We start from the raw sequence: 56465 nt of genomic DNA, 5'->3' as shown, positions 1-56465 counted from the left end.
GAGGCCGCCGATGGAGTGGATGGCGGCGGTCTGCTGCGCCTCCTGTTCGCTGAGCGGCGGCAAGATGCCGGGCAAACGGCTGGCCAGCATGCTCTTGCCGGTACCGGGCGGGCCTATGAATAGCAGGTTGTGGCTGCCGGCGGCGGCGATCTCCAGCGCCCGCTTGGCCTGGGACTGGCCGATCACATCCTGCAGATCCGGCACGTCGGGCAGGGTGTGCGTGGTCTGGGGCTCCGGCAGCGGCAGTTCGTACTGACCCGCCAGCCAGGCGGTGACGGCCAGCAGCTGGTGGGCGGTGCGCACCTCGGCATCCTGGATGAGGGAGGCCTCGGGGCCGTTCTCTCGCGGTACCAGCAGGGTACGACCCGCATCGCGGCAGGCGAGCACGGCGGGCAGTACCCCGAGCACGGGACGGATCTCGCCGGTCAAGGCAAGCTCCCCTAAAAATTCATGATCGAGCAGGTATGTTGCCGGTATCTGCTTGGAAGCGGCGAGAATGCCGATGGCGATGGCCAGATCGAAACGGCCTCCCTCCTTGGGCAGATCGGCGGGGGCCAGATTGACTGTGATGTGCTTGGAGGGGAACTCGAAATTGCCGTTGAGCAGGGCACTGCGCACCCGATCCCGCGACTCCTTCACCGAGGTTTCCGGCAGGCCCACCATGTTGAAGGCGGGCAGGCCGTTGGATAAATGGACTTCCACCGTGACTTGCGGCGCCGCTATCCCCAGGCTGGCACGGCTATAAACCACAGCTAATGACATAAATCCCGTCCTTGGTTTGATGTATGTGCTGATTAACCGTTTTTTATTAGTTTTTTGTTCCAGAGAGCAGCTTGCTGATCAGTCGAAATCAGAGTCTTGTCAGGTAAAAAAGGCTTGCCCAATAAAAATCACCGTGCTAGTTCTAATAGCCATTCGCGGTGCAAACCGCCTCCATTTCACAGGATTTCCGGTTGTAACTATGAACATGGCCTCCCGTTTCGTCAGCATTATTGTGGTCCTAGTGGTGATTATTATCTCACCGCTCGGGGCTCGTTTAGCTGCACGGAACAAGGGATAGACCCACCACCGGACAGAACGAAACAAGCGACCCCCGAGCCTCACGGCCCGGGGGTTTTTTTTCGACCAAAGGACAGGATTTCCACATGAACGGCGCGCAGTTTTTGGTACAGGCTCTCAAGAAACAGGGTGTGACCCAGGTGTTTGGTTACCCGGGCGGGGCCATCATGCCGGTCTATGACGCCCTGTATGACGGTGGCCTGGCCCATCAGCTCTGCCGTCACGAGCAGGGGGCCGCCTTGGCCGCCGTGGGTTATGCCCGCGCCTCCGGTCAGGTGGGGGTCTGCATCGCCACCTCGGGCCCTGGGGCCACCAACCTGGTGACTGGCCTGGCGGAGGCGCTGCTCGATTCCGTGCCCCTGGTGGCCATCAGCGGTCAGGTCGCCTGCGCCGCCGTCGGCACCGATGCGTTTCAGGAGGTCGACGTGCTCGGCATGTCCCTCTCCTGCACCAAGCACTCCTTCATGGTCACAGACCCTGCAGACCTGGGGCGGGTGCTGGCGGAAGCCTTCGCTATCGCCACCGAGGGGCGTCCGGGTCCTGTGCTCATCGATTTTCCCAAGGATGTGCAGTTGGCCGCCGTGCCGACCCAGAGCCCGCTGTTTGCGGTGGAGGAGCCAGAGCCCCTCAATCCGGCCGAGCTGACCCTGGCCCGCACCCTGCTGGCCGCTGCCGAGCGCCCCGTGCTCTACGTCGGGGGCGGGGTGGGCATGGCCAACGCTGAGCAGCAGCTGCGTGACTTTGCCGCCGCCACCGGCATGCCGGCGGTCACCACCCTCAAGGGGATTGGGGCGCTCGACCCCGACAGCCCCGTTTATCTGGGCATGCTCGGCATGCACGGCACCAAGGCCGCCAACTATGCGGTGCAGCAGTGCGATCTGCTGCTGGTAGTGGGTGCCCGCTTCGATGATCGGGTGACCGGCAAACTGGAAGAGTTCGCCCCCGAGGCCAGGGTGATCCACCTGGACGTGGATGCCGCCGAGTTCGGCAAGCGTCGCGCCGCCGATGTGGGCATCACCACGGATCTCAAGCGAGTGTTGCCCGCCCTGGCCATGGCGCTGGCGATCGACCCCTGGCGTGAGCACTGCGCCGCCATGGCTCGCGAGTATGCCTTCCGCTACGACCATCCCGGCCAGCCCATCTATGCCCCGGCCCTGCTCAAGCAGCTCTCGGCACTGCTGCCCGAGACCAGCGTGGTGGCCTGCGACGTGGGTCAGCACCAGATGTGGGTGGCTCAGCACATGCGCTTCACCAGCCCGCGCAATCACCTCTCCAGCGCCGGTCTCGGCACCATGGGCTTCGGTCTGCCCGCCGCCATCGGCGCCAAGATGTCGCGCCCGGATGACGAGGTGGTGCTGGTGAGCGGTGACGGCTCCTTCATGATGAACGTGCAGGAGCTCGGCACCATACGCCGGGCCCAGCTCAAGGTGAAGATGGTGCTGATCGACAATCAACGTCTCGGCATGGTGCGCCAGTGGCAGGAGCTGTTCTTCGACGGCCGTTACAGCGAGACCATACTCTCCGACAACCCGGATTTCATCGCCCTGGCCGCTGCCTTCGGCATCCCGGGCGAGACCATCACATGCAAGGAGCAGATAGCACCGGCGCTCGATCGCCTGCTGGCAAGCGAGAGTGCCTACCTGCTGCATGTGGCCATTTCAGAGGAAGAAAACGTCTGGCCCCTGGTTCCACCGGGAGTCGCCAACCACAAGATGATGGAGCAACGCCCATGAAGCAGCACAGCTTTCACCAACCCGGATTTGCGCAGCACACCCTGCATATTCACGCCCAGCCCAGACCCGAAGTGATGGAGCGGGTGCTGCGGGTGGTGCGTCACCGTGGCTTCGCTCTCTGCTCTCTGAACATGGAGCAGGATTGCCAACAGCTGCGGATCACGGTTACTGTCGAGTCGGAGCGTCCCATCCAGCAGTTGTGGAGCCAGCTGGTCAAGCTGGTGGATGTCTCCCGGGTCGATGCACTGGAACAGCAACCCCGGATCAGCGCTTAAGGAGCCAAGCCAATGTCACAGCCTTCCCAATCTGCCACTCAGCCTCAATACATCTGGTTCAATGGCAAGCTGGTGCCCTGGCAAGATGCCCAGGTCCACGTCATGAGCCATGCCCTGCACTACGGCTCCTCCGTGTTCGAGGGGGTGCGCGCCTACGATACCCCCAGGGGGACCTGCATCTTCCGCCTGCAGGAGCACACCCGCCGCCTGTTCGACTCCGCCAAAATCTACTGGATGGACGTGCCCTACAGCGAATTCGAAGTGAATGAAGCCTGCCGCACAGTGGTGCGCGAGAACGGCCTCAAGAGCGGCTATCTGCGCCCGCTGGCCTTTGTCGGCAACGTGGGGCTGGGGCTGCATCCGCCGCTGGATGCCAAGGCGGATCTCATGGTCGCGGCCTTGCCCTGGGGCGCCTATCTGGGGGAAGAGGGGCTGAAAAACGGGGTGGATGTCTGTGTCACCTCCTGGAACCGGCTCGCCCCCAATACCATCCCCACCGGCGCCAAGGCCGGCGGCAACTATCTCTCGTCCCAGCTCATCAGCCGCGAGGCCAAGCGCAACGGCTTCGCCGAGGGGCTGGCGCTGGACGTGAACGGCTACCTGAGCGAAGGGGCCGGTGAGAACCTCTTCCTAGTGAAAAACGGCGTGATCTTCACCCCGCCCGCCACCGCCGCCATCCTGCCCGGCATCACCCGCGACACCATAATGACGCTGGCCCGGGATCTCGGTTACGAGGTGCGCGAGCAGGCGCTGCCTCGGGAAGCGCTCTACGTGGCGGACGAGATATTTATGACAGGTACCGCCGCCGAGGTGACCCCGGTGCGCTCTGTGGATCGGATGAAGGTGGGCGCTGGCAGCCGTGGCCCCGTGACCGAGCGGCTGCAGAATGCCTTCTTCGGCCTGTTCAACGGTCAGACCGAGGACAAATGGAACTGGTTGACCCCAGTTAACGATTGAATCAGCGGGGGCAGCATTTGCCCCCATGCAACGGCCAGACCGAGGACAAGTGGGGTTGGCTGACCCCGGTCAACGACTGATTGAGAACGAGCGGGCGACCCGTCGCCCGCTCGCGCCAACAAGAGTCGGCTATGGCAAGGGCAGATCCCTTGCCACAACCGATTTGAAGCGACAGCTTCGCACCATAAGTTTGCCCAGTCGGGCTCATGTATTCAGGGAGTAGAGACAATGCCGAAGTTGAGATCCGCCACCACCACCCACGGACGTAACATGGCCGGGGCCCGCGCCCTTTGGCGTGCCACCGGCATGACAGATCAGGATTTCGGCAAGCCCATCATTGCCGTGGTCAACTCCTTCACCCAGTTCGTGCCCGGTCACGTGCACCTCAAGGATCTCGGCCAGCTGGTGGCCCGGGAGATCGAGGCCGCCGGCGGCGTCGCCAAGGAGTTCAACACCATAGCGGTCGATGACGGCATCGCCATGGGCCATGGCGGCATGCTCTATTCGCTGCCATCCCGCGAGCTTATCGCCGATTCTGTGGAGTACATGGTCAACGCCCACTGCGCCGACGCCATGGTCTGCATCTCCAACTGCGACAAGATCACCCCGGGGATGCTGATGGCCGCCCTGCGCATCAACATACCGGTGATCTTCGTCTCCGGTGGTCCCATGGAGGCGGGCAAGACCAAGCTCTCCGATCAGATCATCAAGCTGGATCTGGTGGACGCCATGATCCAGGGTGCCGATCCCAAGGTCTCAGACGCCCAGAGCGATCAGATAGAGCGCAGCGCCTGCCCCACCTGCGGCTCCTGCTCCGGCATGTTCACCGCCAACTCCATGAACTGCCTGACCGAGGCGCTCGGCCTCTCCCAGCCGGGCAACGGCTCCATGCTGGCGACCCATGCGGACCGCGAGCAGCTGTTCAAGCTGGCCGGTCAGCGCATAGTCGCTTTGGCCAACCGCTACTACCAGCAGGATGACGAGAGCGCCCTGCCGCGCAACATCGCCACCAAGGCGGCGTTCGAGAACGCCATGGCGCTGGACATCGCCATGGGAGGCTCCACCAATACTGTGCTGCACCTGCTGGCGGCGGCCCAGGAGGCCGGGGTGGACTTCACCATGGCCGATATCGACCGCATGTCCCGCAAGGTGCCCCAGCTGTGCAAGGTGGCGCCCTCCACCCAGAAGTACCATATGGAAGACGTGCACCGCGCCGGCGGCGTGGTGGCGATTCTGGGCCAGCTGGAAAGAGCCGGCCTGGTGCATGGCGATACCCGCAACGTGCTCGGCACCTCCCTGAGCGAGTTGCTGGAGGCCTATGATGTCAGCCGCTGTGACGACAAGGCGGTGCACGACTTCTACCGCGCCGGCCCGGCCGGGATCCGCACCACCAAGGCATTCAGCCAGGATTGCCGCTGGCCAGAGCTGGATCTGGACCGTGCCGAGGGCTGCATCCGCTCCCTGGAGAATGCCTACAGCCTGGAAGGGGGCCTGGCCGTGCTCTCCGGCAACCTGGCCCTCAACGGTGCCATCGTCAAGACCGCCGGGGTGGATGACGAGAACCTCTGCTTCCGCGGCCCGGCCCGGGTGTTCGAGAGCCAGGACACGGCGGTCGCGGGCATCCTGGATGGCACTGTCCAGGCCGGTGAGGTGGTGGTGATCCGCTACGAAGGGCCCAAAGGCGGCCCCGGCATGCAGGAGATGCTCTACCCCACCACCTATCTGAAATCCATGGGGCTCGGCAAGGCCTGCGCCCTGATCACAGACGGTCGCTTCTCCGGTGGCACCTCTGGCCTCTCCATCGGTCACGTCTCCCCCGAGGCGGCCTCCGGCGGCACCATAGGCCTGGTGGAGGATGGCGACATCATCAACATCGACATCCCGGCCCGCAGCATGGTGCTGGAGGTGGCCGACAGCGTGCTGGCCGCCCGCCGTGTTGCCGTGGAAGCCCGTGGCTGGAAGCCGCTGAACCGTCAGCGTCAGGTCTCCTACGCCCTGCGTGCCTACGCCATGCTCGCTACCAGCGCCGACAAGGGCGCGGTGCGCGATTTAAGCAAGCTGGAGGAATAGGACATGGTTTCAGCGGCAGATTATCTACGCAAGGTGTTGCTCTCCCCCGTCTACGAGGCGGCGCGTGTGACCCCCTTGCAGACCCTAAAGAAGCTCTCCGAGCGACTCGGCAATCACGTGGCGCTCAAGCGGGAAGACCTGCAGCCGGTGCACTCCTTCAAGCTGCGAGGTGCCTATCACAAGATCGCCACCCTGAGCGCCGAGCAGAAATCCCACGGTGTGGTGGCGGCCTCGGCGGGCAACCATGCCCAGGGGGTGGCGCTGTCGGCGGCCAAGCTCGGCATCAAGGCCATCATAGTGATGCCCAAGACCACGCCGGACATCAAGATAGATGCGGTGCGTCGCCTGGGCGGCAACGTGCTGCTGTTTGGCAACAGCTTCGACGAGGCCTATGCCGAGAGCCGCCGTCTGTCAGAAACCGAGGGCTACACCTTGATACCGCCGTTCGACGACGTCGAGGTGATCGCGGGCCAGGGCACCATCGGCAAGGAGCTGCTGGAGCAGGACACCCACCTGACCCACGTCTTCGTGCCCGTGGGGGGCGGCGGCCTGGCCGCCGGGGTGGCTGTCTACATCAAGCAGCTGCTGCCGGATGTCAAGGTGATAGGGGTGGAAGCCGAGGGCTCCGCCTGCCTCAAGGCCGCCATGGAGGCCGGCGAGCCGGTCAACCTGGAGCGGGTCTCCCTGTTTGCGGACGGGGTGGCGGTCAAGCGCATCGGCACCGAGACCTTCCGCCTGTGCAACCAGTATCTGGACGAGGTGGTGACCGTCTCCAACGACCAGATCTGCGCGGCGCTGAAAGACATCTTCGACGACTGCCGTGCCATCGCCGAGCCGTCAGGGGCCTTGTCGCTGGCGGGGCTCAAGGCCTACAGCGAGCGGGAGCAGGTCAAGGGCGGGCGGATGGCGGCCATACTGTCGGGTGCCAACGTCAACTTCCACAGCCTGCGCTATGTGTCGGAGCGCTGCGAGATCGGCGAGAAGCGCGAGGGCATGCTGGCGGTGACCATACCCGAGCGCAAGGGGGCCTTCCTCGACTTCTGCCGTCAGCTTGGGCCCCGCATGGTGACCGAGTTCAACTACCGCTACGCGGATGCGGCCCAGGCCTCCCTGTTCGTCTCGGTGCGCCTCAGCGGGGGCGACGAGGAGCTCGGCCAGATCATCGATCAGCTCGGTGGCAACGGATACCCCGTGGTCAACATGACGGAGAGCGAGCTGGCCAAGAACCACGTGCGCTACATGATTGGCGGCCGCCCGGCCCGGCCCCTTGGTGAGCGTCTCTACAGCTTCAAGTTCCCGGAGCAGCCGGGCGCCCTGATGCGCTTCCTCGAGACCCTGGGCTGTCGCTGGAACATCAGCCTGTTCCACTACCGCAACCACGGCGCCGATTATGGCCGGGTGCTCTGTGCCTTCGAGCTGCCGGACGAGGACGTGGCTGCCTTCCACGACTACCTGCGCGAGATTGGCTACGGCTGGAAGGAGGTGAGCGAGGATCCCGCCTACCGCCTGTTCCTGGCGAGCCAGGGCAGTCAGTGACGGCGGCTTGACCATCCTGCCCCGAGATGAAAACGAAGAGCCTGGCTCTTCGTTTTTTTATGGGCGCCCCGGGGTGTGCATCTGCCGATAATGTCGCCAATATCACACTCCTGAGTCCCTGGTCGTTTGAGGCTGGTTGCAGATGGGATAATCTGAGTGCGGGGCTTGGGTTCAGGGCCCCGTCAGGGAAGAGAGGCGCATCCGCGTCATAACAATTCATTGCAGGGGCTCATCCATGAACAGATCTATGCTCGCCGTCCTGATCGGCGCTCTGATGGCAACGGGGACGGTGCAGGCTGCCGCCCAGGACAATACCTGGTATGTCGGCGGCAAGGCCGGCTGGTCCAATTTTTACGGGGTGGATTACAACGCTCAGGTAAAGGAAATCGTCGATTTCTTGGAGCCAGACCAAAAGCATAACGACCTCGGGCTGGGGGCTTTTGTTGGTTATCAACTGAATCAAAATCTGGGTTTTGAGCTCGGCTATGACTGGCTTGGCAAGTTCAAGCTGGATAAATCGGGATCGCTGGGTACGCAGTCTGCTGGTATCAACGGCGAAGCCGAAGCCCAGATGATCCAGGCCACCATGAAGATGAGTTTCCCCGCGACCTCGGTGCTGGATATCTATGGTCGACTGGGGGGAGCTTATGCCTGGACCGAAAGTGCTTATTCGGAGTGGTATCGGGATTCCGCCAACTCTGCGAATGATTACACCTTTACCGATAAGGGCCATAAGTATCATGGTGCAGCCTTTGTGGGGGCTCTGGGGGTTGAATATGCATTCGATCGTGACTGGGCTGTCCGTCTCGAATACCAGTACACCACCCCCTTAGGTAAAACCTCACCTGGGGAGTCGGGTGTCGAGATGGACAATGGCCTGCTGTCGGTGGGCATGCTCTATCGCTTCGGTCAGGTCGGTGACGAGCCGGTGGCGCCGACGCCGGCTCCCGTGCCTGAGCCAGCACCGGCTCCCGTGCTGGTGGAGAAGCAGTTCAGCCTGGACTCGGACGTCTTGTTTGAATTCAACAAGGCGACCCTGAAGCCGGCCGCGAGCCAGGCGCTGGACAGCCTGTTTGCCCAGATCCTGGCGGCCAACCCGAAAGACGGGGTGGCCACTGTGATCGGTCATACCGACCGGCTGGGATCCGATGCCTACAATCAGGCCCTCTCGGAACAGCGTGCCCGCACAGTGGCCGACTACCTGATTGCCAAGGGGCTGTTTGCCGACAAGGTGCGGGCCGAGGGGCAGGGCGAGTCGTCACCGGTGACGGGGGGTAGCTGCCCGGATGGCGCCAAGGCGCAGATGATCGCCTGTCTGGCCCCGGATCGCCGGGTCGAGGTGCGGTTGACCGGGGTCTCCCAGGTCGCCGAATAAGCCGGAGCAGTCATGGGGTAAAAACAACGAGGGGGCCCAGGCCCCCTCGTCGATCATGGTGCCCCGAGCGGTCGGCTATTCAGCCAGCGGGCGCCGCGCCCCATGATCACCAGGAGCAAGGCACCGGGCAGGACTGTTTCCCACAGAAAAGGCCAGGATTGCGCCGTGAGCAACACCAGCAGCGGATTGGCCCCGGCGGGGGGATGAATCAGCCCCAGGCCCTGCATCATGGCCACGGAGAGGCCCACGCCGAGGGCCAGCTTGAGCTCCATGGGCAGGGGCAGCAACTGCACCAGCAAGCCCAGGGTCGCCGACAGCAGGTGGCCCCCCAGCACGTTCTGCGGGCGGGCCAGCGGGCTCTGTGGCAGGGAGAAGAGCAGCACGCAGCTCGCCCCGAAGGGCGCCATCAGCAGGGTCAATTGCCAGCTCAGATCCAGCCAGCCAAGCAGAGCTATGGCCATGCTGGCGCCTGCGCCTGCCAGCAAGGCGGGTCTCCATTGTTTCATCTCCATCTTCTGTCTCCTCAATGTGTGACGGGTTGCTTGACCTCAGTTGCGACATTAGGTAGACAGATCGGTGTACTTCAAGGGGGAAATCAGCGTGAGTGAGAAACGTCAGCAACTGATGGCGACGGCCTACCGGCTGTTCAATCGTCATGGCTTTCACGCCACCGGCATCGATCGCATCTGGGCCGAGGCGGGCAGCACCAAACGCACCCTGTATCGCCACTTCCCCACCAAGGACGCCTTGATCGAGGCCGTGTTGATGGCGCGGGATGCGGAGTTTTTTGCCCTGCTCGATGCCAAGATGGACGGGGTGTCGGGACGGGAGGCCAGGTTGCGGGCGCTGCTCGACGGCTTCGCCGACTGGTTTGGCCGCAGCGATTTCTACGGCTGCAATTTCATCAATGCCAGTGCCGAGTTCTCTGATGCGCGCCATCCGGTGCGCAAGCTGGTGGTGGCCCACAAGCTGGCGCTGCTGAACTGGGTCAGGGAGGCCCTCGAGTGCACCGTGGAGCAGGCCACCGGGCTATGCCTGCTGCTGGAAGGGGCCGTGGTGATGGCGCACAGCTATCAGCAACCACTGGCCCTGGAGCAGGCCAGGGTGCTGGCACCCACCGTGCTGGGTGAGGGGCGCTAGCTCAGCTCTGTAGGGTCTATATCCAGACTCCAGCGCACCTTCTTGGTCTCCGGCCAGCCGTCCAGCTCCTTCACCGCCCAATCCAGCAGTTGCGCCAGGGGGGCCCGGTTCGGTCCCTGCACCAGCAGCTGCATGCGGAACTTGCCCGCCTTGCGCTCCATGAAGCCGCTGATGGGCCCGAGCACCTGCACCTGGGGATAACGGGCACTGCGCAGGGTATCGGCGAGACGGGTGAGGAACAGCTGCACCTCGTCGCGACCGTTGGCCTCGGCTCGGAACAACCCTTGATAGCTGAAGGGCGGCAGCCCCAGCAGACGGCGCTCCTTGAGCGCCGTATCGGCAAAGTGGCCGTAGCCGTTCTGGGTCAGGTCCTGCAACAGGGCATGTTCCGGATGGTGGCTCTGCAACACCACCAGCCCGGGTTTGCTGGCGCGACCGGCCCGGCCCGCTACCTGGGTGTAGAGCTGGGCCAACTTCTCGGCGGCGCGAAAATCGGCGGAAAACAGGGCGCCATCCACATCCAGCAGACCCACCAGGGTTACGTCCGGGAAGTGATGTCCCTTGGCCAGCATCTGGGTGCCGATCAGGATCTTGTACTTGCCCGCCTTGATGTCGCCGAGATGGGTCTCCAGCTCGCCTTTACGGCGGGTGTTGTCTCTGTCGATACGCACCACAGGGTATTGAGGGAAAACAGTGGTGAGCAGCTGCTCCAGCTGCTCGGTGCCGACTCCTGAGCCAATCAGCTCCTTGCTGCCGCACTCCGGGCAGCTATGAGGCAGTGGGCGCACGCTGTCGCAGTGGTGGCAGTGCAGCCGGCGCCCAGCCTGATGCCAGGTGTACCAGGCGTCACAGCGTTCGCAGGCGGCGCTCCAGCCACACTGGTGGCAGATAAGCGAGGGGGCATAGCCGCGTCGGTTGAGGAACAGCATCACCTGGTTGCCCGCCACCAGGTGCTCTGCCATCAGCTGCTCCAGCTGGGGAGAGAGCCCGGCCTGCAGCCGCACGCTCTTGATGTCCAGGATCACCTGGCGGGCGGTCTGGGCGTTGCCGGCGCGCCGCGTCAGGCTGAGGTGGTGGTACTTGCCGGTGCGGGCGTTGTGCAGCGTCTCGAGCGACGGGGTGGCGGAGCCGAGCAGGATTGGGATACCGGCGCGATGGGCCCGCATCACCGCCAGATCCCGCGCGTGGTAGCGAAAACCGTCCTGCTGCTTGAAGGAGCCGTCGTGCTCCTCGTCGATGATGATGATGCCGAGGTTCTTGAACGGGGTGAAGACCGCGGAGCGGGTGCCGATCAGGATGGCGGCGCCGCCGTCGCGGCAGGCGAGCCAGGCATCGAGCCGCTCCCTGTCGTTCATGGCGGAGTTCATCGCCACCACGGGCACCTTGAAGCGGCGGCGGAAGCGGTTGATGGTCTGGGGGGTGAGGCCGATCTCCGGCACCATCACCAGCGCCTGCTTGCCCGCCCGGAGCAGGGGCTCGAGTATGCTCAGGTACACCTCTGTCTTGCCGGATCCCGTGATGCCGTCTAGCAGGAAGGCGCCGAACTTGTCGCTCTGGCTGGTGACGGCAGCCACCGCCAATGCCTGCTCTCCGTTGAGGCGCAGCCCCTCACCGGCGTCAAAATGGGTTGCCCAGTCGCCGTCGTGGCTCGGCTCCAGGCTGCGCTTCTCCAGCAGTCCCTTCTTCTCCAGGGCGGTGAGGGCGGCGCTCTGAATCTCCTCCTGCTTGAGCGCAGACGGCGTCTGGGGACCCTTGCGCAGCAGGGCGAGGGCCTGCTGCTGCTTGGCGGCCCGCTTGAGTTCGTTGAGATCGATTGCCATCCCGGCTTCTGTGGCAAACCAGAACTCCAGCTCCCGGTAGGCGGCGGGCTCCCCCTTGCGTACCAGCACAGGCAGGGCATGAGGCAGCACCTCACCCAGGGGGTGCTGGTAGTAGCCGGCGCTCCAGGCCATCAGCGCCAGTATGTCGGGCCCGAGCACAGGGGCCGTGTCGAGCACCCGCTTCAAGGGCTTTAACTTGGCGCGGGGCACCTGACTCTCGGTCGGGTGATCCACCACCAGACCGACCAGGGTCTGGGGGCCGAAAGGGATCTCGACCCGGCAACCGGGCTCAGGCAGGGGCAAAGGGGAGAGATAGTCGAAGTGACGGCGTAAGGGTACCGGGACAGCGACACGAACCAGATCAAGCGTTTGCGATGAATCCACCAGGGGTTGCCTATTTTTTCTGCGAAGCCACTTGCCTGAACTCAGGCATTTCCTATATTATTCGCAGCCTTTGAAACTGTGTTCAACAATCGTGTGGTGTCCGACAAGAGATCGGATGGCGACACGGCCTGATAATCGAGGTTGTCCATGAAAGCTGGTATCCATCCCGAGTACGTAGCCATCACCTGCAAGTGCTCTTGCGGTAACGTCATCAATACCTTCTCTACCCTGGGTAAAGATCTGAACCTGGACGTGTGCTCCGCATGCCACCCGTTCTATACCGGCAAGCAGAAAGAAGTTTCTAGCGGCGGCCGCGTAGACAAGTTCAACAAGCGTTTCGGTGGTCTGACTGCCAAGAAGTAATCTTACTTCTGAAGAATTCTGAAAAAGGCGCCCATCGGGCGCCTTTTTTACTGGCTGGCATTCTGTATTGCCCCGCTTTGCCCTATGGTGGTGCGAGTCCATGGGGGATGGCAAGGAGTGTTGGAATGCGAAACTGTCTGGTGATGGGTGCGGCGGGTTACATAGGTTCCTATCTGGTACCCCCATCTGCAAGGGCTGGGTTACAGGGTGATCGCCGGTGCGCGCCGCCCCTGCCGCCTGCCGGAGGGAGTGGAGTTTCGTCTCGCCGACAGCCTCAAGCCCATCACCCTGTTGCCGGCCCTTGCCGGGGTGGATACCGTCTTCTATCTGGTGCACGCCATGGGGGCAGGCGCCGGTTTTCACCGGCTGGAGCAGCAGGGGGTGAAGAATTTCGCCGCTGCCGCCCGCGCCGCCGGAGTGCGCCGCATCGTCTATCTGGGGGCCATACAACCGATCCCCTGCAACAGTCGCCACCTCAACTCCCGTCGCCACTGCGGCGAGTTGTTTCGGGAGGCGGGGGTGCCCACGGTGGAGCTGCGGGCCGGCATCATCATAGGGCCCGGCTCCGCCGCCTTCGAGGTGATGCGGGATCTGGTGTTCAACCTGCCCATGATGGTGACGCCCAAGTGGGTGCGCTCCCGCACGCCCCCCATAGCCCTCTCCAACCTGCTGCACTATCTGGGCGGCCTGGTGGAGGCGCAAGGGGTGGATGGCCGCATCTTCAACGCGGCCGGCCCCGAGCTGCTCAGCTATCAGCAGCAGTTGCAGAGGTTTGCCGCCCACATCGGCAAGCGTTGCCCCATCATTCCCATCCCCTTCCTGAGCCCGCGGCTCTCCGCCTGGTGGCTGCAGTTTGCCACCTCTGTGCCCCAACCCATCGCCAAGGCGCTGGTGGGCGGCCTCAAGCACGACATTCCGGCCGACGATGGTCCACTGCGGGCCCTGCTGCCCCAGCACCTGCTCAGCTTCGACGAGGCGCTGACGGAGAGCCTGGCGCTGGAGCAGAAGCTTGGCGCCGAGCAGCAGGGGGAGGAGACGCCGCTCGGCCTGCGCTGGCGCCATCCAGAGTACGGTTTCTACGATCGCACCGCCAGCGGGGAGGCCGAGTGCCTCGCCTCCCCCGAGGTGGTGTGGCAGGTGCTGCAGCAGCTGGGGGGCGAGCAGCGCTACTTCTACATGAACGAGCTGTGGGTGGTACGCGAATGGATGGATCACCTGATCGGGGGCCCGGCGCTCACCCGGGGTCGTACCAATCCGGATCGCTTCGTGAAGGGGGACATGCTGGACTCCTGGCAGATCCTCGGGGTGGACGAGGGGCGCAGGCTGGATCTGCTGTTCAACATGAAGGCCCCCGGCGTCGGGCGGCTGGAGTTCAACATCCAGCCCCAGGAGTCCGGCCTGACCCGGCTGCGGGTGACCGCCCACTGGCACCCCCAGGGGGCCTGGGGCCTGGCCTACTGGCTCGCCATGCTGCCCTTCCACCTCTTCATCTTCCAGGGGATGACGGAGGCCATCGCCCGCCAGGCGGAGGCGAGGGCCGGCATTCCCGTGATGGACTGAAATCGAATCTATAACTAAATGGGTATTTATACGCGGCAGGAGATGCTGCTGAGTCAGCTTTCAGTGCGATTTGGCGATATTTTCTGCTGTGAAAGCCCGGTGGTTTTCTTTATGATCCTCAGCCCTCGCCACAGGCGAGCCAATGCACCACTCATTCACTTCCGTATCGGGGTCCCCCATGTCCGATCTGCGTCACGATCTTCGTCAACAAGCGCTCGATTACCACGCCCAGCCCATTCCCGGCAAGATAGCCATAGCCCTCACCAAGCCCGCCGAGACCGCGCGGGATCTGGCCCTGGCCTACAGCCCTGGCGTCGCCGAGCCGGTGCGCGAAATCGCCGCCAACCCGGCCGATGCCTACCGCTACACCGGCAAGGGCAACCTGGTGGCCGTCATCTCCAACGGCACCGCCATCCTGGGGCTGGGCAATCTGGGGCCGCTGGCCTCCAAGCCGGTGATGGAGGGCAAGGCCCTGCTGTTCAAGCGCTTCGCCGGCATCGACGCCATCGACATCGAGGTGAAGCACGAGACCAGCCAGCAGTTCATCGACACCGTGGCCGCCATCGCCGACACCTTCGGCGGCATCAACCTGGAAGACATCAAGGCTCCCGAGTGCTTCGAGATAGAGCAGGCGCTGATCGAGCGCTGCGACATTCCGGTGTTCCACGATGATCAGCACGGCACCGCCATCGTCACCGCCGCCGGTCTGCTCAACGCGCTGGAAGTGCAGGGCAAGCGCATCGAGCAGAGCCGCATCGTCTGCATGGGGGCCGGTGCCGCCGCCACCGCCTGCATGGATCTGCTGATCAAGTGCGGCGCTGCGCCACAGAACATCTTCATGCTGGACCGTCAGGGGGTGATCCACCGCGGTCGCACCGATCTCAACCAGTACAAGCAGCGCTTCGCCAATGACACGCCGCTGCGCACCCTGATGGATGTCATCGACGGAGCGGATGTGTTTGTCGGCGTTTCTGGCCCGGACGTGCTGCCCGCCGAGGCGGTGGCCCTGATGGCCCCCAATCCGGTGATCTTCGCCTGCTCCAACCCGGATCCCGAGATCAAGCCCGCCCTGGCGCACTCGGTGCGCAGCGATCTCATCATGGGCACGGGTCGCTCCGACTATCCGAACCAGATCAACAACGTCATCTGCTTCCCCTTCATCTTCCGCGGTGCCCTGGACGCGCGCGCCAGCCGCATCAACGATGCCATGAAGGTGGCGGCTGTGGAGGCGATCCGTGGCCTGGTGAAAGAACCCGTACCGGCCGAGGTGCTGACCGCCGCCGGGGTGAGTGCGCTCACCTTCGGCAAGGAGTACGTCATTCCCAAGCCGATGGATGCCCGTCTGCTGCCTCGCGTGGCCCGCGCCGTGGCGCTGGCGGCGGTAGCCTCCGGGGTGGCGCGCATCGCGCTGCCTGCAGATTACATGCAGGATTGAGCCGACTGAGCACGACAAAAGGGGCCCCATGATGGGGCCCCTTTTCATTGGGAGCTTGTGCGCCTGTTACTTGGTCTTGGGGGCCACTTTCACGGCCGGTGCGGCATGGGTCGCCTTGTGATGCTTTTTCACCACCTTGGTCTGGGTGGCCTGGGGTGCGGCAGCCTTGGTCGGGGTGGCAGCCATGGTGAAGCCGGAGGTCAGGGCGAAGACAGCGGCCAGGCTCAGGGGGATCAGCTTTTTCATATTCCAGTTCCTCGTTCGGTTTGATGACATGGAGCGGCTCTCCATGACGTCATCCTAGGGCTGCCGGGTCTGAGGTTCAGTGAGTGGCTGGTGACGGTTTGTATCCAAATGTACGGGCAGCCTGAGGCAGAAGCGGGCCCCCGTCTCGGCGGGCAGCAACTGCACCTCGCCCCCGTGGTGGCGCGCTATGCTGCGCACTATGGCGAGGCCTAAGCCAGTGCCGCCAGTGCGTCTGTCCCGGCTCTGATCCAGCCGCACGAAGGGCTCGAAGATCTGGGGTGCCAGCGCCGGATCTATGCCGGGGCCGTCGTCGGCCACCTCCAGCAGATAGTGATCCTGCTGCCGGCTCATGGTGAGGCTCACCCGGCTGTTGGCGTGGCGCAGGGCGTTGCCGATGAGGTTCTCCAGCGCCCTGTCCAGCAGGCGGATGTCGCCGCGCCAGGGCAGGGGATGGGCGGGAAGCTGGAGGGCGAGTCGTCTGTCCGGGCGCAGCGCCTGCCAGTCCGGGAGCCGCTCCCCGGCCCAGCGGCCCAGCTCGAGATCGCTGCACTGCAGCGGCAGCTCGGGGCGATCCAGCCTGGCATAGGTGAGCATCTCCTCGATGAGGGCGTCCAGCGCGCCGAGATCCCGCTCCAGCCCCTGCTGCTCCTCGGCCGAGGGGGGCTCGGCCAGCATGGCGAGTCGGTAGCGCAGCCGCACCAGGGGGGTGCGCAGCTCGTGGGCGATGGCGTCGGTCAGCTGCTTGCGGCTGGCCAGCATGGCCTGCAACTGCTCGGCCATCTGATCGAAGGTGCGTCCCACCCGGCCCAGGCTGCTGCCGGGAGGCAGGCCGGTGCGGCAGGAGAGATCCCCGTCACCGACCCGGCGCGCCGTCTGTTCGAGCCGTTGCAGGCCGTGCCAGTGGGGGCGCAGCCAGAGCAGTATGGGCAGGCCGAGGGAGAGACCGATGAGCAGCAGCAGGCCCACGTCCACCCAGTGCAGCTCGTGCAGGTAGGAGAGATAGGGGACGGGGCCGACGATCAGCACCTGGTCGGTGCCCGGGATGCGCTGCAGGAAGGTGTCATCCTCCTCGACGATGACGATGTTGCCCGCCTCGAGGAAGGCCTGATCCTCCCTGGCCAGTGGCTGGTTGGCGAGGGCGCCGAGTTGCAGCGGCAGGTTGAGCTGCTGGCTCTGCTCCCCCATGCGGGCGGGCCAGCGTGCGGGTGGCAGCCGGGCCAGCTCGCCGGTGAGCAGCCCCAGGGAGCCCTGCATCATGTGCTCGAGATAGCGGTCACCCGCCCGCTCGGCACTGACCTGATAGACCAGGCCGATGAGCAGGATGGCGAGGCCGAAGCAGCCGATCAGCAGCAGATAGAACTGGATAAACAGGCGGCGCATGGGGGCTCTCCTCTTGCCTGGATTGCGTCTGGGCGCCCCCCTCATCCCCAACCCTTCTCCCGCAAGGGGAGAAGGGAGCAGAGAGCATCAAGGTCATTCGGTAACTGCTTATTCCCAGGCCTGGGGTACCAGCAGATAGCCCTTCTGGCGCACCGTCTTGATCCGGGTCGGGTTGTTGCTGTCATCCCCGAGCCGGCGGCGCAGGCGGGAGATGGCGACGTCCATGCTGCGGTCCTGGCCGTCGTAGTCGCGGCCCCGCAGGCTGCGAAACAGCGCTTCTCGCCCCAGGATCTGGCCGGCGTGGCAGGCCAGCTCCCACAAGAGATCGAAATCGGCGGTGGAGAGGGGCACGCTGTTGCCATCGAGGCGCACGTCCCGGCCAGGGCCGTCGATCCGCAGGCGGCCGAACTGCAGGCGCTGGGGCGGCGCGCTGAGGGCGGCCGGTTGCGGCGCCTGCCCCTGCTGGCGGAACTGGACCCGCAGTCGGGCCAGCAGCACGGGGGGCGGTGTGGTCTTGAGGATGTAGTCGTTGGCCCCGAGCTCCAGGCTGAGGATCTGGTTCATGTCGCTGTCGAGCGAGGTGAGCATGACGATGGGGCCGGCAAAGCGTGGCCGCAGATCCCGGCACAGGGAGAGGCCGTCCTGCCCCGGCAGCATGATGTCGAGCAGCACCAGATCGGGCTGTTCGGCCTCCACCCTGGCCAGCGCGAGATCGCCCCGGGTCTCCAGCAGCACCTCTATGTCGTGGCGACCGAGCCAGTTGCTGATGAGCTGGCCTATGTCGGGATCATCTTCAACAAACAGAACGCGTGGCATGGCGGCGTGGCCCCCGGCTATGGCGCGAATGCGCGTGTCGCCAGCATAACGGCTGCGCCAGCGCTCTGCACCGGGATAACTAATCAAAACAGGGCCCGCGGGCCCTTTGCACCCTTCTCCCCTGGCGGGAGAAGGGTGGGGATGAGGGGGAGAGTTTGGTCCGCCTTGTGGCGTAGATACCCCCGGTTTCCATGTGGCGGGCCGGGGGGAGGCGGTTCGAATCAGCCCGCCTTGCGGCGCAGATAGACCCCGGCTTCCATATGGTGGGTCCAGGGGAACTGGTCGAACAGGGCGAAGCGGGCGATCTCGTGGGTCTCGCCCAGCACCGCCATGTTGGCCTGCAGGGTCTCGGGGTTGCAGGAGATGTAGAGGATGTTGTCGTACTCCTGCACCAGCTTGACGGTCGCATCGTCGAGACCGGCCCGGGGCGGGTCGACGAAGATGGTGTTGCACTGGTAAGCGCCGAGATCGACCCCCTTGAGGCGGTTGAACTCCCGCTCGCCGCGCATCGCCATGGTGAACTCCTCCGCCGACATGCGCAGTATGATCAGGTTGTCCACCCCGTTGGCGGCGATGTTGAACTGGGCGGAGTCCACGCTCGGCTTGGCGATCTCGGTGGCCAGCACCTTGCGGAAATTCTGCGCCAGGGCGATGGAGAAGTTGCCGTTGCCGCAGTAGAGCTCCAGCAGGTCACCCTCGCTGCCGCGGGTCACATCCAGCGCCCAGCCCAGCATCTGCTCGTTGATGGCGGCATTGGGCTGGGTGAAGCTGTTCTCCACCTGCTTGTAGACCAGCTCGCGGCCTTGCACCGTCAACCGCTCGATGACGAACTCCTCCCCCAGGCAGATCTTCTGCTTGTGGGCGCGACCAATTAGTTGCAGATCGAAGCCCTGGGCCCGCAGATCGGCCTGCAGGGCCTCTGCGGCCTGCTGCCACTCGCTCTCCAGCTTGCGGTGATAGAGCAGGCTGATGCACAGCTGGCCGGACTGGGTGGAGAGGTAGTCTATCTGGAACAGCTTGCGGCGCAGCACCGGGTGCGGGCGCAGCCCTGCCAGCAGCACCGGCATCAGCCGGTTGATGAGCAAGCTGGCGGTGGGGAAGCTGTCGACCCGGATGATCTCCTTGGTGGCCTGGGCATACATGCAGTGGAAGAGGTCATCCCCCTCGTGCCAGATGCGGAACTCGGCGCGCATCCGGTAGTGCTCGGCGGGGGAGGCATGGACCTCAAGCGCGGGCGGATTGAAGTCGGCGAACAGCTGGGTGAGGCGATCGCGCTTCTCGTCGAGCTGGGCCTGGTAGTCGGCGGGGGTCCGCTGGGATTGGGTCATAGATACCTCAGATGCACACCGGCAGGGCCGGGCAGAAACCGGGGGAAGGCCGCAGCCAACCAAAGGGTGGGGATTTTAAAAGGCCGTCGCGGATTGTCCAAGTTTTTTGTGGTCAAGAAGTGGCCAGTCGGGCCGATAACCGATCCACCACTATGGCGGGAGAGTGATGATGCAGATCGATGGCATGGGCGCAGCCCAACCCAAGGGAGTGGGCATTGCTCCCAAATCGCCTCAACAGGCAGAGTCGAAACCGGCAGGCAGCGGGGAGGAGGTCTCCCTGAACAAGCCCCCGAAGTGGGCCCAGGTGCTGATCCAGCAGGCGCTGCAATTCGCGCTGGAGATCAATGGCCAGCACTATCAGGCCCCCAGGAGTCAGGAGTTCAAGCTGAGCCCGCCGGAGGCCATCACCCCAGAGACCCTGTTCGATTACGAGGCGGTGGCGGACAACGTGCTGCAGTTCGTCACCGGACGGCTGGGGGCGGCCCGTGCCGACGGCAAGTCGGATGAGGATCTGGCCAAGATGATGGAGCAGGCCCGCAAAGGCGTGGAGATGGGCTTCGGCGACGCCAGAAAGCAGCTCGGGGACTGGGCGGACAACGAGGACATCAAGACCGGCATGGATCAGAGCTACAAGCTGATCCAGGAGGGACTGGAGTCCTTCGAGCAAGAGTTCTTTGGCGAGGTCTCGACCACGGATCTCGGGGCGGCCAAGATGGCCAGCCGGCAACAGGCCTTTCTCGAGATCGAGACCCGGGACGGGGACAAGGTGATGCTGCGCTTCAGCGACAGCTGGCAGTTCAAGTCCCGAAGCGACGGGAGCGGCAACCAGTTCAGCCTCAAGTCGAGCCAGAGTTTCGACTTCTCCCTGGAGGGGGATCTCGACAGTGGCGAGATGGACGCCATCGGCAAGCTGGTCAAGGGGCTGGACGAGCTGGCCGGCCAGTTCTTCGGGGGCGGGGAGGGCAAGACCCTGGCTGACAGGCTGGATGGGCTGCAACTGGACGACAGCCAGCTGGCCTCCTACTCCCTCAAGCTCAAGCAGTCGGCCCGCTTGAGCCAGACCTATCAGGGGGCCCATTCGCTGCAGGAGGGGCTCAAGCCGCTGGCGGACTACCTGCCGAAGCTGAGTCAGCTGCAGCAGCAGGCCGATGCCCTGTTGCCACCCGTCCAGCAGCAGGCGTTGACCCCTGCGGTGCTGGCGGCGCGAGGCCAGGGCGAGGCGGCCGAGGGCGCCGGTTTCATGGGCTTCAACCAGCGGATGCTGGAGGCCATGAGGCTGCTCGGCCAGCAGATGGCGACGAGCTGATCCCGGTTCGTCGCCCCTCTGATGCGGCGTTTGCCAGCCCGGGCCGGGGCTGGCACACTGCCCTTTTCTCCAGCCAGACGATGCCATGAACCCCAAGAAGCCAAGAGACAAGCGCGAGCTCTGCTACCCCTTCATCTTCGAGACCCAGTTCCAGTGCGACTACGAGATCGCCACCGACGAGCTCTGCTGCCAGGTGGGGGCCGTGCTGTCCCACCTGGTGCCGGATGCAGACACCCAGCCCATGCTGGCGGATCTGGCGATCTTGCAGCGGCTCATCTACAACCTCAACGGCTCGGTGCGCGGCAGGCTCGGGATCTTCGAGGAGGATCTGGACTGGCTGAAGGGGCGTTACGATCACTACAACGAGGCGAGCCGCGGCCGGGTCACCGGTTTCGTGCTGCCCCAGGGACCCCAACCCATCCCCACCCTGCACCTGTGCCGCTGCGGCAGCAAGAAGGTGGTGCGCCTGCTGGTGCGCCTCGAAGAGAGCGGCGTGCGCTTCGATCCCATCCTCTACCGTTTCGCCAACCTGCTGGCGAACTTCTTCTTCGTGCTCACCGTCTACCTCAAGCAGGCGTGGGATGTGACTGAAGTGCCCTATGTCAGCATCAACTACTGAAGATGGCTGAAAAAGCTTTTGTTTTTCATGAAGATCAAACACGATCATCCCATTTGTCGGTCGCCGGGATGGTTCCGGTAGTGCAGTGGGGAAGGTCATGACCATGCTTCATCTCAGTGGCAGTTCGTTCTTGATGCCGGGCAACCTTGCCTGGCGACCTCTTGCAGAATATGGCGAGGTGCAGGTGGCTCCCCATGGTCAGTGGCTGCAGACGCTGATGAACCAGGCTGCCGATGCCGCGGCCCAGACTCACATCATCATCTGGCTGTGGGAAGATCTGGTGCCAGTCCAGACCCTGCAGGCATGGGGTCGTCTGACGCAGGATGAGCAGCAGTTGGCCGTAGCCGCTTTCGTCGATGCGCTCTGCAAGCCCCTGTTGCAGTATCTGCAGCGCCGCCCGCAGGATCATCTGCTGGTCGGTGCCTGCAGCCACGCGCCACTCTCCGTCTATGGCCCGGCCCCTGCCGCGCTCGCCGCGCTGGCAAGTGCGTTTGAGCAGCAGATGGCTCGCCTGCGGCAGCAACAACCCGGCATGGACGATCTGCACCTGCCGCTCTGGCTGCAACAGCATGGCCGACATCACTGCTTTGACCGGCGCAACCTCTATCTGATGTCCTGCCCCTTCTCCATGGTCGGTCTGGCCAGCCTGGCGCAGTGGATTGTCCCCTTGTTGCAGCGGCTGCAGCAACCCGCCCACAAGGTGCTGGTGCTCGACTGTGACAATACCCTGTGGGGAGGCGTGGTTGGCGAAGACGGTGTGGGTGGCATCCTGCTGGGGCAGGATGGGGTGGGGCGTCTCTATCAGGCCTTCCAGCAGGCCGCCTGTTACTGGCACGGGCAGGGCGTCATATTGGCGCTCTGTTCCAAGAATCTGGCCGACGATGTGTGGCGGCTGTTCGATGAGCACCAAGGCATGGTGCTTGAGCTCCATCACATTGCTGCCGCTGAAATCGGCTGGGAGTCCAAGTCTCAGGGATTGCACCGGCTGGCGGAGCGGCTGAATGTCGGGTTGGACAGTTTGGTTTTCTGGGATGACAGCGAGCTGGAACGTGCTGAAGTCCGGGCCAATTGTCCCGAAGTGATGGTGGTCACCCCCCCTGCCGACATCTGGGGGTGGCCGGATGCCCTGATGACGCTGCCGGCCCTGTGCAGTCGCCACCAGAGTCAGGATGACGGCCTGCGCCAGCATTCCTATCAGGCGCAAGCCCAGGCAAATGAGGTGCGTCAGCAACTGGGCGATGAGCACGCCTTCTTGCGGCAATTGGCGCTGCATGCCGACTGGCAGCCGCTCTCCCCGGGCAACCAGTTGCGAGCCGAACAACTCAGCCAGAAGACCAATCAGTTCAATCTCTCTGCCCGCCGCTATCAGGCGGCGGAACTGGCCCGGCTGGCCGCTGAGGGTGGTGAGGTCTGGCTGGCTAGCTTACGGGACAGATTTGCCGACCACGGTATGACGGCTCTGCTGGTGGTGCGCCCGCTCGACGAGGGCAGGGCGCTGCTGGATACCCTGGCCATCAGTTGCCGGGTGCTGGGACGTGGTTTCGAATACTGGCTGCTGGCGCAACTGGCGAACCGGTTGCAGGCGCAAGGCAGGACCGAACTGGTCATCAGCCTGGTCGCTACAGAGCGTAATCTGCCGGCACGGGATTTTCTGGCGAGCCTGCCAACCCGGCCGATAACCACTCCAGCGGGGTTGATGCCGCTGGCGGACGAGGTGTTTCTCAGCCTGGCTCTCCCCTCCCTCTCTCTCCCTTTTTTGGAGTTTTATGCCAATGAATGACCTTATCGCGCTGGCACGCCAGCAGTTCCCCCAGGCCAGCGTCAATGAACAGTCAGCCCTCGGCAGTTTTCCCGAGTGGGACTCTCTGGGCCACTTCAACCTGCTGTTGCTGGTCGAGCAGCACTATGGCGTGCGTTTCGAGCCGAACGAGCTGGCTGAGCTGAAGAGTCTGGCCGACATCAAGCAAGCTTTGCTGCGCAAAGGGGTCGCCGTGTGAAGCAGGCGTTCGAGCAGGCGCTGACCGAGTTGGGGATCCCCAGAGGCGGCGCCCTGATGGTGCACTCGGATGCCATGGTGGTGGCCCAGTTTGCCGGCATGGGCAACGCCGCGGGCATCGCAGCCTTCTGGACATACCTAGAGCAGTGGCTGGGCGGGCACTTGTTGGTGCCGACCTTCAGTTATAGCCCGATGGCGGGCGAGTGCTTCGATTCTGCGCAGACCCCGAGCAAGGTGGGGCTGATGACGGAAGTATTCCGGCAGCGTGAAGGCGTGGTGCGTACGCTGGATCCCATCTTCAGTATGGCGATAAGTGGCCCATATGGACCCTCTCTGGTGGCCCGGGAGTGTCACGATTGTTTCGGCCAAGAGAGCCCCTTTGGCTGGCTGGCGGAGCAAGATGGCTGGCTGCTGGGGCTGGGTTGTCACCCTGACCGTATCACCTTCACCCACTACGTAGAGCAGAGGCTGGCCGTCGCCTACCGCTATCACAAAGCATTTGCGGGTCAGGTGCGAGTAGACGGCCGCTTGCGGGAGTGGCAGGCAAACTACTATGTGCGCGACCTGTCTCTGGCCAGCGAGATCGACCTCTCCCGGCTGGTGGCCTTGCTGCAGGCTCGGGGTGTCTGGCGCCAGGCTCTGTGCCAGCGGGTGCCTGTCTGGGCCGTCTCGTGCCGCGATTTTATGCTGGCTGCCGGCGAGTTAATGGCGGTGGCACCATACGCCCTGATCCGGGCGGGAGCAGTGCCTCATGCAATTTGATCATATTGGACTGGTCGTGCCGGACCTGGCTAGCGGTGTGGCCTATTGTCGCGACGTGCTGGGGCTGAACCGCTTCTCGGTGGCAGTTGAAGATCCACTGCAGCGGGTCTGGGTGCAGTTTGTACACGATGAAAATGGGCTGTGTTACGAACTGGTTGCCCCGGCCAGTGAGGACAGCCCCGTGACTCAGGTACTCAAGACCCGGCGCAATGTCATCAACCATCTTGCCTATCGGGTGCCTTGCCTGCAGGAGAGCGCCGTCAGACTGCGTGAGCAACGTCATCTTCCTCTAGGACCCAGCCAGCCGGCAATCGCCTTTGGTGGATCTCATGTCCAGTTTTTTCTAAGCCCCTTGGGGCATATTGTTGAGCTGATTGAGGACGTTGCATGACAATGACAACACCGATGCATACTGGTGGTTATCTTCCCATAGACTGGAGCGATCAGGCTCAACTCGGTGAACAGCTGCATCGATTCTTAACCTTGCTGTTCCCACTCAATCGTAGCCTGACTGGTGAGGGGGTTCGGCAAACACTCTCCTTGATCCGGCAGCACTGCTTGCCTGATTTGACCATCCATGAGGTGGAAAGCGGGACCACATGCTTCGACTGGACAGTGCCCGATGAGTGGAATGTAAGGCAGGCTTATATCGTAGGGCCTGACGGGCACAAGGTCGTTGACTTCAAGGACAGCAACTTGCACCTGGTCGGTTATTCTGAGCCAGTGCGTTGTACCCTGTCGCTGGCAGAATTGCAGCCATATCTGCATTCATTGCCCGAACTGCCGGACGCTATCCCCTATATCACATCTTATTACCAGCGCCGTTGGGGCTTTTGTTTACCCCATAATGTGCGGGAAGCGTTGCCGGAAGGAAATTATGAGGTTGTGATCGATACCAGCTTGCAACCGGGCTCACTGACTTATGCAGAGTGGGTGCTATCAGGGGAGAGTGAGGAGGAGATCTTGTTATCCAGCTATGTTTGCCATCCCTCCATGGCCAACAACGAGTTGTCTGGTCCAGGCGTCGGGGTGTTTCTGATGGCCTGGCTTGCCTCCTTACCCAAGCGACGCTACAGCTATCGATTGATGCTTGTTCCAGAGACGATCGGAGCTATCGTTTATCTCTCTCGTCATCTGGAGCACCTCAAGTCTCATACGTTGGCCGGTTTTAATCTCACCTGCATGGGGGACGAGAGGTGTTACTCTTTCTTACCGTCCAGGCAGGGGAATTCTTTAGCTGATCGTATTGGACGCCATGTGCTGGGTCATATTGCACCTGATTATATGGTGTATAGCTATCTTGACCGAGGGTCCAACGAACGTCAGTTATGTGCCCCCGGAATAGACCTGCCAGTCACAACTATGATGCGCAGCAAGTACGGTTGCTATGCCGAATACCATACCTCATTAGACGATCTTACCTTGGTCACGCCACGGGGCCTGGCGGATAGCTTCCTGGCGTTACGGCGAGCGATCGAGTGTCTGGAGTTGGATGAATGTTGTGAGGCCACCGTATTGGGCGAACCCCAGCTGGGACGACGTGGCCTCTATCCGAATCTGTCTACACGTGATTCCGGCGATCAGGTGAGGGACATGATGAACTTGCTGGCGTACAGCGATGGCCATATGAGCCTGTTTGAGATTGCCGAGGTCATCGACGTACCGTTTTGGCGGGTCGAGCCCTTGGCTAGAAAGCTAATCGATGCAGGGGTTCTGCGCAGGTGTAGTCGTCGTTGAGAATAGGTACTTCGTTGCATGATGTGATGGATGAGAATCCAGAGACAACGCGTTCGAACAACCTTGTTTCATCAATCCTGATCATATCTTTAGGAGAGGATCATGAGATGTCCATATTGTCACAGTGATAACACATTGGTTTTCCTTGAACGCAAGATGCCAGCCGTTTTATCTGCCTACTCTGGTGATTTTCCGGTAAAGGTATCGGAATTGCAGGTCAGTGCCTGCAAGGATTGCCTGGTGGGGTTTGCATCCAAGAAGTTATCATCGGAAGAGCTGACGGAAATATATGACAACTATCTATATATATCTCCGCTGAATAATATCGGCGCTTCTAAGTATGACGGCATGATTAATACCATCGCCAGTCATTTTGGCAAAGATGAAAAAATATTTGAGATTGGCTGTTCAGAAGGCTATTTGTTGAAAAAACTGAACGACATCGGATTCTCCAATGTAACAGGAATTGAGCCAGGCCCCCAAGCCGATATTGCGAAGGGCTTGGGGCTTAACGTCATAAAAGGTTATTTTAATGCACGCCATGTTCAGGACAAGATAGATGGTTACTATCTTATGCATGTGTTTGAGCATTTTGAAGATCCCTTCTCCATCTTTAAATTAATGTCTGAAACCTTGAATGATACCGGAAGGATAATCATTGAGGTCCCTGACTTCGGTGGTTTCCATGTACAGCACCTCTTCTACTATAACATCTACTTCATGCAAGGCCTGGCCCGTGATAACAAACTCAAAATAATATATCACTGCGTTGAGAATGACAGTTTGAGGGTTGTCTTTGTAAAAGCTGAAAATACACGTTACAACGAAATTGAAGTGGCCTTTGATAAAGCAGGTTATATCGAGAACCTCTCAATATTTAAGCAGCGGTGCGATGCATCTCGCAATAGAGTCAATGCCTTTCTCAGAAAGGCAGGCAGCGTCGTTTGGTGGGGGGCTGGTTCTGCATCCGTTATTTTGTTGAACGGGGTTGAGAAAGAGGTTTTGGATGGCACAAATATCATGGTCGTTGATGGCGATCAGAATAAAGCCGGTCGCACTGTGCCTGGAGTGAATCTCAAGGTGAGTTATTTTGAGAAAATCCGTAATAAGCATGTCAGTAACCTGGTGATTGCATCAAGTTTCTATAAAGAAATATTTGAGACAATGAAGGCTAACGGAATCACATATGATCATGTCGAAGTGTTTAGTGATGCCTGATTAAAGGCTTAAGAGTGGTGAGGATCGTCAGGGTGACATGCAGTAAATCATTTTAATTTTACTGGTAGGGAATTTAAGTCTGCCGGTAATAATGGCGGGACAGAGCCCGCCATTTATTTGATAGTATCTCTTCATCAGCTGGAGAGCAGCACCCTGGCCGAGTTGGCCGGTATGGTGAGCTGCACCTCCCCTTGCACCACCTCGAACTTGTCGCCGTTGAAGGCGTCGGTGAAGCGGCTGGCGGGGCTGGCGGTCTGCCACAGGGGCAGGCTGATGGTGCGCGGCTCGGTCGGGTGGCGGTTGCAGGCCACCACCACCTGATCGCTTTGCAGGGTGCGGGCGAACACATAGCTGTGAGGGCCGGCGTAGAGGGTCTGGATGTCGCCCCGGCGCAGGGCGGGACGCTGGCGGCGCAGCTGGATCAGGCGGCGATAGTGATCGTGCAGCACATGATCCCAGTCTGTGGTGTCCCAGGGGAAGCAGCGACGGCAGTCCGGATCGTTGCCGCCGGAGAGCCCCACCTCGTCGCCGTAGTAGATGGAGGGCACGCCGATATAGGTGATGAGCAGGGTGGCGGCGAGCCGCATGCGCTGCTTGTCCTCCCCCAGCAGGTGGAGGAAGCGGGCGGTGTCGTGACTGTCCAGCAGGTTGAACTGGGCCAGCTGGTTCTTGAACGGGATATGGGCCCGGGCCAGCTTGAGCCATCTGTCCAGCTCCTCGGCGCTGATCCGGATGGGGTGATAGGCGATGTCCTGCCCCGCCAGGAAGGCGCGGATGGGGTGGGCGAAGCCGTAGTAGTTCATGGCGCCGTCCTCCTGATCCCCCTGCAGCCACTGGCTCGCCTCGAAGAAGTGTTCGCCGAGGACGTAAGCGTCCGGGTTCTCCTGCTTGACGGCGCCGCGAATGGCGCGCACATGGCCGCTGTTGCCCATGGCCGAGCCCCGCTCCCCCAGCATGTGGATGACGTCGAAGCGCCAGCCGTCGATCTGGTAGGGGGCGCGCATCCAGTAGCGCAGAATGGCGTTGTCTGCCCGATACACGGCGTCCTGCACCTGCTCGCTGGCAAAGTCCAGCTTGGGCAGGCTGCGAATGCCCTTCCAGCTGACATAATCCCCTTCCTGGTCGAAGGTGTAGAAGCTGCGCCAGGGGGAGTCAGGGTTGCTCTGGGCTCCCAGCGGCGGGCAGAACCAGGGGTGGTCGGTGGAGGTGTGGTTGACCACGGCGTCCAGGATGATCTTCATGCCGCGCTGATGCAGGTTGCGGGTCAGCTCGGCAAACTGGGCGTTGGTGCCGAGGTGCGGGTCGACGCTGTAGTAATCCTGGGTGTCGTACTTGTGGTTGCTCGGCGAATCGAAGATGGGGTTGAGGTAGAGCGCCGTCACACCGAGGGATTGCAGATAGTGCAGCTTGGCGTCTATGCCCGCCAGATCCCCGCCGTAGAACTCGCAGGCGCCGTGGCCCTCTTCGTGGCGGCTGACCGGTTCCCCCCAGGCCTTGCTGATGACCGCCTTGCCGCGGTACTCGTACTCGTGATGCTTGACGCTCAGCGACGGATCGCCGTTGCAGAAGCGGTCCGGGAAGATCTGGTAGAAGACCTGATCCTGTACCCAGGTCGGCGGCTGGTGATGGCTGTTGAAGCGGAAATGCTGCTCCCGCGGCGGCATGGCGGCGCTGACGCCCGCCCCGTGCAACCACCACTGCTCCTGGTCGGTGAGGCACTTGAAGCAGTAGAGGTGGATCTCCTGCCCCTTGGCCAGCGGCAGCTCGACCTGCCAGACCTGCAGCCTGTCCCGGGTCGAAACCGGGCGCATGGCCACCAGGTACTCCTCGTTGTCCGGCTCGTGACGCAGCCACACCTCGCGGATGGGGGCGTCCAGCTCGCTGAACAGGGTGAGCAACAGGGTATCGGCACTCTCTTTGAACCAGGGTGCCACCTGGGGATGAAACAGGAAGGGATGGGTCATGGTATCTACTGCATCAGAGGGTGGCCAGAGGCTACTGGGTCAGGAGGTCGGCGAGGGCATTGCCCTGCTCGTGGAGTTGCTCCAGCTGATCCGCCAGGGTGGCGGGATCCAGCCCGAGCTGGTCGGCCAGCGGCTTGGGGAAGCGCGCTATGATGGTCTGGGCCGGTACCCCGGCGTGCCAGGCGAAGGAGACGAAGACGGAGAGCCGGATCAGCACCGCCTCCTTGCTGACCGGATCGTGGGAGAGGGGATCCAGCTGCTGGGCGATGGCATCGACGAAGGAGGCCGACAGGTTCCAGCGCTTCGCCAGCTCGGCGCCGAGCTGGGCATAGTCGTACCCCAGCATCTCCCGCTGGGCCTCGACCCGGCTGCTCCCCTTCTCGATGGCCAGGTTGATGAGCCCGGCCTCCTCCGGCAAGGTGCTCTGGATCAGCAGCTCGCCGATGTTGTGAATGAGGGCGCAGGTGAAGGCGCTCTCCGGATCCACCGCCTTGGTCTGCTGGGCCAGGGTGCGGGCTATGGTGGCGACCTGGAAGGTCTGGGTCCAGAAGCGGTGCTTGTCAAAGCCCGGGGGGGCCTTGAAGCTGCTGATGATGCCGGAGGCGACCACCACGGAGCGCAAGCGGTTGAAGCCGAGGCGGATCACCGCCTGCTCGATGGAGGTCACCTCGTTGCCCCGGCGCAGGGCGGCGGAGTTGGCCATCCGCAGCACCTTGACGCTGATCACCTGGTCCATGGCGATCTTGGCCGCGATCTCGTCGATGCGGGCATTCTCATCGTTGAAACTCTGCATCAGCTCGTGCAGCAGCTGCGGGATTGTGGGCAGTTGTTTGATCTTGCCAAACAGGCGATCCATCGACATGGCTGAGGCAGCCTCCATTGCGAACAGTGCCTCATATTGTGCCACAGCTGGGCCAGTTGTTCCTGTCGGCGAGCGGTTTTGTGAGCCCTAGTACACCCAGTCTCGCAGTCTGTATTCCAAACGGTGCCGTTTTCCGGTCAGGATCAGGGTCTGTGGCGTGCCGCTCAGGGTCGCGCCCTCCATCAGGGTGGCGAGTACCGCCTGTTCGATCTGGTCGAGCCGGGGCGGGCAGGCCATGGCCGTGCTGCCGAGGCTGGTAACCCAGAGTCTGTCATCCTCGAGATGGCCCTGGCCGAAGTAGCGGTTGCACCCGGCGATGCCATTGACGGTGAAGTGCTCCCCTATCTCGATGTCGGGGGGATTGACGCGGCTGCTGGGGATGGCCTGGCCATCCAGCTTGTCGAGCACCCAGTGGTGGTGCTGCAGATCTTGCGAGGCGAAGCGGGGAGTACTGCTGCAGGCGCTGAGCAGGAGCAGGGCGAGCAGCAGTAGCAGAAATCTGGGCATGGAAGGGGCTCCGGTGATGGGAGCGACAAGCATACCCGTGCCATGGCCCGGGAGGCAGGGCGAGGGGGGGCCAGCCCGACCGCTTCTGTCGCCCTCAGGGGAAGGGGGGTGTCGGTAAATGGCAACACCCGCCCCGGGCGAGCCTCGTTTCAGGCAGCAGGGGTCGCCCATGGACCCCTGCCGGTACCTCAGCCGGCAAACAGCCGCTCGGCGTAACGGGCCAGGCCCGAGGTTATCAAACCGAAGTCATCCCCTCCTTCCAGAGGGGATGTGGTGGGTAGCCTTTGGCGTGTCGGGGATCAGCCGGCGAACAGCCGTTCGGCGTAGCGGGCAAGGCCCGAAGCCACAGAGCCGAAGTCATCCCCTCCTTCCAGAGGCACTGCGGGCAGCTTCTGGCGAATAAAGGCCTTGATGAGGGGGGAGCGGGCGCTGCCACCTGTGACGAAGACCCGGTCCGGCGACACGCCGGCGGCGGCGATCGCCTCGTCCATCAGCTCGCCAATCTTCTCCAGCAGGGGGGCCGAGGCACTGGCCAGCTGAGGGCGAGTGAGTTCAGCCTCCAACCCCTTCTCCAGCTCGTTCAGGGTCTGGTGATTGAGCTCATGGTCGGACAGGGCGATCTTGCCCTGCTCGGCACGCCACACCAGCTGGTGGCTCAGCTTGTGGGCCCGCAGGCTGGCGAGCCGTGAGAGCTTGCTGCCGGGCTGGCTGTCGAGCTGCAGATCCTGCAGCTGGCGGGCGGTATCCAGGCTGTAGAAGCGGCTCTGGGCGCTGACGTCGTTGATGGCGGCCGCGTCCCAGAACAGCGGGTGGGGCAGGGGCTTGCCGGTCTTGAGGGTCTCGTGCATGCCGAGCAGCGGCATCATGCCCTCCACCGTCAGGCGGATGTCGAAGTCGTTGCCGCCGATGCGCTGGCCGCTGTGGCCGAGCAGATCGCCGCTGCGATCGAGCCGATCGCGGTGGCTGGGGCCCATGCGCAGCATGGAGCAGTCGGTGGTGCCGCCGCCTATGTCCACCACCAGCACCACGGCATCCTCGGTGAGGCGCGCCTCGAACTCGAAGCCGGCGGCGACCGGCTCGTAGAGAAACTCCACCCGCTCGAAGCCGGCGAGGCGGGCAGCCTCACCCAGGATGGCGATGGCCTGGCGGTTGCTCTCCTCCCCGGCCAGCCCCTGGAAGTTGACCGGGCGACCTATCACCGCCTGGCGCACGGGGGCACCTGTCTGCTGCTCCGCCTCGTGGCGGACGTGCAGCATCATGGCGCAGACGATGTCCTCGAACAGGGCGATCTGGGGCGCCTTGAGGCCGTAGGCCCCGAGGAAGGATTTCGGCGACTTGATGTAGTAACCGTCATCCGGCTCCTCCAGGTAGCGCTCCAGCGCCGCCCCGCCGAAGCTGAGTTCGTCGATGAGCCCCTCTTCGCGCATCTGGCGACGCACCGCCTGAGCCCGGGTCACCACGGGGCCGCGCAGCTTGAGGTACTCAGCTTGCTGGGTGCTGGCCAACCGTTCGGCCAGCAGGCCGGCGATGGCGTCCCGGTGCGGGGCGTGCAGGGTGGAGGGGAGGTAGTGGGAACCGGAGAGGGTCAGCAGCCTGGGGCTGCCCTGTTCCATCACGGCGACGGCACAGTTGGAGGTACCGTAATCAAATCCGACAAACATGGCGACCAGGCTCCTGAGTAAAAAAGGGCTGGTAGCCTACCCGATGGCGCCGGGTCTCACAACCCGGCGCCCGGTTTATTGCGCGGAAAGCTTATTCCACCTCGTTGTCGCTGCGGCCCTGGCTCTCGATGGCCTGGATGTTGCCGAGGGTGGTGTCGGCGATGGCGTGCAGCGCCTCCCGGGTCAGGAAGGCCTGGTGACCGGTGAACAGCACGTTGTGGCAGGCGGAGAGACGGCGGAAGACGTCATCGGTGATCACCTCGTTGGACTTGTCCTCGAAGAAGAGATCTTCCTCCTCCTCGTAGACATCCAGCCCCAGGGCGCCGATGCGGGAGGTCTTGAGGGCCTCGATGGCGGCGTTGGAGTCGAGCAGGCCGCCCCGGCTGGTGTTGATGATCATCACACCATCCTTCATCTTGGCGAAGGCCTCCTTGTTCAGCAGGTGGTAGTTCTCCTTGAACAGAGGGCAGTGCAGGCTGATGACGTCGGACTGGCGCAGCAGGGTGTCGATGTCCACGTACTCGGCCCCCAGATCGATGGCCGCCTGGCTCGGGTAGGGGTCGCTCACCAGCAGGCGCATGCCGAAGCCCTTGAGGATGCGCAGGGTGGCGATGCCGATCTTGCCGGTGCCTATGATGCCGGCGGTGCGGCCGTGCATGTTGAAACCGACCAGCCCTTCCAGGGAGAAGTTGGCGTCGCGGGTGCGCTGGTAGGCCTTATGGATGCGGCGGTTGAGGGTCATCATCAGGCCCACAGCGTGTTCGGCGACCGCCTCTGGGGAGTAGGCGGGCACCCGCACTACTTTCAGTCCCAGCTCCTTGGCGGCCACCAGATCCACGTTGTTGTAACCGGCGCAGCGCAGGGCGATCACCTTGGTGCCGTTGGCGGCCAGCTCGGTCAGCACCTCCCGGTCGGCGTCATCGTTGACGAACAGGCAGACCACGGGGAAGTGATGGGCGAGGCGGGCTGTCTTGGCCTCCAGCCGCACGTCGAAGAACTCCAGCTCGAAGCCGTACTGGCTGTTGGCCTGATTGAAGTGTTCCTTGTCGTAGCTCTTGGTACTGAAAACGGCGACTCTCATGGTGCGCTCTCCGCAGAAAATGATGTGGTTAAATTACAACAAATAGTGACCGTCATCACGGGATAAATGGTGGGGATTCAGCCCCACGGCATGATGGGGACGGCGCTCACTGCGCTCTTGTACGAACCATCCACCAACTTGGTGCTGTAAGTCAGATAGACAAGCGCATTGCGCTTCTCGTCGTAAAAACGCACCACCTTCTGCTCCTTGAACACCAGTGAGGTGCTGACGTCGAACACCTCTTCCCCGGCTTTGAGCTTGGCGGGCAGGGTGATGGGACCTATCTGGTGGCACGACAGTGAGGCGTGGGAGGGATCTTCCGCCAGCCCGAGACCGCCCTTGACGCCCCCGGTCTTGGGGCGGGCCAGATAGCAGGCGACGCCGGCTATCTTGGGGTCGTCGAACGCCTCCACCAGGATCTTGTGATTGGGGCCGACCAGCTTGAAGGCGGTGCTCACCTCGCCGACGGGATCGGCCTTGTCGGCCAGCGCCGGACCGGCAAACAGCATGCCCAGCAGCAGAGGCAGGGCGCGGGTGAGGGGGAAATAGTGTGTCATGGTTTCTCCTTTGGACTCCCTCAGTAGGGGATGCCCAAGCGACGATAGAGGCTGGCCAGCACCCAGGCGGGGCCGACCAGCAGAAATTGCAGATCGGCGAGGAAGGAGGGGCGCTTCCCCTCTATCCGGTGGCCGACGAACTGGGCTACCCAGAGCAGCGCGAAGCCGGACAGGGCGGGCCACAGCAAGGGGCCTTGCCAGCTGTGGCAGAGGGCCAGTCCCAGCGCGGTCAGCGCCGCCATTCCCACGAACAGGGTAAACGACAGCTGCAGGTAGAAGGCCAGCACCGGAATGGCAACCAGCGTCGCCCAGTTGAGGGAGGGCGGCAAGGGCCCGGCCGGCAGGCACCAGAGCAGGGCCAGGGTACAGAGGTAGATACCGGGCACCGCCACCTTGTGGATGGCTACATTGACCGGGTGCTGGTGGCTCTGGCCGTAGTCGCTGAACCAGTCGTCGAGTCGTTTCATGGCACCTCCTTGGTGCGGCAGTTGAAACCGGCCCCCTTATTCCCTGCGAGCCGATGGTCAGGGACTAACGCCCTTGTGGCGGCGAATGCTTGGCTGCGTTACTGCCCCTGCCTGGGGGGGATAGTCCCAACAAATAGGGCTCCGGAATCCCGGCGTTACTGCCCCTGCTTGGGCGGATAGTCCCAATATTGGGCTGGAATGCTCCTGAGCAAGGGGGTCATGTCCGGGTTGGGCAGGGATATGGTGACCCGCTGCTCCAGGTTCGCGCTGGCCAGGGCCTCGCGGATCCTGGGATTCTCGTGGAAGAAGGTCATGAAGCTGCCGTCGGCATAGGCCCGCTCCAGTCCGGTCTGGATCGCCTTGGCCAGCTTGGGGGACTCTGGGCTGACGAAGAAGAACTCGGCGAAGGGGTAGCGGATCAGCAGGTGCTGCTCTATGGCGAGATTGGGGTACTGGGCCGCCAGCTCACGGCGTTCCGCGAAGATCTCCACCAGACCGCGGGGGAAGAAGTCGAGCTTGTCGCCGTCGTTGATGAGGCGGAACAGGTTGCTGTAGCGCCCCGCATAGGTCGCTATGCCCGCCTGCTCCAGGATCTTGTTGTCGGCCCAGCCGACCCCCTGGGCCGCTTTCAGCTGCTTGAGATCCGCCAGTGTGTTGACCTGGTTGAACTTCTCCTGGGCATCGCTGTGAATGAACGACAGCCGCAGCCCTTCCAGACCGCGGAACAGCGGAATGGGGACGGGGATCAGGGCGGATTCGAGGGCGCTGGAGGTACCCATCCAGAACACATTGATGGTTTTGCCCTTGCGCAGCTCCTGCTGCAGGGTGAACTGATTGAGATTGAGGTCGACCCGCTCCAGCTTGTAGGGCTGTCCGGCACGGTCGAGTGCCAGCTCCAGCAGCTTGAGCTGGTATTCGCTGTCGAGGTCATTGATCGGTCGGCTGGGGACCTTGACGGTGAGAGTCTGCGCCTGTGCCAGCAGCGGCAGGCACAAACACAGCTTGATGAGCCATTTCACGCTCTGATCTCCTGTAGAGTCCGGGACTTGCCCGGAGTCTAACAGAAGTTGTCACGCTCTTGCTGTGAAGCCGCAAACAAGGTTCATGTGCAGCTCGGCATGCTCGTCTGTCTATACGGGCGCCGGTGCCTGCACACTGCCTTGCCAGCGGCCCGGTGCGACAAGGTGGTGACGGTTCACTGGCGCATCAGGCGACGCGGCGGAACACGTGGGTGTCGTTGAATTCCTTGGTGCTCTGGCACTCGACGCAGAAGCGGGACTCAGGGCGAGCCTGCAGCCGCTTGAGGGAGATCTCGTCACCGCAGGACTCGCAGTAACCAAAGTCCCCTTCATTGATGCGTCTCAGCGCCCCTTTCAGCTTGCGCAGATGCAGCTTGTCGTGCTCGATGCGGTTCAGCTCCAGACGGCGGGCCTCCTCGATGCTGGCACGATCAATTTCATCGGCCATCTCGTTGGTATCGGTGGCGATGGCCTGGCTGGCTTGGGAGTTGAGACGCTCTTCGAGCTCGAGGATTTGTCGCTCGATCTGACCCTTGTAAAAGGCCAGTTGGTCTTCAGTCATGAAATCACACATAGGGTTTGCTACCAGTCAGTTTCCCAATTTTTCCCATTTATGGGGGCTTTAGGCCCGCAGACCAAGCCCCTGTAGTCCGATTTGCACCAAATCCATGCAGGAGAGTGCAAATCAGGGCGGGCCTTGTACCAAAAAAATGCAGGTATGCAAAGAGAATTGGATAAGGATTGTGCGCCCTTACAAAGAAATGGGCCCGCTCCGACAGGGGCTGACTGAGTATCGAGCAGCTTCTGTCCAGCCTTGGCATCGTGCTTGCAGTGGGCTGATCGTGACACAGAGTGTTTAGTATTTGGTGCCGCATTGGTCATTATATCGGCCATTGTTTATAGTTTTTTAAACACCACTGCTTGACAAAGGCCTTTATCACGGGCTTTTATGGTGAGGTCGATTACATTTTCTTAACAATGGTGTTCCTTATATTAGACACCCTTGCCAATGACAACCGTAGAGTCGGGGTTTAACATGGACAGTATCAAGGGCTGGATGGAGAGCAATCGCATCACGGAAGTGGAGTGCCTGTTCCCGGATTTCACCGGCAATGCCCGAGGCAAGATCATTCCAGCCAACAAGTTTCTGCGCGAAGGGGGCATGCGGCTGCCCGAGGTCATCTTCACCCAGACGGTGACCGGCGAGTACCCGGATGACGACAGCATGATTGACCCGCTGGAGCGGGACATGCAGCTCTATCCCGATCCCAACACCATTCGTTTCGTGCCCTGGGCACTGGAGCCCACGGCTCAGGTGATCCACGACTGTTTCGACATCAATGGCAAGCTGATCGACATAGCGCCGCGCTCCGTGCTGCGCCGGGTCCTGTCATTTTACGAGAAGCAGGGCTGGAAGCCGGTGGTGGCCCCCGAGCTAGAATTCTATCTGGTCAAGCGCAACGAAGACCCCGACTATCCGCTGGTGCCGCCGGTGGGCCGCAACGGCCGCCCCGAGACGGCTCGCCAGTCGTTCAGCATAGATGCGGTCAACGAATTCGATCCCATCTTCGAGGACATGTACGACTACTGCGAGGCCCAGGAGCTAGAGGTGGACACCCTGATCCACGAGTCCGGCGCCGCCCAGATGGAGATCAACTTCCTGCACGGTGACGCCATCGATCTCGCCGACCAGGTGTTCCTGTTCAAGCGCACCATGCGGGAAGCGGCACACCGTCACGGCATCTATGCCACCTTCATGGCCAAGCCCATGAGCGATGAGCCGGGCTCCGCCATGCACATCCACCAGAGCCTGGAAGATGCCGAGGGGCGCAACCTGTTTGGCACCAGCGAAGGGGGCAACTCCGCTCTGTTCATGCACTTCATCGCCGGTCTGCAGAAGTACACCCCGGCGGTGACCGCCCTGCTGGCGCCGAACGTCAACTCCTACCGCCGCCTCACCTTCGGCGAGAGCGCACCACGCAACGTGCAGTGGGGCGTGGAAAACCGCACCTGCGGCCTGCGGGTGCCCTTCTCCGAGCCGAGCGCGCGCCGGGTCGAGAACCGCTTCGCCGGTGCCGACGCCAACCCCTATCTGGCACTGGCCGCCACCCTGGCCTGCGGCTACCTCGGCATGCTGGAGAAGCTGGAGCCCATGCAGGAGATGAAGGCGAGTGCCTATGACCTGCCCTACAGCCTGCCCCGTTCCCTGGAGGAGTCGCTCAGCCATCTGGAGCAGTGCGAGCCCATCAAGGACATGCTGGGGGAGCGTTTCATCCGCGCCTTCGTCGCGGTCAAGCGCAAGGAGTATGAGACCTACTTCGGGGTGATCAGCCGCTGGGAACGGGAATTCCTGCTGCTGAACGTCTGACCCGTCTCGGGAGGGGCGCAGATCCCTCCCGTCACTCTCAAAGCAAGATGGTACTGGCTCGTGAGGGGCGGCTGATGGCGCCCGCTCGCGGCCGCACCGTGCCCGTGGGCCAGCCGCCCTCAGCAATTGACGAACAAACATCGCTTAAATCGAAGGAACCGAGGAGCAAGCAATGAAGCAGACCACCCGTGAGTGGCAGCAACTGGATGCCAGCCACCACCTGCATCCCTTTACCGACTTTCAGGCCCTGAACAAGAAGGGCAGCCGCATCATCACCAAGGCCGAGGGGGTCTATCTGGAAGACTCCGACGGGCGCCGCATCCTGGACGGGATGGCGGGCCTGTGGTGCGTCAACCTGGGTTATGGCCGCCAGGAGCTGGTGGATGCCGCCACCAAGCAGATGCAGCAACTGCCCTATTACAACCTCTTCTTCCAGACCAGCCATCCCCCCGCCGCCGAACTGGCGACCCTGCTGGCCGAGATCACCCCTTCCCATCTCAACCACGTCTTCTTCACCGGTTCGGGCTCGGAGTGCAACGACACTGTGCTGCGCATGGTGCGTCACTACTGGGCCAGCAAGGGGCAGCCGGACAAGCAGGTGATCATCAGCCGTCACAACGCCTATCACGGCTCCACGGTGGCGGGCGCCAGTCTGGGGGGCATGAAGGGCATGCACGCCCAGGGTGGCCTGCCCATTCCCGGCATAGTCCATATCGATCAGCCCTATCACTTCGGTGAGGGGGAGGGCATGAGCGCCCACGAGTTCGGCCTGGCCCGTGCCCGCCAGCTGGAAGAGAAGATTCTGGCGCTGGGGGTGGACAAGGTGGCGGCCTTCATCGGCGAGCCTATCCAGGGGGCCGGCGGCGTCATCATTCCGCCCGACAGCTACTGGCCCGAGATCCAGCGCATCTGTGACAAGTACGGCATCCTGCTCATCGCCGACGAGGTGATCTGCGGTTTCGGTCGCACCGGCCACTGGTTCGCGAGCGAAGGCTTCGGCATCAAGCCTGACCTCATGTGTCTGGCCAAGGGCATCACCTCGGGCTACCTGCCGATGGGGGCCGTGATGGTGGGGGACAGGGTCGCCAAGGTGCTGGTGGAAGAGGGGGGTGAGTTCAACCACGGCTTCACCTATTCCGGTCATCCGGTGGCCTGCGCCGTGGCCATTGCCAACATCCAGCTTATGCAAAGTGAGAGCATAGTTAAGCGCGTTCATGATAGTATCGGCCCCTATTTGCAGCGCCGCTGGAGCGAGCTTGCCGATCACCCGCTGGTGGGAGAAACCCGGGGTAAAGGTCTGGTTGCCGCGTTGGAAATAGTCCAGGACAAACAGACAAAACGTCGTTTCCCGGCCGAACTGCACGCCGGGATGACCTGTCGGGAGTTCTGTTTTAACAATGGCTTGGTGATGAGGGCTGTCGGCGATACCATGATCATATCGCCCCCCTTGGTGATCACCGAGGAACAGGTGGATGAATTGGTCAAACTGGCCAGGCTCAGTCTGGATCTGACGGCTGCAAAGCTGCAGGAATAGGCTGAAACCGGGCAGATTGGCTTACGCATACAATTTGCTTAGGAGACAAGGACTATGTCTTTTAAAAAGGGAATGATGGCTGCTTCCGTGGCGCTGGTCATGATGAGTACCGGGGCGATGGCCGACGAGAAGGTGCTGCACGTCTATAACTGGAGCGATTACATAGCGCCGGATACGCTGGAAAACTTCCAGAAGGAGACGGGCATCAAGGTGGTGTATGACGTGTTCGACAGCAACGAGGTGCTGGAAGCCAAGTTGCTGGCGGGCAGTTCGGGTTATGACATCGTCGTCCCGTCCAACCCCTTCCTGGCCAAGCAGATCAAGGCAGGCGTCTTCCAGAAGCTGGACAAGTCCAAACTCTCCAACTGGCAGAACATGGATGTCGATCTGCTCAAGGCGCTCGAACCGAGCGATCCGGGCAACCAGTACTCCATCCCTTACCTGTGGGGCACCATTGGCTACGCCTACAACGCCGAGAAGGTGAAGGCCGTGCTGGGTGCCGATGCGCCGGTCAACTCCTGGGATCTGGTGTTCAAGCCGGAGAACATGGCCAAGTTGAAGGAGTGCGGTGTCTCCTTCCTCGACTCGCCGACCGAAATGCTGCCGGCCGCCCTGCAATACCTGGGCTTCAAGCCGGATAGCCAGAAGCCGGACGAGTTGAAGAAGGCTGAGGAGCTGTTCCTCTCCATCCGCCCCTATACCGCCTACTTCCACTCCTCCAAGTACATTTCGGATCTGGCCAACGGCAACCTGTGCGTGGCGGTGGGTTACTCAGGTGACCTGCAGCAGTCCAAGGCACGTGCCGCCGAAGCCAAGAACGGTGTCAGTCTGACTTACACCATTCCGAAAGAGGGGGCTGGCAGCTTCTTCGACATGATCGCCATCCCGGCGGATGCCAAGAACGTCGAGGCAGCCCACACTTTCATCAACTATCTGATGAAGCCGGAAGTGATCGCGAACATCACCAACGTGGTGCAGTTCCCGAACGGCAACAAGGCAGCCACCCCGCTGGTGGACGAGGCGATCCGTACCGATCCGGGCATCTACCCGACGGCGGATACCCTCAAGAAGATCTACACCTTCCCGGATCTGCCGGCCAAGGTGCAGCGTCTGATGACCCGCAGCTGGACCAAGATCAAATCAGGTAAGTAAGTGACGAGTACCCCTCCCGGTCCGCAGTTCGGCCGGGAGGGTGGTGACCACCCGACAGGTTGGACGGCGCGTATGGATGCGCGACTGGCAAAATCACACAAACGAGGACTGATAAGTGCACATGACCAAGATGGCAACGCTGGCCCTGACCCTGGGGTTTGCAAATCTGACCCAGGCAGCCCCTGTGGTTCACTTTTACAACTGGTCCGATTATATCGGCGAGACCACCCTCAGTGACTTTCAGCAGAAGACCGGGATCAAGACCGTCTACGACGTGTTTGACTCCAACGAGACGCTGGAGGGCAAGCTGCTGACCGGACGAACCGGTTACGATCTGGTCGTGCCCTCCAACAATTTCCTGGCCAAGCAGATCCAGGCGGGGGCCTTCCAGAAGCTGGATCCCGCTCTGCTGCCCAACCTGGCCAACCTGGATCCCCTGCTGCTCAAGCAGCTCGACAAGGTGGATCCGGGTCATCAGTACGCCGTGCCCTATCTGTGGGGCACCAACGGCATCGGCTACAACGTCGACAAGGTCAAGGCGGCGCTCGGGGTTGACAAGATTGACTCCTGGGCCATCATCTTCGAACCGGAAAACATGAAGAAGCTCTCCCATTGCGGGGTGGCCTTCCTCGACTCGGCGGACGAGATGATCCCGGCAGCCCTGAACTACCTCGGCCTCAACCCCAACAGCCACGATCCTGCGGATCTCAAGCGTGCCGAAGAGCAGTTGCTCAAGGTGCGCCCCTATGTGACCTACTTCCACTCCTCCAAGTACATAGGGGATCTCGCCAATGGCGACATCTGTGTGGCGGCGGGGTTCTCCGGTGACATACTGCAGGCGGCGGCCCGGGCCGACGAGGCAGGCAAGGGAATAAAGATTGCCTACAGCATCCCCAAGGAGGGGGGCAATCTGTGGTTCGACATGATGGCGATCCCCTCCGATGCCACCAACGTCAAAGAGGCTCACGCCCTGATCAACTACATTCTCGAGCCGCAAGTGATCGCCAAGGTGAGCGACTACGTGGGCTACGCGAACCCGAACATCAAGGCGGGAGAGTTCATGGACAAGGCCGTGCGCGATGACGAGTCAGTCTATCCCCCTCAGGCGGTGCTGGAGCGTCTGTATGTGCAGGAAGCACATCCCCGCTCGGTGCAGCGCCTGATCACCCGGAGTTGGACCAAGATCAAGTCCGGAACCTAACCTTGGCGCCCATCCCGGGGCGCCAGATTGTATTGATGGATCGGCCCCGGCCGGTATCACCTTTGGGAGTTTGGTAATGGCGATAGCCTCCAGTGCCTACAAGAAAGCCCTCGAGGGCAGCCAGCAGCGTAAAGAAGTGCTGGTCAAAATAGACAGGGTAAGCAAGCAGTTCGACGAAACGCTGGCGGTCGATAACGTGTCTCTCAACATCCACAAGGGCGAGATCTTCGCCCTGCTGGGTGGTTCAGGCTCCGGCAAGTCCACCTTGCTGCGGATGCTGGCCGGGTTCGAGCGTCCCACCGAGGGGCGGCTGTTCCTGGATGGGGTCGACATTACCGACATGCCGCCCTATGAACGTCCCATCAACATGATGTTCCAGTCCTACGCCCTGTTTCCTCATATGACGGTGGCGCAGAACATCGCCTTCGGTCTCAAGCAGGATGGCCTGCCCAAGGCAGAGGTCGACGCCCGGGTGGAGGAGATGCTCAAGCTGGTGCAGATGACCCAGTATGCTCGTCGCAAGCCGCACCAGCTCTCCGGCGGTCAGCGCCAGCGGGTCGCCCTGGCCCGCTCTCTGGCCAAGCGCCCCAAGCTGCTGCTGCTGGATGAGCCCATGGGGGCGCTGGACAAGAAGCTGCGCTCCAAGATGCAGCTGGAGCTGGTGGAGATCATCGAGCGAGTCGGCGTAACCTGCGTCATGGTGACCCACGATCAGGAAGAGGCCATGACCATGGCGGAACGGATCGCCATCATGCACCTGGGTTGCATCGAGCAGATCGGCAGTCCGATGGACATCTACGAGACCCCGGCCAGCCGGCTGGTGTGCGAGTTCATCGGCAACGTCAACCTGTTTGACGGCCTGCTGGTGGAAGATGAGCAGGACCACGCCATCATCGCCTGCGCGGATCTGGAGCAGCCCATCTACGTGGGCCACGGCATCAGCTCCCGTGCCGAGAACAAGAAGGTGACCTACGCCCTGCGGCCGGAAAAATTGCTGATGAGTCTGCACAAGCCGGAGGAGATCGAGCATCCGGACTTCAACTGGACCAAGGGTGAGGTCTATGACATCGCCTATCTGGGCGGCCACTCGGTTTATCACATCCAGCTGCCCTCGGGCAAAATCGTTCAGGCTTTCATCGCCAATGCCGAACGCCACGGCAAGCGGCCAACCTGGGATGACCAGGTGTTCCTCTATTGGGAAGATGACAGCGGCGTGGTGCTGCAATCATGAAGGCATTGAGACGACTCAAGCAGTTGGGGGGACGCCAGCTGGTGATCGGCATCCCCTTCTTCTGGCTGTTCCTCTTCTTCCTGCTGCCCTTCATCATAGTGGTGAAGATCAGCTTCGCCGAAGCGGATGTGGCTATCCCGCCCTACACCGACGTGGTGAGCTGGGCAGACAATCAGCTCACCATCTTGCTCCACATGGGCAACTACCTGCTGCTGCAGGAGGATGAGCTCTACATAGCGGCCTATCTGGGCTCCCTCAAGATGGCCTTCATCAGCACCCTGCTGTGCCTGCTGATCGGCTATCCCATGGCCTACTCCATAGCGCGGGCCAACAAGGAGACCCAGACCGTCCTGCTGCTGCTCATCATGATGCCGACCTGGACCGCCATCCTGATCCGGGTCTACGCCTGGATGGGCATCCTCAGCAACAACGGTCTGCTCAACAGCTTCTTGCTGGGGATAGGGGTGATCGACGAGCCCTTGCAGATCCTCAACACCAACCTGGCGGTCTACATCGGCATCGTTTACTCCTACCTGCCGTTCATGGTGCTGCCGCTCTACGCCAACCTGGTCAAACACGATCAGAGCCTGCTGGAGGCGGCCTCCGATCTCGGCGCCCGCAACCTGACCCGGTTCTGGCAGATCACTGTGCCACTTTCCAAGAACGGCATCATCGCCGGTTGCATGCTGGTCTTCATCCCCGTGGTGGGCGAGTTCGTCATCCCCGAGATGCTGGGCGGCCCCGAGACTCTGATGATAGGCAAGGTGCTGTGGCAGGAGTTCTTCAACAACCGCGACTGGCCGGTGGCGTCCGCCCTGGCGGTGGTGATGCTGGCGGTGCTGATAGTCCCCATCATCCTGTTCAACCGCAACCAGGCGAAGGAATTGGAGGGCAAGGTATGAAAAAGGCGTTGCTGATAGTCCCCATCATCCTGTTCAACCGCAACCAGGCGAAAGAACTGGAGGGCAAGGTATGAAAAAGGCGTTGCTGATAGTCCCTGCATCCATCCTGTTCAACCGCAACCAGACAAGCGTATTGGAGGGTCAGGCATGAGACGTCTCGGTTTTTCCAAGCTGATGCTGTGGCTGGGGCTGCTGTTTATCTACCTGCCCATGGTCATTATGGTCATCTACTCCTTCAACGCCTCCAAGCTGGTGACGGTATGGGGAGGCTGGTCGCTCAAGTGGTACTTCGGTCTGCTCGACAACAAACAGTTGATTGGCTCAGTGTTCCGCTCCCTGGAGATCGCCTTCTACACCGCCATAGCCGCGGTGGCGCTGGGGACTGTGGCCGCCTTCGTGCTGACCCGGATCCCTCACTTCCGTGGTCGCACCCTGTTCGGCGGCATGGTGACGGCGCCCCTGGTCATGCCCGAGGTGATCACAGGTCTGTCGCTGCTGCTGCTGTTCGTGGCCATGGCCCAGCTGGTGGGCTGGCCCGCCGAGCGGGGCATGCTGACCATCTGGATCGCCCACACCACCTTCTGTACCGCCTATGTGGCGATAGTGGTGTCGGCGCGGCTGCGGGAGCTGGATCTCTCCATCGAGGAGGCGGCCATGGATCTCGGCGCCAAGCCCTGGAAGGTGTTCTTCCTCATCACCATCCCGATGATAGCCCCGTCGCTGGCGGCGGGCGGCATGATGTCGTTCGCCCTGTCGCTTGATGATTTGGTGCTGGCGAGCTTCGTCTCAGGCCCGGGTTCCACTACCTTGCCGATGGAGGTGTTCTCGGCGGTGCGGCTCGGGGTGAAACCCGAGATCAACGCGGTGGCCAGCCTTATCCTGCTGTCGGTGTCGTTGTTCACCTTCAGCAGCTGGTACCTGATGGCGAGGGCGGAGAAACGCCGCCGCGCCGAGATTGCCATGACCACCCAGATGCAGGCCGTCGCCTGACCCCGGGGCTGTTGACGCAGTCACGCGGCTTGCGCCGACGGCTCAACAGCCCCTAAGATCCGCATTCTCTCATCCGTCAGGAGCATGGAATGCGGATCTCCCTCTTTATCGGCCAGAGCGCCGAGATGAATGCCGAACTCGCCCCCGGACTCGTCAGTGCCATCGACAAGTATGTGGCAGGCAGTCCCCTGTGGTGCAGCTTCTCGGGCCTGGAGGGTGATGAGCAGAGCGACAAACGCCATCACGGCGGCCCGGATCGCGCCCTGCACTATTATCCTGCGGATCACTACCCCTGGTGGAAGACCTGGCAAACCGCACTGGGCCTGCCTGCCCCTCGTGCTCCCTGGCAGCCGGCGGCCTTTGGCGAAAACCTCTCCGGCCTCGGCTTGACCGAAACGCAAGCCTGTATCGGCGATGTCTATCGCCTCGGCGAGGCGCTCATCCAGATCAGCCAGCCGAGATCTCCCTGCTTCAAGCTCAATCAGCGCTTTGGCTACCCGCACCTCTCCCAGGTGATGCAGCTCAACGGCCGCTGCGGCTGGTTGCTGCGGGTGCTGGAGGAGGGGCGCGTGGCCCCGGTGGATGAGCTGCTGCTGATGGACAGGCCCTATCCCGAGCTGACGGTGAAGCGCACCGCCGACATCCTGTTCAACCAGACCCGCCACGAAGGGGACCTGCAACTGCTGCTGGAGAACCCGGCGCTCTCTCCCAACTGGCGCCAGCATGCGGCCCACTGGCTGGAGCACGGGGTCGTTGCCGATTGGAGTCGACGTCTGCTGGGACCGGCCGAGTTTCAGCTGCCGCCAAAAGCGTAACTGAGTACCGGGACGAGCCCGGCGCCCCTTATCGCCATGAAACGCTGGATTATTGAGCGTAAAGCCCTTTTTTTGTGGCGAAAGCAAAAAAAGGCTTGTGTCATGTCGGGGCTTTCGGTAAATTCTCGCCCCGCAGACATCGGTGTGTAGCGCAGCTTGGTAGCGCACTTCGTTCGGGACGAAGGGGTCGGAGGTTCGAATCCTCTCACACCGACCACATTAGAAAAGGCCGCTCATCGAGCGGCCTTTTCGCATTTGGATTTTGCCTTTGCCGTTCTCGGCAGACGGGGCAGGAGCGGTATACGGGGTCGATTGCCTGGTGCTGAATGCCGCCCATTAAAAGGGCCACCGCTCGGTGGCCCCACAGGTGGAGTCTGATCCTGACTCCGGCACTCTAGATTGTGGCAATCTCGTTGTGGGTCTTGTCGATGGTGCCCTCCTTGCGCCCTGGGCGCATGATCAGATATGCCAGTGTTGATGCCGCAATGCCTTGAAGCCGTGCTGAGTTTGCAGAGCCGCATGCTTGGGGTACTCACTAATGAAATGTGCTATTCCCTCCATCAGTTGTGACCGCAGAGAAGACACGGGCTCGTGCCAGGCCTGCAGGCAGAGATGGCCGGGGATCAACTGCTCTCGATACGCTTCCAGCAGCTGTTCTGGCCAGGGCTCGATATGGGAATCATGATGCAGTAAATAGTGGACGGCGGGTTCACGGGCATAGATGAACTGAACTTGGGCCAGGTCGCGTTGGCTGAGCGTTTGGCTGCCGATGTGGCAAGTCAAATATTTCCCCGTCTTCAGATTCAGGAAGTGACCGCGTTGCCGACAGGCAATGATGCGATACCAAGGCAGGGGTGAACAGAGAGAATACCCCTTCAGCTCCTGTTCCAACCAGTGACGGCACTCGGGCGTCTGCACCTCTTCGCGCATGGACTCGAGCTGTGTCAACAAGGCTCTGGATGGTTGGGTAGCCAGCATCGCGCTCATCGTCTGCAATCCTCCCTCTGCACACAATCCCGACTTCCAGTATGGACCCTGGCCGGTGGCGGGGGTAACAATTCTAATGATTAAAATCAGCTTAGAAGCGCACTTTTTATGCAATAAAGACCATTAGCCGACCAGGTAGGTGCCGGTGCCAAAGGCGATATGAGTCCCTTCTTCGTTGTGCAGTTCCATACGGGCGACGGCGACCTTGCTGCCCGCCCGTATGATGTGGGCGGTGGCGATAAACTCGTTGCCGCGACCGGGCCGCAGATAGTCGACTCTCAGGTCTATGGTGCCGAGGCGGGAGAAGCGCTCCTTGAGGTAGCTTGGGGAGAAGTCCTCCAGCTCGTCGATGCAGGAGGCGGCGACTATCATGCCGCCCGCCACGTCCAGCAGGCTGGCGGTGACACCGCCGTGCAGTATGTTGTGAAAGGGGTTGCCGATCAGCTTGTCATCCATCTTGATGCGCAGCTCCACCTTCTCGAAGTCATAGTGGGTCACCTGCATGCCGATGAGCTTGTTGAACGGCATCTTCTCGGCGAACAGATTGGCAATGCCACTGAGCGCCATCTTCTTCAACATCTGTTTCATTCTCTGATACCGATCCCTGTCATCAAAGCCGAGTAAAAACTCCAGCCAGTCTGCAACACTTCCTTAACAGTCGCAATGGCAGGTTTATTGTGGGCGGCGGCTGCTTTAGAATGGCGACCCCAAAGGAGAGCCCATGACCGCCATTGCCGACACCTTGCCCGATACCCCCCTTGCCCTGCTGCAGGCGGTCTTCGGCTACCAGCAATTTCGGCCTGGCCAGCTCGAGATCATCGAACAGATAGTGGGGGGGCGCGATGCCCTGGTGCTCAAGCCCACAGGTGGCGGCAAGTCGCTCTGTTACCAGATCCCGGCGCTGCTGCGGCCCGGGCTCGGGGTGGTGGTCTCCCCCCTCATTTCGCTGATGAAGGATCAGGTGGACAGCCTGCGCGCCAACGGCGTGGCGGCTGTCTACATCAACTCGGCCCTGAGCCGGGAGGAGATGATCCAGAACTTTGCCGCCATGCGTCGCGGCGAGATCAAGCTGGTCTATGTCTCCCCCGAGCGGCTGCTGCAGCACGAGTTTCTGGATCGGCTGGCAGAACTGCCCCTCGGGCTGTTCGCCATCGACGAGGCCCACTGCGTCTCCCAGTGGGGCCACGATTTTCGCCCCGAATACGCGGCGCTGGGGCGGCTCAAGCAGTGGTTCCCCCAGGTGCCCGTGGTGGCGCTCACCGCCACCGCAGACGAGGCGACCCGCAGCGACATGCTGCATCGCCTCGAGCTGAACGACCCCTTCATTCACACCGCCAGCTTCGACAGACCCAACATCCGCTACAGCCTGGTGGAGAAGTTCAAGGGGGCTGAGCAGTTGCTGCGCTATGTGCAGAGCCAGAAGGGCAACTGCGGCATCGTCTACTGCTCCAGCCGCAACCGGGTGGAAGAGGTCGCAGAGCGGCTCTCCCGCCACGGCTGCAAGGCGGCGCCCTATCATGCGGGCCTGCCGCTGGATCAGCGGCTGCGCACCCAGGATGCCTTCCTCAAGGACGACGTCGAGATAGTGGTGGCGACGGTGGCGTTCGGCATGGGCATCGACAAGCCCAACGTTCGCTTCGTGGTGCACTACGACATTCCGAAGAACATCGAATCCTACTATCAGGAGACCGGCCGGGCCGGCCGTGACGGTACCCCCGCCGAGGCGCTGCTGCTCTACGATCCCGCCGACATAGGCCGGGTGCGGCGCCTGCTCGACAACATAGAGAACCCCCAGCAGCTGCAGGTGGAGCAGTACAAGCTCAACGTGATGGCGGCCTTCGCCGAGGCGCAGACCTGCCGTCGCCAGGTGCTGCTCAACTACTTCGGCGAGTACAACGACAAGCCGTGCGGCAACTGCGACATCTGCCTGGATCCCCCAAAGAGCTATGACGGCACCGAAGATGCCCAGAAGGCGCTCTCCTGCGTCTGGCGGGTGGGGCAGAACTTCGGGGTGGGTTATGTGGTGGAGGTGCTCAGGGGCTCGCTCAACCAGCGCATCAAGGATCACGGCCACGACAAGCTGTCGACCTACGGCATCGGCAAGGATCAGAGCCACGAGTACTGGATGAGCGTGATCCGCCAGCTGATCCATAAGGGGTTGCTGACCCAGAACATCACCCGCAACCTGGTGTTGCAGCTGACCGAGGCGGCCCGCCCCGTGCTGCGCGGCGAGGTACCGCTGGCCCTGGCGGTGCCGCGGCTGCAGCCCATCTCCAGTCGCAAGGAGAAGCGCAGCGGCCTGCTCGACAACGCCAACTACGACAAGCGGCTGTTCAAGGAGCTGCGGGCCCTGCGCAAGCAGATCGCCGAGGATGAAGAGGTGCCGCCCTATGTGGTGTTCAACGACGCTACCCTGGTGGAGATGGCCCAGCTGATGCCGATGACCGAGGACGAGATGCTGGCCATCAACGGTGTCGGCCACCGCAAGCTGGAGCGCTTCGGTGAAGCCTTTATGGACCTGATCATCGAGTATTGCCGGCGGTAGGGGCGTAACGCGGGTGGGACTATGCCGATGACGAGATGCTGACGGTCATCGGCGTCGGTCACCGCAAGCTGGAGCGCTTCGGTGAAGCCTTTATGGACCTTATCATCGAGTATTGCCGCCGGTAGGCAGTGACCCCAGCCTCCCTCCTCAAGAATGGAGGGGCACTTTTACAGCCCTCTTTGCAAGGGAAGTGCTGGGGTTGCCTGGGTAAGGGGGGTTATTTCAAGCTGGCGTAATAGGCCGCCAGATTCTCCATGTCCGCCTCGTTCAGCATCGCCATGAAGGGGGCCATCAGCGGCTCGGTGCGGCTGCCCTCCTTGAAGGCTTTCATCTGTTTCAGCAGATAGGCAGCGTTCTGGCCGGCCAGATGGGGATAGACGGGGACGGTCGCCTTGCCATCCACCCCGTGACAGGCGGCGCAGACAGCCGCCTTGGCCTTGCCCGCTTCGATGTCGGCGGCCTTGGCCTGATGTCCCCAGGCCAGCGCCAGCAGGGGCAAGGCATATATCCATTTTTGCATTGTTTTCTCCGTGAAATGAAATAGCGCGATCGCCTGTTAGCCTGTGCGGGCAGACGGCGGTATAAAGAGTGACACGAGCATACGCAGGGACGAACCACGCCACCATGAAGTTGATCAACACTTTCGCCACCGAACTGCCCTGGGCCTGCGAGCCCGTGGCCCTTCAGCCCCTGCGTGAGCCCAGGCTGCTGCACCTCAATCAGGAGCTGCTGCGGGAGCTGGGGCTGGACGGGGTCGGTGAGGCTGACTGGCTCGCCTGCTGCGGGCTGGGGCAGCCGTTGCCGGGCATGCAGCCGGTGGCCCAGGTCTATGCGGGGCACCAGTTCGGTGGCTACAGCCCCCGGCTCGGTGATGGTCGTGCCCTGCTGCTGGGGGAGCAGCAGGCGCCGGACGGCCAGCGCTGGGATCTGCACCTGAAGGGGGCGGGCAAGACGCCCTTCTCCCGCTTCGGTGACGGCCGCGCCGTGCTGCGCTCCAGCATCCGCGAGTATCTCGCCTCAGAGGCGCTCCATGCCCTCGGCATCCCGACCACCCGAGCCCTGGTGCTGGTGGGCAGTGACGAGCCGGTCTACCGGGAGCAGGTCGAGAGCGGGGCGACAGTGCTGCGCACAGCACCTAGCCACCTGCGCTTCGGTCACTTCGAGTATTTCGCCTGGAGTGGCCAGGGGGAGAAGATCCCCGCCCTCATCGACTATGCACTGCGCCACCATTTCCCCGAACTGGAGAGCGGTGCCGAGTTGTTCGCCGAGGTGGTGCGGCGCACCGCGCGCCTCATCGCCAAGTGGCAGGCGGCGGGCTTCTGCCACGGGGTGATGAACACAGACAACATGTCCCTGCTCGGGCTGACCCTGGATTACGGCCCCTACGGCTTCATCGACGCTTATGTGCCCGACTTTGTCTGCAACCACTCGGATCCGGGGGGGCGCTACGCCCTGGATCAGCAGCCGGCGGTGGGTTACTGGAACTTGCAGAAGTTGGCCCAGGCGCTGGCGGATCAGGTGGATGGCGAGGCCCTGGCAGGGGCGCTGGCCCAGTACGAGCATCAGCTGATGTTGCACTACTCCGAGCTGATGCGTGAAAAACTGGGGCTGGAAAGCTGGGAGGATGAAGACCCGGCCCTGTTCCGCCAGCTGTTCCAGCTGCTGGCGGCACATCGGGTGGACTATCACCTCTTCCTGCGCCGCCTGGGTGAGCTGACGTCTCAGGGGGAGTGGCCCGCCTCCCTGCTGGCGCTGCTGCCGGATCCCGCCCCCTGGCAGGAGTGGCTCGACGCCTATCGGGCCCGGCTGGCCCGGGAAGGGAGCCAGGATGCGGCACGCAAGGCGCAGATGGACGCCGTCAATCCCAAGTACGTGCTGCGCAATGCCCTGGCCCAGCAGGTCATCGACGCCGCCGAGACGGGGAACATGGTGCCGTTCGAGCGGCTGTTTGCCGCCCTGCAGCACCCCTATGACGAGCAGCCGGAATACGAGGAGCTGGCGACCCCTGTTCCCCAGTGGTATTGCGGTGGCGAGCTCTCTTGCAGCAGTTGAGGAGTGAAGGATGAACTGGCGGGTAACGCAGGTGGATGCCGAGTCGGCTGTGCTGCTGCTGACCTGTCCCGGGCTCTGCTGGGACAACTTTCCTACCCTGGCCGAGGAGCTGGTCGAGGGGTGGGAGCTTATCCCGCTCGAGCGGGAGTGGGGAGCGGATCGCCATAGCTGGCTGCTGGAGTTCGAAGGCAGCCGGTTGCGGTTGGAGTATGAGCAGCACAGCGGCTGCTGGCTGGAGGCGACACACCCGGACGACAGGGAGGTGGTGCTCTGGCTGGGTCGGCAACATGGGGCATGAGCCCTGGCCTATGGTGGTTGCCGGGTCCGTCGCACAAGCATTGAATGACCGGCCTGGGCCTGTGACGTCGCCCTTCGACCATGATTGCTGCAGGCTGAACCAGCAGCATAAGGATTGAACTATCGGTATTGGGGCGTATAATCTCGCCCCTCAATTATCGCCAATGGTGGCGGTATGGGTTCCCTAACCCCATTAACCAAAAAGGTCACAATATGAATTTGACCCCTGCTCAGCACCAGACGGCGCTGGTGCGCCTCTCTTTGTTCCACATTCTGATCATCGCCAGCAGCAACTACCTGGTGCAGCTGCCGATCACCATCTTTGGCTTCCACACCACCTGGGGTGCCTTCAGTTTCCCGTTCATCTTCCTGGCCACCGATCTGACGGTGCGGATCTTCGGCGCCGGACTGGCCCGCAAGATCATCCAGACCGTGATGCTGCCGGCCCTGGCCGTTTCCTATGTGCTCTCTGTGCTCTTCTTCGAAGGCAGCTATCAGGGCATGGGCAACCTGGCGGAGTTCAACCTCTTCGTGGCGCGCATCGCCCTGGCCAGCTTTATGGCCTATCTGGTGGGCCAGTTCATGGATGTGGTGGTGTTCAACCGCCTGCGGCTGCTCAGGGCCTGGTGGGTGGCGCCGGCCGCCTCGACCCTGTTCGGCAACCTGGTGGATACCATCGCCTTCTTCAGCATCGCCTTCTGGCGCAGCACGGATCCCTTCATGGCCGAGCACTGGGTCGAGATAGCGACCGTGGACTATGTGTTCAAGCTGCTGATAAGCCTCGGATTGTTCGTGCCGCTCTACGGCGTGCTGCTGCGCTACCTCAGCCGCAAACTGGTGGGGGAGGCCGGCCTTGCCGGTTTGCAACCGGCGAGCCGTCAGGCCTGACGAGAATGACCACCGCATGGGTGGTCATTTTTTTGCACTTCTCGCAAATAAGGCTTGCACAGTTAAATGAGAATGATTATTGTTACCTTGTTTTCCGGGAAAGACTTCATTCGTTCCAACGTGATGGACTTCTTGTGAAGGCACGACATTGCTCACATTGCTTCCAGTTAAGGGGCCAGTTTTTTACTGGCCCTCTTTTTTTTGCTGTTTTTCAGCAAGTTGCAGTCATAAAAAATGGGAGCCTTGGCTCCCATCTTCAGTCTGTGTCGGCTCACTCTATATCGAGTGCATCGGGGGAAAGGATCACCCCCGTGGTGTCCGCGTAGAGGTGATCGTCCGGCAAGAATGTGACGCCGCCGAAGTTGACCGGCAGATCGGTCTCACCCACGTCCTTGTGATCGGCGCCGACCGGGATGGCGGCCAGGGCCTGGATGCCGATATCCAGATCTTCCAGGATATCGACCTCGCGCACGCAGCCGTAGCAGACGATGCCTTCCCACTCGTTCTCCGCCGCCGTGGTGGCGATCTCGCTGTCGATCAGGGCCCGGCGCATGGAGCCGCCGCCGTCGATCAGCAACACGCGACCGACGCCGTTCTCCTTGACCAGTTCACGGATCAGGCCGTTCGATTCGAAGCATTTGACCGTGGTGATGACGCCGCCGAAAGAGGCACGGCCGCCGAAGGAGCAGAGCATGGGTTCGAGTACATCCACCATGTCCTGATAGATGTCGCACAGTTCTGAAGTGTTGTATTCCATTGAGTCAAATCCACCGCTGGAAACAGGTGGATCCAGTATAAGGAGTGGGACTGGCATTTCAATGAATATTCCTTGAACAAGCATGGGGATAAGAGGCAGCGCATCGATTCCCCGCAGCCCATGGCCTGGTCGCCGAGAGGCTCAGAGTACCGAGCTGCCATGGCGGATTTTCATCACCCGCCTTGCGGGTCAGGGGGCATGTGCCCGTCCTCCCGGCCGAAAAAACAAAGGGACCATCAGGCCCCTTCATATTGGCGCCGATCCGCCACTAGAGCAGGAACAGGGTCGCCAGCCCGAGGAAGATGAAGAAGCCGCCGGTGTCGGTGATGGCGGTGATCATCACGCTGGCCCCCACCGCCGGATCCCGGCCGAGGCGGGTCATGGTCATGGGGATGATGACCCCCATCAGGGCCGCGACCAGCAGGTTGAGTATCATGGCCAGGGTCATCACGGCGCCCAGCGCCGCATCCTGATAGAGGAAGTAGGTGGCGACCCCCATGGTGCCGCCCCACACCAGGCCGTTGATCAGCGCCACCCCCAGCTCGCGCCACAGCAGGAAGGAGACGTTGCCCGGCTGGATGTGCTGCAGCGCCAGCGCCCGCACTATCATGGTGATGGTCTGGTTGCCGGTGTTGCCACCTATGCCCGCGACTATGGGCATCAGGGCTGCCAGCGCCACCAGCTGCGAGATGCTGTGCTCGAACAGGCCGATGACACGCGAGGCCATGAAGGCGGTGCAGAGGTTGAGGGCGAGCCAGGCCCAGCGGGTCTTGACCGCCTTGCTGACCGGGGCGAAGACATCTTCATCCTCGCTGATCCCCCCCATGCGGCGCAGATCGGTGTCGCTCTCCTCATAGACCAGATCCACCACCTCGGCGACGGTGAGCCGGCCCATCAGCTTGCCCTTGCCATCCACCACGGCGGCGGAGATGAGATCGTCCCGCTCGAAGGTGCGGGCCGCGGCCTCGTCGTTGTCTTCCGGATCGAAGGTGACGGGGTTCTTCTCCATCACGTCTCCCACCTTGGTATCGGGCTTGTGCAGCAGCACTGTGGTGAGCGGCAGCTCCCCCTGCAGCCGGTTGCGCCTGTCGGTGACGAACAGCTTGTCGGTGTTGGTGGGGATCTTGCCGAGCTGGCGCAGATAGCGCTGCACCGTCGCCAGGCTTATGTCGGCCCTCACCGTGATCAGCTCGAAGTCCATCATGGCGCCGACCGTGTGCTTGCCGTAGCGGATCACTTCCCGCACCCGGTCGCGCTGGTCGGGGGCCATGGAGGTGAGCAGCCGTCCCATCAGGTTGCGGGGCAGGTATTGGCCGAGGTAGATCTGATCGTCGATGTCGAGGGTGCGCAGGGCGTGCAGCAGCGCCTTGTCGCTCATGCCGCTGATCAGGCTGTCCCACACCGTCTCCGACGCCTCGACCAGGATCTGGCCATGCCTCTCCGGGTCCACCTGCTGCCAGAGCACGTGGCGCTCGTCCGGCGGCAGGGATTCCAGCGCATCGGCGACGTCGGCGGCCGGCAGGCTGTTGACCAGGCGCGTCAGCTCGCTGGTCTGATCCCGCAGCTCGGCGTCCTGCACCCCCTGCGGATCCAGCAGGCTGTCGGTGAGGGCATCGTCGGCCAGCAGCAGGGTGAGGATGCGGGATCTGTCGTGTTCACGCTGCTTGGCGCTGTTCTTGGGGGGGAGAGACATGCAACAAGATTCCTGAATTCGGTTGGCCGGATGGCCGTGCCCCATAGGATACCAGACCCAAAACAATAGGTTATGACTGTAAATGCAGTAAAAAAAACGCCACCCTCAGGGTGGCGCTTGCAATACAGGGGCGTTGGGCACCGGATCAGGCGGAGGCCACCGTCTGCTGGGGGTCGCTGGCCTGACCGAACCAGGCAAGCTTGCCGGCCAGGGTCACCACAGAGCCGACCATGATGAGGGCCGGGCTCTCGACCCCGACCGCCAGCTCGGGCAGCTGGTCCAGGGTGCCACGGATGACCCGCTGGCTCGGCTGGGTGCCGCGCTCGATCAGCGCCACCGGGGTGTCGCCGGCCTTGCCGTGGGCCATCAGTCGCTCACGGATCACCCCACAGGATGAAAGCCCCATATAGAACACCAGGGTCTGCCGATCCCGGGCCAGCAGGGGCCAGTCGAGATCCTGGGCGCCGCCCTTGCCGTGGGCGGTGACGAAGCGCACGCTCTGGGCGTGATCGCGGTGGGTGAGGGGGATGCCCGCGTAGGCGGCGCAGCCGCTCGCGGCCGTGATCCCCGGCACCACCTGGAAGCCCACGCCGCTGCCGACTAGCGTCTCCAGCTCCTCACCGCCCCGGCCGAAGATGAAGGGGTCGCCGCCCTTCAGCCGCACCACCCGTTGCCCCTTCCTGGCTTCCTCCAGTAAGAGTTGGTTGATGCCCTCCTGGGGCACGCAGTGGTTGCCCGCCTGCTTGCCGACGAAGATGCGTCTGGCATCCCGTCGCACCAGCGCCATCACCTCGTCCGACACCAGCCGGTCATAGACAACCACATCCGCCTGCTGCATCTGGCGCAGGGCGTGCAGGGTGAGCAGGCCGGGATCGCCGGGACCGGCGCCCACCAGGATCACCTCGCCCTTGGCAGCGGCATCCTCGGCAAAGAGCGCGTCGGCCAGTTGGTTGGCGGCGGCCTTGTCGCCGCGCGCCAGCGCCTGACCGAGCCGGTCGGCACCGAGCAGCCGCTCCCAGAACTGGCGTCGCTCCCCCATGCTGGCGAAGCGGGCCTTGACCCTGTCTCTCAGGCCGCCGGCAAAGGTCGCCACCGTGCCGAGGTGCTGGGGCAGCAGGGCCTCCAGCTTCTCGCGCAGCAAACGGGCCAGCACCGGGGCCTTGCCGCCGGAGGAGATGGCCACCATCAGCGGCGAGCGGTCGATGATGGACGGCATGATGAAGCTGGAGCGCTTGGGGTCGTCTACTACGTTGGCAAATATCCCCGCCTGGTTCGCGCTCTGGTAGACCAGCGCATTGACTTCGCGCCTGTCGGTGGCGGCCACCACCAGCCACTTGCCCGTCAGCTGAGCCGGCTCGAATTCGGCGGTGAGCCAGTCGATGGTCCCGTCGGCGGCCAGCCCCGCCAGCTCGGGGTCGAGGGCGGGCGCCACTACGGTGAGGTGAGCACCGGCATCCAGCAGCAGGCGCGCCTTGCGCTCCGCTACCTCACCGCCGCCAACCAGCAGCACGGGTTTATTGTCGAGTCGGCAAAAGATGGGCAAGTAGTCCATGGGGCCTCCGGATCAGGCGGTTTGGGTCTGGCTGGCGGTGGCGCTGGCGTCGGTCACTGGGACGGGACGCTCCGCCTTGGGGGTGGCATACCAGTAACCGAGGCCCATGAAGATCGCGCCGGAGACGGTATTGCCAAGGGTGACCCACAGCAGGTTGTGGCCTATGCCACCCAGGGTGTAGGCATCCGAGTGGGCGCCGAACCAGGAGAGGGCGAACAGGGTCATGTTGGCGATCGAGTGCTCATAACCGGAGGCGATAAAGGCCAGC

At 62.4% G+C, this 56465-nt stretch carries 52 protein-coding genes, 1 tRNA gene and 1 pseudogene (2 of these 54 only partly in view); 31 read left to right on the top strand and 23 right to left on the bottom strand.

All coding sequences use genetic code 11. The features are described 5' to 3' along the window. A protein-coding gene (locus Aeroheme_RS19950; RefSeq protein ID WP_411166437.1) for a YifB family Mg chelatase-like AAA ATPase crosses the window boundary here: on the bottom strand, positions 1–762 show its 5' portion. 756 nt of this gene lie to the left of the window's left edge; the window shows 762 of its 1518 coding nt (coding positions 1–762); it begins with the start codon at positions 760–762; its stop codon lies beyond the left edge, outside the window. Between the two features lie 383 nt (positions 763–1145). Between Aeroheme_RS19950 and ilvG the strand changes: the two genes are divergently transcribed. The 6 genes from ilvG (at position 1146) to ompA (ending at position 9005) form a co-directional block, all read left to right on the top strand. Continuing rightward, entirely contained in the window at positions 1146–2792 is a 1647-nt protein-coding gene (gene ilvG, locus Aeroheme_RS19945; protein WP_411166436.1) for an acetolactate synthase 2 catalytic subunit, read from the top strand. Beyond that, entirely contained in the window at positions 2789–3067 is a 279-nt protein-coding gene (gene ilvM, locus Aeroheme_RS19940; protein ID WP_106885470.1) for an acetolactate synthase 2 small subunit, read from the top strand. The genes ilvG and ilvM overlap by 4 nt, the downstream gene beginning before the upstream one ends. A gap of 12 nt (positions 3068–3079) precedes the next feature. Further along, complete coding sequence (locus Aeroheme_RS19935; protein ID WP_111910834.1) at positions 3080–4024, top strand: branched-chain amino acid transaminase; 945 nt, start codon at positions 3080–3082, stop codon at positions 4022–4024. Positions 4025–4252: 228 nt separating this feature from the next. After that, positions 4253–6094 carry a dihydroxy-acid dehydratase gene (gene ilvD, locus Aeroheme_RS19930; protein ID WP_163137472.1) on the top strand — a complete coding sequence of 614 codons (1842 nt, stop codon included), beginning with the start codon at positions 4253–4255 and terminating at the stop codon, positions 6092–6094. Between the two features lie 3 nt (positions 6095–6097). Next, entirely contained in the window at positions 6098–7630 is a 1533-nt protein-coding gene (gene ilvA, locus Aeroheme_RS19925) for a threonine ammonia-lyase, biosynthetic (protein ID WP_163148355.1), read from the top strand. Positions 7631–7865: 235 nt separating this feature from the next. Then, on the top strand, positions 7866–9005 hold the full coding sequence (ompA, locus tag Aeroheme_RS19920) for a porin OmpA (protein ID WP_171275201.1): 1140 nt from the start codon (positions 7866–7868) through the stop codon (positions 9003–9005). A 53-nt stretch (positions 9006–9058) separates the two neighbouring features. On the opposite strand, the gene Aeroheme_RS19915 is transcribed toward ompA, so the two are convergent. Beyond that, on the bottom strand, positions 9059–9454 hold the full coding sequence (locus Aeroheme_RS19915; RefSeq protein WP_411167272.1) for an HPP family protein: 396 nt from the start codon (positions 9452–9454) through the stop codon (positions 9059–9061). Between the two features lie 151 nt (positions 9455–9605). Here Aeroheme_RS19915 and Aeroheme_RS19910 point away from each other — a divergent pair, with 151 nt between their 5' ends. Further along, the gene (locus Aeroheme_RS19910) at positions 9606–10145 is read left to right on the top strand and encodes a TetR/AcrR family transcriptional regulator (RefSeq protein ID WP_303808795.1); all 540 of its coding nucleotides are present in this window, start codon (positions 9606–9608) and stop codon (positions 10143–10145) included. On the opposite strand, the gene priA is transcribed toward Aeroheme_RS19910, so the two are convergent. Further along, positions 10142–12349 (bottom strand): primosomal protein N', encoded by a 2208-nt coding sequence (gene priA, locus Aeroheme_RS19905; protein ID WP_411166435.1) that lies wholly within the window; start codon positions 12347–12349, stop codon positions 10142–10144. The genes Aeroheme_RS19910 and priA overlap by 4 nt on opposite strands. A gap of 147 nt (positions 12350–12496) precedes the next feature. Here priA and rpmE point away from each other — a divergent pair, with 147 nt between their 5' ends. From rpmE to Aeroheme_RS19890, 3 genes and pseudogenes are all read left to right on the top strand, one after another. Then, on the top strand, positions 12497–12712 hold the full coding sequence (rpmE, locus tag Aeroheme_RS19900; RefSeq protein ID WP_025328741.1) for a 50S ribosomal protein L31: 216 nt from the start codon (positions 12497–12499) through the stop codon (positions 12710–12712). A gap of 125 nt (positions 12713–12837) precedes the next feature. Next, positions 12838–14272: pseudogene (locus Aeroheme_RS19895) on the top strand (DUF2867 domain-containing protein). A 178-nt stretch (positions 14273–14450) separates the two neighbouring features. After that, positions 14451–15707, top strand: a complete 1257-nt coding sequence (locus tag Aeroheme_RS19890; protein WP_411166434.1) for a malic enzyme-like NAD(P)-binding protein — start codon at positions 14451–14453, stop codon at positions 15705–15707. Between the two features lie 66 nt (positions 15708–15773). Here the strand turns inward: Aeroheme_RS19890 and Aeroheme_RS19885 are convergent, their stop codons facing one another. The 4 genes from Aeroheme_RS19885 to trmA form a co-directional block, all read right to left on the bottom strand. Then, on the bottom strand, positions 15774–15953 hold the full coding sequence (locus Aeroheme_RS19885) for a hypothetical protein (protein ID WP_025328738.1): 180 nt from the start codon (positions 15951–15953) through the stop codon (positions 15774–15776). A gap of 54 nt (positions 15954–16007) precedes the next feature. After that, a complete protein-coding gene (gene rstB, locus Aeroheme_RS19880; RefSeq protein ID WP_163137478.1) occupies positions 16008–17333 on the bottom strand; it encodes a two-component system sensor histidine kinase RstB in 1326 nt (441 codons plus the stop codon). Between the two features lie 108 nt (positions 17334–17441). After that, complete coding sequence (rstA, locus tag Aeroheme_RS19875) at positions 17442–18149, bottom strand: two-component system response regulator RstA (RefSeq protein WP_411167271.1); 708 nt, start codon at positions 18147–18149, stop codon at positions 17442–17444. Positions 18150–18370: 221 nt separating this feature from the next. Next, positions 18371–19477 (bottom strand): tRNA (uridine(54)-C5)-methyltransferase TrmA, encoded by a 1107-nt coding sequence (gene trmA / locus Aeroheme_RS19870; RefSeq protein WP_411166433.1) that lies wholly within the window; start codon positions 19475–19477, stop codon positions 18371–18373. Between the two features lie 169 nt (positions 19478–19646). Between trmA and Aeroheme_RS19865 the strand changes: the two genes are divergently transcribed. The 8 genes from Aeroheme_RS19865 (at position 19647) to Aeroheme_RS19830 (ending at position 27115) form a co-directional block, all read left to right on the top strand. Then, complete coding sequence (locus Aeroheme_RS19865; protein ID WP_411167270.1) at positions 19647–20783, top strand: DUF5610 domain-containing protein; 1137 nt, start codon at positions 19647–19649, stop codon at positions 20781–20783. A gap of 85 nt (positions 20784–20868) precedes the next feature. After that, positions 20869–21402 carry an ATP--cob(I)alamin adenosyltransferase gene (locus Aeroheme_RS19860; protein ID WP_025328733.1) on the top strand — a complete coding sequence of 178 codons (534 nt, stop codon included), beginning with the start codon at positions 20869–20871 and terminating at the stop codon, positions 21400–21402. Between the two features lie 97 nt (positions 21403–21499). Continuing rightward, complete coding sequence (locus tag Aeroheme_RS19855) at positions 21500–23182, top strand: HAD-IIIC family phosphatase (protein WP_411166432.1); 1683 nt, start codon at positions 21500–21502, stop codon at positions 23180–23182. Continuing rightward, positions 23175–23399, top strand: a complete 225-nt coding sequence (locus tag Aeroheme_RS19850) for an acyl carrier protein (protein WP_139744724.1) — start codon at positions 23175–23177, stop codon at positions 23397–23399. The genes Aeroheme_RS19855 and Aeroheme_RS19850 overlap by 8 nt, the downstream gene beginning before the upstream one ends. After that, positions 23396–24160, top strand: coding sequence for an AAC(3) family N-acetyltransferase (locus Aeroheme_RS19845; RefSeq protein ID WP_234677685.1), 765 nt, complete (start codon positions 23396–23398; stop codon positions 24158–24160). The genes Aeroheme_RS19850 and Aeroheme_RS19845 overlap by 4 nt, the downstream gene beginning before the upstream one ends. After that, on the top strand, positions 24150–24551 hold the full coding sequence (locus Aeroheme_RS19840) for a VOC family protein (RefSeq protein ID WP_234677686.1): 402 nt from the start codon (positions 24150–24152) through the stop codon (positions 24549–24551). The genes Aeroheme_RS19845 and Aeroheme_RS19840 overlap by 11 nt, the downstream gene beginning before the upstream one ends. 2 nt (positions 24552–24553) lie before the next feature. Continuing rightward, on the top strand, positions 24554–25897 hold the full coding sequence (locus Aeroheme_RS19835) for a DUF4910 domain-containing protein (RefSeq protein ID WP_411167269.1): 1344 nt from the start codon (positions 24554–24556) through the stop codon (positions 25895–25897). A 156-nt stretch (positions 25898–26053) separates the two neighbouring features. Then, the gene (locus Aeroheme_RS19830; RefSeq protein WP_411166431.1) at positions 26054–27115 is read left to right on the top strand and encodes a class I SAM-dependent methyltransferase; all 1062 of its coding nucleotides are present in this window, start codon (positions 26054–26056) and stop codon (positions 27113–27115) included. Between the two features lie 134 nt (positions 27116–27249). Here the strand turns inward: Aeroheme_RS19830 and malZ are convergent, their stop codons facing one another. From malZ to Aeroheme_RS19785, 9 genes are all read right to left on the bottom strand, one after another. Next, complete coding sequence (gene malZ, locus Aeroheme_RS19825) at positions 27250–29079, bottom strand: maltodextrin glucosidase (protein WP_163137482.1); 1830 nt, start codon at positions 29077–29079, stop codon at positions 27250–27252. Positions 29080–29110: 31 nt separating this feature from the next. Then, positions 29111–29959 (bottom strand): HDOD domain-containing protein, encoded by an 849-nt coding sequence (locus Aeroheme_RS19820; protein WP_005325471.1) that lies wholly within the window; start codon positions 29957–29959, stop codon positions 29111–29113. Between the two features lie 69 nt (positions 29960–30028). Next, positions 30029–30448, bottom strand: a complete 420-nt coding sequence (locus Aeroheme_RS19815; protein ID WP_025328730.1) for an META domain-containing protein — start codon at positions 30446–30448, stop codon at positions 30029–30031. Between the two features lie 299 nt (positions 30449–30747). Further along, positions 30748–32109 (bottom strand): molecular chaperone, encoded by a 1362-nt coding sequence (gene yegD, locus Aeroheme_RS19810; protein ID WP_106885482.1) that lies wholly within the window; start codon positions 32107–32109, stop codon positions 30748–30750. 91 nt (positions 32110–32200) lie between these two features. Continuing rightward, the gene (locus Aeroheme_RS19805; RefSeq protein WP_025328728.1) at positions 32201–33190 is read right to left on the bottom strand and encodes a 2-hydroxyacid dehydrogenase; all 990 of its coding nucleotides are present in this window, start codon (positions 33188–33190) and stop codon (positions 32201–32203) included. A 77-nt stretch (positions 33191–33267) separates the two neighbouring features. Further along, positions 33268–33747, bottom strand: coding sequence for a CreA family protein (locus Aeroheme_RS19800; protein WP_111910847.1), 480 nt, complete (start codon positions 33745–33747; stop codon positions 33268–33270). 20 nt (positions 33748–33767) lie between these two features. After that, the gene (locus Aeroheme_RS19795) at positions 33768–34214 is read right to left on the bottom strand and encodes a DUF962 domain-containing protein (protein ID WP_411166430.1); all 447 of its coding nucleotides are present in this window, start codon (positions 34212–34214) and stop codon (positions 33768–33770) included. 155 nt (positions 34215–34369) lie between these two features. Further along, positions 34370–35233, bottom strand: a complete 864-nt coding sequence (locus Aeroheme_RS19790; RefSeq protein WP_163157588.1) for a hypothetical protein — start codon at positions 35231–35233, stop codon at positions 34370–34372. Between the two features lie 187 nt (positions 35234–35420). After that, a complete protein-coding gene (locus Aeroheme_RS19785; RefSeq protein ID WP_025328724.1) occupies positions 35421–35807 on the bottom strand; it encodes a TraR/DksA family transcriptional regulator in 387 nt (128 codons plus the stop codon). Positions 35808–36269: 462 nt separating this feature from the next. On the opposite strand from Aeroheme_RS19785, the gene Aeroheme_RS19780 reads away from it, so the two are divergent. From Aeroheme_RS19780 to Aeroheme_RS19740, 9 genes are all read left to right on the top strand, one after another. Continuing rightward, the gene (locus tag Aeroheme_RS19780) at positions 36270–37601 is read left to right on the top strand and encodes a glutamine synthetase family protein (RefSeq protein ID WP_005328484.1); all 1332 of its coding nucleotides are present in this window, start codon (positions 36270–36272) and stop codon (positions 37599–37601) included. Positions 37602–37773: 172 nt separating this feature from the next. Continuing rightward, positions 37774–39135, top strand: coding sequence for an aspartate aminotransferase family protein (locus Aeroheme_RS19775; RefSeq protein ID WP_338889740.1), 1362 nt, complete (start codon positions 37774–37776; stop codon positions 39133–39135). Between the two features lie 54 nt (positions 39136–39189). Continuing rightward, complete coding sequence (locus tag Aeroheme_RS19770; protein WP_106885489.1) at positions 39190–40287, top strand: extracellular solute-binding protein; 1098 nt, start codon at positions 39190–39192, stop codon at positions 40285–40287. A 121-nt stretch (positions 40288–40408) separates the two neighbouring features. Continuing rightward, on the top strand, positions 40409–41488 hold the full coding sequence (locus tag Aeroheme_RS19765) for a polyamine ABC transporter substrate-binding protein (RefSeq protein ID WP_205598900.1): 1080 nt from the start codon (positions 40409–40411) through the stop codon (positions 41486–41488). A 76-nt stretch (positions 41489–41564) separates the two neighbouring features. After that, positions 41565–42719 (top strand): polyamine ABC transporter ATP-binding protein, encoded by a 1155-nt coding sequence (potA, locus tag Aeroheme_RS19760; RefSeq protein WP_106885491.1) that lies wholly within the window; start codon positions 41565–41567, stop codon positions 42717–42719. Next, complete coding sequence (locus tag Aeroheme_RS19755; RefSeq protein ID WP_163137491.1) at positions 42716–43621, top strand: ABC transporter permease subunit; 906 nt, start codon at positions 42716–42718, stop codon at positions 43619–43621. Before potA ends, Aeroheme_RS19755 begins: the two co-directional genes overlap by 4 nt. A gap of 147 nt (positions 43622–43768) precedes the next feature. Then, positions 43769–44611, top strand: a complete 843-nt coding sequence (locus Aeroheme_RS19750; protein ID WP_111910852.1) for an ABC transporter permease subunit — start codon at positions 43769–43771, stop codon at positions 44609–44611. An 89-nt stretch (positions 44612–44700) separates the two neighbouring features. After that, complete coding sequence (locus Aeroheme_RS19745) at positions 44701–45426, top strand: MOSC domain-containing protein (protein ID WP_411166429.1); 726 nt, start codon at positions 44701–44703, stop codon at positions 45424–45426. 140 nt (positions 45427–45566) lie between these two features. Next, positions 45567–45643: transfer RNA gene (locus Aeroheme_RS19740), tRNA-Pro, on the top strand. Between the two features lie 242 nt (positions 45644–45885). Here Aeroheme_RS19740 and Aeroheme_RS19735 read toward each other — a convergent pair. Both Aeroheme_RS19735 and Aeroheme_RS19730 read right to left on the bottom strand, forming a co-directional pair. Further along, positions 45886–46413: a hypothetical protein gene (locus Aeroheme_RS19735; RefSeq protein WP_111910854.1), complete on the bottom strand. Its 528-nt coding sequence runs from the start codon at positions 46411–46413 to the stop codon at positions 45886–45888. Between the two features lie 123 nt (positions 46414–46536). Then, complete coding sequence (locus tag Aeroheme_RS19730; protein ID WP_162519265.1) at positions 46537–47001, bottom strand: thioesterase family protein; 465 nt, start codon at positions 46999–47001, stop codon at positions 46537–46539. Between the two features lie 133 nt (positions 47002–47134). On the opposite strand from Aeroheme_RS19730, the gene recQ reads away from it, so the two are divergent. After that, positions 47135–48958 (top strand): ATP-dependent DNA helicase RecQ, encoded by a 1824-nt coding sequence (gene recQ, locus Aeroheme_RS19725; RefSeq protein ID WP_234676403.1) that lies wholly within the window; start codon positions 47135–47137, stop codon positions 48956–48958. A 217-nt stretch (positions 48959–49175) separates the two neighbouring features. Here recQ and Aeroheme_RS19720 read toward each other — a convergent pair whose 3' ends face one another. Beyond that, entirely contained in the window at positions 49176–49478 is a 303-nt protein-coding gene (locus Aeroheme_RS19720) for a c-type cytochrome (RefSeq protein WP_234569595.1), read from the bottom strand. A gap of 104 nt (positions 49479–49582) precedes the next feature. Here Aeroheme_RS19720 and Aeroheme_RS19715 point away from each other — a divergent pair, with 104 nt between their 5' ends. From Aeroheme_RS19715 to Aeroheme_RS19705, 3 genes are all read left to right on the top strand, one after another. Further along, on the top strand, positions 49583–51010 hold the full coding sequence (locus Aeroheme_RS19715; RefSeq protein WP_411166428.1) for a protein adenylyltransferase SelO: 1428 nt from the start codon (positions 49583–49585) through the stop codon (positions 51008–51010). A 10-nt stretch (positions 51011–51020) separates the two neighbouring features. Continuing rightward, positions 51021–51308, top strand: a complete 288-nt coding sequence (locus Aeroheme_RS19710) for a DUF3630 family protein (protein WP_139744710.1) — start codon at positions 51021–51023, stop codon at positions 51306–51308. Between the two features lie 212 nt (positions 51309–51520). Beyond that, positions 51521–52195, top strand: a complete 675-nt coding sequence (locus Aeroheme_RS19705) for a 7-cyano-7-deazaguanine/7-aminomethyl-7-deazaguanine transporter (RefSeq protein WP_411166427.1) — start codon at positions 51521–51523, stop codon at positions 52193–52195. A 271-nt stretch (positions 52196–52466) separates the two neighbouring features. Here Aeroheme_RS19705 and rraA read toward each other — a convergent pair whose 3' ends face one another. The 4 genes from rraA to nirC all read right to left on the bottom strand — a co-directional run. Next, on the bottom strand, positions 52467–52952 hold the full coding sequence (rraA, locus tag Aeroheme_RS19700) for a ribonuclease E activity regulator RraA (protein ID WP_042654398.1): 486 nt from the start codon (positions 52950–52952) through the stop codon (positions 52467–52469). A 268-nt stretch (positions 52953–53220) separates the two neighbouring features. Further along, the gene (gene mgtE, locus Aeroheme_RS19695) at positions 53221–54645 is read right to left on the bottom strand and encodes a magnesium transporter (RefSeq protein WP_411166426.1); all 1425 of its coding nucleotides are present in this window, start codon (positions 54643–54645) and stop codon (positions 53221–53223) included. Between the two features lie 145 nt (positions 54646–54790). Continuing rightward, on the bottom strand, positions 54791–56197 hold the full coding sequence (gene cysG, locus Aeroheme_RS19690) for a siroheme synthase CysG (RefSeq protein WP_411166425.1): 1407 nt from the start codon (positions 56195–56197) through the stop codon (positions 54791–54793). 12 nt (positions 56198–56209) lie between these two features. After that, on the bottom strand, positions 56210–56465 hold the final stretch of the coding sequence (gene nirC / locus Aeroheme_RS19685) for a nitrite transporter NirC (protein WP_411166424.1). The gene runs 557 nt beyond the window's last position; the window shows 256 of its 813 coding nt (coding positions 558–813); its start codon lies beyond the right edge, outside the window — the gene reads right to left on this strand; the stop codon is at positions 56210–56212.

It is taken from the genome of Aeromonas sp. DSM 116730 (genome assembly GCF_046581335.1).
Classification (GTDB): domain Bacteria; phylum Pseudomonadota; class Gammaproteobacteria; order Enterobacterales; family Aeromonadaceae; genus Aeromonas; species Aeromonas rivipollensis.
This window is presented reverse-complemented; position numbering and strand designations above follow the sequence as displayed.

Coding starts and splice junctions, on each gene's coding strand:
- ilvG (WP_411166436.1), top strand. CDS start 1,146: ATGAACGGCGCGCAGTTTTTGGTACAGGCTCTCAAGAAACAGGGTGTG.
- ilvM (WP_106885470.1), top strand. CDS start 2,789: ATGAAGCAGCACAGCTTTCACCAACCCGGATTTGCGCAGCACACCCTG.
- Aeroheme_RS19935 (WP_111910834.1), top strand. CDS start 3,080: ATGTCACAGCCTTCCCAATCTGCCACTCAGCCTCAATACATCTGGTTC.
- ilvD (WP_163137472.1), top strand. CDS start 4,253: ATGCCGAAGTTGAGATCCGCCACCACCACCCACGGACGTAACATGGCC.
- ilvA (WP_163148355.1), top strand. CDS start 6,098: ATGGTTTCAGCGGCAGATTATCTACGCAAGGTGTTGCTCTCCCCCGTC.
- ompA (WP_171275201.1), top strand. CDS start 7,866: ATGAACAGATCTATGCTCGCCGTCCTGATCGGCGCTCTGATGGCAACG.
- rpmE (WP_025328741.1), top strand. CDS start 12,497: ATGAAAGCTGGTATCCATCCCGAGTACGTAGCCATCACCTGCAAGTGC.
- Aeroheme_RS19890 (WP_411166434.1), top strand. CDS start 14,451: ATGTCCGATCTGCGTCACGATCTTCGTCAACAAGCGCTCGATTACCAC.
- Aeroheme_RS19885 (WP_025328738.1), bottom strand. CDS start 15,953: ATGAAAAAGCTGATCCCCCTGAGCCTGGCCGCTGTCTTCGCCCTGACC.
- rstB (WP_163137478.1), bottom strand. CDS start 17,333: ATGCGCCGCCTGTTTATCCAGTTCTATCTGCTGCTGATCGGCTGCTTC.
- rstA (WP_411167271.1), bottom strand. CDS start 18,149: ATGCCACGCGTTCTGTTTGTTGAAGATGATCCCGACATAGGCCAGCTC.
- trmA (WP_411166433.1), bottom strand. CDS start 19,477: ATGACCCAATCCCAGCGGACCCCCGCCGACTACCAGGCCCAGCTCGAC.
- Aeroheme_RS19865 (WP_411167270.1), top strand. CDS start 19,647: ATGCAGATCGATGGCATGGGCGCAGCCCAACCCAAGGGAGTGGGCATT.
- Aeroheme_RS19860 (WP_025328733.1), top strand. CDS start 20,869: ATGAACCCCAAGAAGCCAAGAGACAAGCGCGAGCTCTGCTACCCCTTC.
- Aeroheme_RS19855 (WP_411166432.1), top strand. CDS start 21,500: ATGACCATGCTTCATCTCAGTGGCAGTTCGTTCTTGATGCCGGGCAAC.
- Aeroheme_RS19850 (WP_139744724.1), top strand. CDS start 23,175: ATGAATGACCTTATCGCGCTGGCACGCCAGCAGTTCCCCCAGGCCAGC.
- Aeroheme_RS19840 (WP_234677686.1), top strand. CDS start 24,150: ATGCAATTTGATCATATTGGACTGGTCGTGCCGGACCTGGCTAGCGGT.
- Aeroheme_RS19835 (WP_411167269.1), top strand. CDS start 24,554: ATGACAACACCGATGCATACTGGTGGTTATCTTCCCATAGACTGGAGC.
- Aeroheme_RS19830 (WP_411166431.1), top strand. CDS start 26,054: ATGCCAGCCGTTTTATCTGCCTACTCTGGTGATTTTCCGGTAAAGGTA.
- malZ (WP_163137482.1), bottom strand. CDS start 29,079: ATGACCCATCCCTTCCTGTTTCATCCCCAGGTGGCACCCTGGTTCAAA.
- Aeroheme_RS19820 (WP_005325471.1), bottom strand. CDS start 29,959: ATGGAGGCTGCCTCAGCCATGTCGATGGATCGCCTGTTTGGCAAGATC.
- Aeroheme_RS19815 (WP_025328730.1), bottom strand. CDS start 30,448: ATGCCCAGATTTCTGCTACTGCTGCTCGCCCTGCTCCTGCTCAGCGCC.
- yegD (WP_106885482.1), bottom strand. CDS start 32,109: ATGTTTGTCGGATTTGATTACGGTACCTCCAACTGTGCCGTCGCCGTG.
- Aeroheme_RS19805 (WP_025328728.1), bottom strand. CDS start 33,190: ATGAGAGTCGCCGTTTTCAGTACCAAGAGCTACGACAAGGAACACTTC.
- Aeroheme_RS19800 (WP_111910847.1), bottom strand. CDS start 33,747: ATGACACACTATTTCCCCCTCACCCGCGCCCTGCCTCTGCTGCTGGGC.
- Aeroheme_RS19795 (WP_411166430.1), bottom strand. CDS start 34,214: ATGAAACGACTCGACGACTGGTTCAGCGACTACGGCCAGAGCCACCAG.
- Aeroheme_RS19785 (WP_025328724.1), bottom strand. CDS start 35,807: ATGTGTGATTTCATGACTGAAGACCAACTGGCCTTTTACAAGGGTCAG.
- Aeroheme_RS19780 (WP_005328484.1), top strand. CDS start 36,270: ATGGACAGTATCAAGGGCTGGATGGAGAGCAATCGCATCACGGAAGTG.
- Aeroheme_RS19775 (WP_338889740.1), top strand. CDS start 37,774: ATGAAGCAGACCACCCGTGAGTGGCAGCAACTGGATGCCAGCCACCAC.
- Aeroheme_RS19770 (WP_106885489.1), top strand. CDS start 39,190: ATGTCTTTTAAAAAGGGAATGATGGCTGCTTCCGTGGCGCTGGTCATG.
- Aeroheme_RS19765 (WP_205598900.1), top strand. CDS start 40,409: ATGACCAAGATGGCAACGCTGGCCCTGACCCTGGGGTTTGCAAATCTG.
- potA (WP_106885491.1), top strand. CDS start 41,565: ATGGCGATAGCCTCCAGTGCCTACAAGAAAGCCCTCGAGGGCAGCCAG.
- Aeroheme_RS19755 (WP_163137491.1), top strand. CDS start 42,716: ATGAAGGCATTGAGACGACTCAAGCAGTTGGGGGGACGCCAGCTGGTG.
- Aeroheme_RS19750 (WP_111910852.1), top strand. CDS start 43,769: ATGAGACGTCTCGGTTTTTCCAAGCTGATGCTGTGGCTGGGGCTGCTG.
- Aeroheme_RS19745 (WP_411166429.1), top strand. CDS start 44,701: ATGCGGATCTCCCTCTTTATCGGCCAGAGCGCCGAGATGAATGCCGAA.
- Aeroheme_RS19735 (WP_111910854.1), bottom strand. CDS start 46,413: ATGAGCGCGATGCTGGCTACCCAACCATCCAGAGCCTTGTTGACACAG.
- Aeroheme_RS19730 (WP_162519265.1), bottom strand. CDS start 47,001: ATGAAACAGATGTTGAAGAAGATGGCGCTCAGTGGCATTGCCAATCTG.
- recQ (WP_234676403.1), top strand. CDS start 47,135: ATGACCGCCATTGCCGACACCTTGCCCGATACCCCCCTTGCCCTGCTG.
- Aeroheme_RS19720 (WP_234569595.1), bottom strand. CDS start 49,478: ATGCAAAAATGGATATATGCCTTGCCCCTGCTGGCGCTGGCCTGGGGA.
- Aeroheme_RS19715 (WP_411166428.1), top strand. CDS start 49,583: ATGAAGTTGATCAACACTTTCGCCACCGAACTGCCCTGGGCCTGCGAG.
- Aeroheme_RS19710 (WP_139744710.1), top strand. CDS start 51,021: ATGAACTGGCGGGTAACGCAGGTGGATGCCGAGTCGGCTGTGCTGCTG.
- Aeroheme_RS19705 (WP_411166427.1), top strand. CDS start 51,521: ATGAATTTGACCCCTGCTCAGCACCAGACGGCGCTGGTGCGCCTCTCT.
- rraA (WP_042654398.1), bottom strand. CDS start 52,952: ATGGAATACAACACTTCAGAACTGTGCGACATCTATCAGGACATGGTG.
- mgtE (WP_411166426.1), bottom strand. CDS start 54,645: ATGTCTCTCCCCCCCAAGAACAGCGCCAAGCAGCGTGAACACGACAGA.
- cysG (WP_411166425.1), bottom strand. CDS start 56,197: ATGGACTACTTGCCCATCTTTTGCCGACTCGACAATAAACCCGTGCTG.